This is a genomic window from Variovorax boronicumulans NBRC 103145 (assembly GCF_001591345.1).
In the GTDB taxonomy this organism is placed as follows: domain Bacteria; phylum Pseudomonadota; class Gammaproteobacteria; order Burkholderiales; family Burkholderiaceae_C; genus Variovorax; species Variovorax boronicumulans.
Genome location: NZ_BCUS01000007.1, coordinates 1 through 56,180 on the forward strand (window position 1 = coordinate 1; position 56,180 = coordinate 56,180).

Annotated in this window: 51 protein-coding genes and 1 pseudogene (1 of these 52 running past the window's edge); 20 read left to right on the forward strand and 32 right to left on the reverse strand. The window is 68.4% G+C overall.

What is annotated here, in order from left to right:
• From VBO01S_RS03470 to pncB, 6 genes are all read right to left on the reverse strand, one after another.
• Positions 1–1,372 (reverse strand): MFS transporter (locus VBO01S_RS03470; RefSeq protein ID WP_062470777.1); only part of this gene is annotated, 1,372 nt, incomplete at its 3' end.
• Positions 1,373–1,481: 109 nt separating this feature from the next.
• Positions 1,482–2,645 carry an MFS transporter gene (locus tag VBO01S_RS03475; protein ID WP_062470542.1) on the reverse strand — a complete coding sequence of 388 codons (1,164 nt, stop codon included), beginning with the start codon at positions 2,643–2,645 and terminating at the stop codon, positions 1,482–1,484.
• Positions 2,642–4,012, reverse strand: a complete 1,371-nt coding sequence (locus tag VBO01S_RS03480) for a DNA recombination protein RmuC (protein ID WP_062470778.1) — start codon at positions 4,010–4,012, stop codon at positions 2,642–2,644. Before VBO01S_RS03480 ends, VBO01S_RS03475 begins: the two co-directional genes overlap by 4 nt.
• A 36-nt stretch (positions 4,013–4,048) precedes the next feature.
• Entirely contained in the window at positions 4,049–5,038 is a 990-nt protein-coding gene (locus VBO01S_RS03485; protein WP_062470546.1) for a 2-hydroxyacid dehydrogenase, read from the reverse strand.
• A 34-nt stretch (positions 5,039–5,072) separates the two neighbouring features.
• Entirely contained in the window at positions 5,073–6,485 is a 1,413-nt protein-coding gene (locus tag VBO01S_RS03490; protein WP_062470549.1) for a sodium:proton antiporter, read from the reverse strand.
• 36 nt (positions 6,486–6,521) lie between these two features.
• A complete protein-coding gene (gene pncB, locus VBO01S_RS03495) occupies positions 6,522–7,742 on the reverse strand; it encodes a nicotinate phosphoribosyltransferase (protein ID WP_062470551.1) in 1,221 nt (406 codons plus the stop codon).
• 185 nt (positions 7,743–7,927) lie between these two features.
• Here pncB and VBO01S_RS03500 point away from each other — a divergent pair, with 185 nt between their 5' ends.
• Positions 7,928–8,161, forward strand: a complete 234-nt coding sequence (locus VBO01S_RS03500) for a CsbD family protein (RefSeq protein ID WP_062470554.1) — start codon at positions 7,928–7,930, stop codon at positions 8,159–8,161.
• 54 nt (positions 8,162–8,215) lie between these two features.
• Positions 8,216–8,626 carry a hypothetical protein gene (locus tag VBO01S_RS03505; protein ID WP_082817963.1) on the forward strand — a complete coding sequence of 137 codons (411 nt, stop codon included), beginning with the start codon at positions 8,216–8,218 and terminating at the stop codon, positions 8,624–8,626.
• 64 nt (positions 8,627–8,690) lie between these two features.
• Here VBO01S_RS03505 and VBO01S_RS03510 read toward each other — a convergent pair whose 3' ends face one another.
• Both VBO01S_RS03510 and VBO01S_RS03515 read right to left on the reverse strand, forming a co-directional pair.
• On the reverse strand, positions 8,691–9,152 hold the full coding sequence (locus VBO01S_RS03510) for an acyl-CoA thioesterase (RefSeq protein ID WP_062470560.1): 462 nt from the start codon (positions 9,150–9,152) through the stop codon (positions 8,691–8,693).
• Positions 9,149–10,075 carry a histone deacetylase family protein gene (locus tag VBO01S_RS03515; protein WP_062470562.1) on the reverse strand — a complete coding sequence of 309 codons (927 nt, stop codon included), beginning with the start codon at positions 10,073–10,075 and terminating at the stop codon, positions 9,149–9,151. Before VBO01S_RS03515 ends, VBO01S_RS03510 begins: the two co-directional genes overlap by 4 nt.
• 184 nt (positions 10,076–10,259) lie before the next feature.
• Between VBO01S_RS03515 and VBO01S_RS03520 the strand changes: the two genes are divergently transcribed.
• Together VBO01S_RS03520 and VBO01S_RS03525 are read left to right on the forward strand one after the other, a co-directional pair.
• A complete protein-coding gene (locus VBO01S_RS03520) occupies positions 10,260–10,811 on the forward strand; it encodes a phasin family protein (RefSeq protein WP_062470565.1) in 552 nt (183 codons plus the stop codon).
• Positions 10,812–10,941: 130 nt separating this feature from the next.
• Positions 10,942–11,700 carry a 3-hydroxyacyl-CoA dehydrogenase gene (locus VBO01S_RS03525; protein ID WP_056590186.1) on the forward strand — a complete coding sequence of 253 codons (759 nt, stop codon included), beginning with the start codon at positions 10,942–10,944 and terminating at the stop codon, positions 11,698–11,700.
• On the opposite strand, the gene VBO01S_RS03530 is transcribed toward VBO01S_RS03525, so the two are convergent.
• Positions 11,648–12,595 (reverse strand): YihY/virulence factor BrkB family protein, encoded by a 948-nt coding sequence (locus VBO01S_RS03530; protein WP_062470568.1) that lies wholly within the window; start codon positions 12,593–12,595, stop codon positions 11,648–11,650. The two genes, VBO01S_RS03525 and VBO01S_RS03530, sit on opposite strands and share 53 nt — an antisense overlap.
• Positions 12,596–12,669: 74 nt before the next feature.
• On the opposite strand from VBO01S_RS03530, the gene dnaG reads away from it, so the two are divergent.
• Positions 12,670–14,706 (forward strand): DNA primase, encoded by a 2,037-nt coding sequence (gene dnaG / locus VBO01S_RS03535; protein WP_062470571.1) that lies wholly within the window; start codon positions 12,670–12,672, stop codon positions 14,704–14,706.
• A gap of 181 nt (positions 14,707–14,887) precedes the next feature.
• Here dnaG and VBO01S_RS33125 read toward each other — a convergent pair whose 3' ends face one another.
• Entirely contained in the window at positions 14,888–15,169 is a 282-nt protein-coding gene (locus VBO01S_RS33125; RefSeq protein ID WP_254668038.1) for a hypothetical protein, read from the reverse strand.
• Between VBO01S_RS33125 and rpoD the strand changes: the two genes are divergently transcribed.
• From rpoD to VBO01S_RS03550, 3 genes are all read left to right on the forward strand, one after another.
• On the forward strand, positions 15,162–17,366 hold the full coding sequence (gene rpoD / locus VBO01S_RS03540; RefSeq protein ID WP_254668039.1) for an RNA polymerase sigma factor RpoD: 2,205 nt from the start codon (positions 15,162–15,164) through the stop codon (positions 17,364–17,366). The genes VBO01S_RS33125 and rpoD overlap by 8 nt on opposite strands.
• 104 nt (positions 17,367–17,470) lie before the next feature.
• Positions 17,471–18,709, forward strand: a complete 1,239-nt coding sequence (locus VBO01S_RS03545) for a multidrug effflux MFS transporter (protein WP_062470580.1) — start codon at positions 17,471–17,473, stop codon at positions 18,707–18,709.
• 12 nt (positions 18,710–18,721) lie between these two features.
• Complete coding sequence (locus VBO01S_RS03550; RefSeq protein WP_062470583.1) at positions 18,722–19,849, forward strand: HPP family protein; 1,128 nt, start codon at positions 18,722–18,724, stop codon at positions 19,847–19,849.
• Between the two features lie 48 nt (positions 19,850–19,897).
• Here the strand turns inward: VBO01S_RS03550 and VBO01S_RS03555 are convergent, their stop codons facing one another.
• The 3 genes from VBO01S_RS03555 to VBO01S_RS03565 are packed head-to-tail and all read right to left on the reverse strand — an operon-like array spanning position 19,898 to position 23,085.
• A complete protein-coding gene (locus tag VBO01S_RS03555; RefSeq protein WP_062470586.1) occupies positions 19,898–20,902 on the reverse strand; it encodes a Bug family tripartite tricarboxylate transporter substrate binding protein in 1,005 nt (334 codons plus the stop codon).
• A gap of 39 nt (positions 20,903–20,941) precedes the next feature.
• Complete coding sequence (locus tag VBO01S_RS03560) at positions 20,942–22,141, reverse strand: CaiB/BaiF CoA transferase family protein (protein ID WP_062470589.1); 1,200 nt, start codon at positions 22,139–22,141, stop codon at positions 20,942–20,944.
• On the reverse strand, positions 22,138–23,085 hold the full coding sequence (locus tag VBO01S_RS03565) for a hydroxymethylglutaryl-CoA lyase (RefSeq protein ID WP_062470592.1): 948 nt from the start codon (positions 23,083–23,085) through the stop codon (positions 22,138–22,140). The genes VBO01S_RS03560 and VBO01S_RS03565 overlap by 4 nt, the downstream gene beginning before the upstream one ends.
• Positions 23,086–23,185: 100 nt before the next feature.
• Between VBO01S_RS03565 and VBO01S_RS03570 the strand changes: the two genes are divergently transcribed.
• The 3 genes and pseudogenes from VBO01S_RS03570 (at position 23,186) to VBO01S_RS03580 (ending at position 25,842) form a co-directional block, all read left to right on the forward strand.
• The gene (locus tag VBO01S_RS03570; protein WP_062470595.1) at positions 23,186–24,103 is read left to right on the forward strand and encodes a LysR family transcriptional regulator; all 918 of its coding nucleotides are present in this window, start codon (positions 23,186–23,188) and stop codon (positions 24,101–24,103) included.
• A 120-nt stretch (positions 24,104–24,223) separates the two neighbouring features.
• Positions 24,224–25,117: pseudogene (locus tag VBO01S_RS03575) on the forward strand (MBL fold metallo-hydrolase); the annotation flags it as partial.
• 2 nt (positions 25,118–25,119) lie between these two features.
• Positions 25,120–25,842 carry a DsbA family protein gene (locus tag VBO01S_RS03580; protein ID WP_062470601.1) on the forward strand — a complete coding sequence of 241 codons (723 nt, stop codon included), beginning with the start codon at positions 25,120–25,122 and terminating at the stop codon, positions 25,840–25,842.
• Here VBO01S_RS03580 and VBO01S_RS03585 read toward each other — a convergent pair.
• From VBO01S_RS03585 to VBO01S_RS03630, 10 genes are all read right to left on the reverse strand, one after another.
• On the reverse strand, positions 25,839–26,138 hold the full coding sequence (locus VBO01S_RS03585; protein ID WP_062470604.1) for a putative quinol monooxygenase: 300 nt from the start codon (positions 26,136–26,138) through the stop codon (positions 25,839–25,841). The two genes, VBO01S_RS03580 and VBO01S_RS03585, sit on opposite strands and share 4 nt — an antisense overlap.
• Positions 26,139–26,261: 123 nt before the next feature.
• Complete coding sequence (locus VBO01S_RS03590; RefSeq protein WP_062470606.1) at positions 26,262–27,965, reverse strand: tannase/feruloyl esterase family alpha/beta hydrolase; 1,704 nt, start codon at positions 27,963–27,965, stop codon at positions 26,262–26,264.
• A gap of 38 nt (positions 27,966–28,003) precedes the next feature.
• Complete coding sequence (locus VBO01S_RS03595; protein WP_062470609.1) at positions 28,004–28,711, reverse strand: ABC transporter ATP-binding protein; 708 nt, start codon at positions 28,709–28,711, stop codon at positions 28,004–28,006.
• On the reverse strand, positions 28,704–29,468 hold the full coding sequence (locus tag VBO01S_RS03600) for an ABC transporter ATP-binding protein (protein ID WP_062470612.1): 765 nt from the start codon (positions 29,466–29,468) through the stop codon (positions 28,704–28,706). Before VBO01S_RS03600 ends, VBO01S_RS03595 begins: the two co-directional genes overlap by 8 nt.
• Positions 29,465–30,451, reverse strand: coding sequence for a branched-chain amino acid ABC transporter permease (locus VBO01S_RS03605; RefSeq protein WP_062470615.1), 987 nt, complete (start codon positions 30,449–30,451; stop codon positions 29,465–29,467). The genes VBO01S_RS03600 and VBO01S_RS03605 overlap by 4 nt, the downstream gene beginning before the upstream one ends.
• A gap of 1 nt (position 30,452) precedes the next feature.
• Positions 30,453–31,325, reverse strand: a complete 873-nt coding sequence (locus tag VBO01S_RS03610) for a branched-chain amino acid ABC transporter permease (protein ID WP_056582994.1) — start codon at positions 31,323–31,325, stop codon at positions 30,453–30,455.
• Positions 31,326–31,642: 317 nt separating this feature from the next.
• Positions 31,643–32,827 carry an ABC transporter substrate-binding protein gene (locus tag VBO01S_RS03615; RefSeq protein WP_062470617.1) on the reverse strand — a complete coding sequence of 395 codons (1,185 nt, stop codon included), beginning with the start codon at positions 32,825–32,827 and terminating at the stop codon, positions 31,643–31,645.
• A gap of 154 nt (positions 32,828–32,981) precedes the next feature.
• Positions 32,982–33,971, reverse strand: coding sequence for a PDR/VanB family oxidoreductase (locus VBO01S_RS03620; RefSeq protein ID WP_062470620.1), 990 nt, complete (start codon positions 33,969–33,971; stop codon positions 32,982–32,984).
• Positions 33,972–34,014: 43 nt separating this feature from the next.
• Entirely contained in the window at positions 34,015–34,788 is a 774-nt protein-coding gene (locus VBO01S_RS03625; RefSeq protein WP_062470623.1) for a GntR family transcriptional regulator, read from the reverse strand.
• Positions 34,788–35,897, reverse strand: a complete 1,110-nt coding sequence (locus VBO01S_RS03630) for an aromatic ring-hydroxylating dioxygenase subunit alpha (protein ID WP_062470627.1) — start codon at positions 35,895–35,897, stop codon at positions 34,788–34,790. The genes VBO01S_RS03625 and VBO01S_RS03630 overlap by 1 nt, the downstream gene beginning before the upstream one ends.
• A 145-nt stretch (positions 35,898–36,042) precedes the next feature.
• On the opposite strand from VBO01S_RS03630, the gene VBO01S_RS03635 reads away from it, so the two are divergent.
• The 4 genes from VBO01S_RS03635 (at position 36,043) to VBO01S_RS03650 (ending at position 41,568) form a co-directional block, all read left to right on the forward strand.
• Complete coding sequence (locus VBO01S_RS03635) at positions 36,043–37,164, forward strand: 5-methyltetrahydropteroyltriglutamate--homocysteine S-methyltransferase (RefSeq protein ID WP_062470629.1); 1,122 nt, start codon at positions 36,043–36,045, stop codon at positions 37,162–37,164.
• A gap of 27 nt (positions 37,165–37,191) precedes the next feature.
• Positions 37,192–37,860, forward strand: a complete 669-nt coding sequence (locus VBO01S_RS03640; protein ID WP_062470632.1) for a glutathione S-transferase family protein — start codon at positions 37,192–37,194, stop codon at positions 37,858–37,860.
• A 25-nt stretch (positions 37,861–37,885) separates the two neighbouring features.
• The gene (locus tag VBO01S_RS03645; protein ID WP_062470635.1) at positions 37,886–39,265 is read left to right on the forward strand and encodes a phospholipase D-like domain-containing protein; all 1,380 of its coding nucleotides are present in this window, start codon (positions 37,886–37,888) and stop codon (positions 39,263–39,265) included.
• A gap of 539 nt (positions 39,266–39,804) precedes the next feature.
• Positions 39,805–41,568, forward strand: coding sequence for an Ig-like domain-containing protein (locus VBO01S_RS03650; RefSeq protein WP_062470637.1), 1,764 nt, complete (start codon positions 39,805–39,807; stop codon positions 41,566–41,568).
• A gap of 8 nt (positions 41,569–41,576) precedes the next feature.
• Here the strand turns inward: VBO01S_RS03650 and VBO01S_RS03655 are convergent, their stop codons facing one another.
• Positions 41,577–42,635 (reverse strand): ROK family protein, encoded by a 1,059-nt coding sequence (locus VBO01S_RS03655; RefSeq protein WP_062470779.1) that lies wholly within the window; start codon positions 42,633–42,635, stop codon positions 41,577–41,579.
• A 110-nt stretch (positions 42,636–42,745) separates the two neighbouring features.
• Between VBO01S_RS03655 and VBO01S_RS03660 the strand changes: the two genes are divergently transcribed.
• Positions 42,746–44,287, forward strand: a complete 1,542-nt coding sequence (locus VBO01S_RS03660; RefSeq protein ID WP_082817965.1) for an ABC transporter permease/substrate-binding protein — start codon at positions 42,746–42,748, stop codon at positions 44,285–44,287.
• Positions 44,288–44,606: 319 nt separating this feature from the next.
• Here VBO01S_RS03660 and VBO01S_RS03665 read toward each other — a convergent pair whose 3' ends face one another.
• The 8 genes from VBO01S_RS03665 to VBO01S_RS03700 all read right to left on the reverse strand — a co-directional run bounded on the left by VBO01S_RS03665 (position 44,607) and on the right by VBO01S_RS03700 (position 53,084).
• Complete coding sequence (locus tag VBO01S_RS03665) at positions 44,607–46,043, reverse strand: aldehyde dehydrogenase family protein (RefSeq protein ID WP_062470640.1); 1,437 nt, start codon at positions 46,041–46,043, stop codon at positions 44,607–44,609.
• Positions 46,044–46,098: 55 nt separating this feature from the next.
• Positions 46,099–47,196 carry an SMP-30/gluconolactonase/LRE family protein gene (locus VBO01S_RS03670; RefSeq protein ID WP_062470643.1) on the reverse strand — a complete coding sequence of 366 codons (1,098 nt, stop codon included), beginning with the start codon at positions 47,194–47,196 and terminating at the stop codon, positions 46,099–46,101.
• Between the two features lie 49 nt (positions 47,197–47,245).
• Positions 47,246–48,607 (reverse strand): glucarate dehydratase, encoded by a 1,362-nt coding sequence (gudD, locus tag VBO01S_RS03675; RefSeq protein WP_062470646.1) that lies wholly within the window; start codon positions 48,605–48,607, stop codon positions 47,246–47,248.
• 16 nt (positions 48,608–48,623) lie between these two features.
• Positions 48,624–49,613 carry a Bug family tripartite tricarboxylate transporter substrate binding protein gene (locus tag VBO01S_RS03680; RefSeq protein ID WP_062470650.1) on the reverse strand — a complete coding sequence of 330 codons (990 nt, stop codon included), beginning with the start codon at positions 49,611–49,613 and terminating at the stop codon, positions 48,624–48,626.
• 14 nt (positions 49,614–49,627) lie between these two features.
• Positions 49,628–50,086 carry a nuclear transport factor 2 family protein gene (locus VBO01S_RS03685; RefSeq protein WP_062470652.1) on the reverse strand — a complete coding sequence of 153 codons (459 nt, stop codon included), beginning with the start codon at positions 50,084–50,086 and terminating at the stop codon, positions 49,628–49,630.
• A gap of 54 nt (positions 50,087–50,140) precedes the next feature.
• Positions 50,141–51,052, reverse strand: coding sequence for a 5-dehydro-4-deoxyglucarate dehydratase (kdgD, locus tag VBO01S_RS03690; protein WP_062470656.1), 912 nt, complete (start codon positions 51,050–51,052; stop codon positions 50,141–50,143).
• A 58-nt stretch (positions 51,053–51,110) separates the two neighbouring features.
• Complete coding sequence (locus VBO01S_RS03695; RefSeq protein ID WP_062470659.1) at positions 51,111–52,100, reverse strand: Bug family tripartite tricarboxylate transporter substrate binding protein; 990 nt, start codon at positions 52,098–52,100, stop codon at positions 51,111–51,113.
• Positions 52,101–52,223: 123 nt separating this feature from the next.
• Complete coding sequence (locus tag VBO01S_RS03700) at positions 52,224–53,084, reverse strand: FadR/GntR family transcriptional regulator (protein WP_062470783.1); 861 nt, start codon at positions 53,082–53,084, stop codon at positions 52,224–52,226.
• Positions 53,085–53,194: 110 nt separating this feature from the next.
• On the opposite strand from VBO01S_RS03700, the gene VBO01S_RS03705 reads away from it, so the two are divergent.
• The 4 genes from VBO01S_RS03705 to VBO01S_RS03720 all read left to right on the forward strand — a co-directional run.
• Positions 53,195–54,019, forward strand: a complete 825-nt coding sequence (locus VBO01S_RS03705; protein ID WP_062470662.1) for an NAD-dependent epimerase/dehydratase family protein — start codon at positions 53,195–53,197, stop codon at positions 54,017–54,019.
• Positions 54,020–54,036: 17 nt separating this feature from the next.
• Positions 54,037–54,924, forward strand: coding sequence for an SMP-30/gluconolactonase/LRE family protein (locus tag VBO01S_RS03710; protein ID WP_062470665.1), 888 nt, complete (start codon positions 54,037–54,039; stop codon positions 54,922–54,924).
• A 46-nt stretch (positions 54,925–54,970) separates the two neighbouring features.
• A complete protein-coding gene (locus VBO01S_RS03715) occupies positions 54,971–55,948 on the forward strand; it encodes a TRAP transporter substrate-binding protein (RefSeq protein WP_062470668.1) in 978 nt (325 codons plus the stop codon).
• Between the two features lie 96 nt (positions 55,949–56,044).
• Positions 56,045–56,180, forward strand: partial view of a TRAP transporter small permease gene (locus VBO01S_RS03720; RefSeq protein WP_062470671.1) — the beginning only. 353 nt of this gene lie beyond the right edge of the window; only the first 136 of its 489 coding nucleotides appear in the window; it begins with the start codon at positions 56,045–56,047; the stop codon falls past the right edge of the window.

The window sequence follows — 56,180 nt, forward strand, 5'->3', positions numbered from 1 at the left end:
GCGCACCGAGGTCGTGGCGAGACACCGCTGCCACGGCCGCCTGCGGTGCGTCGGGCACGCCGGCACGCGCGAGCGACTCGGCCATCAGCGCGGTGGCGCGCGTGCGCATCAGCGTGCCGAGCAGCGCGATGCCGATCAGCATGCCGCCCTGGCGCAGCGCGTTCATGGTGGCCGAGGCCATGCCCGAGCGCTGCGCGGGCACCGAGGCCATCACCGCCGTGCTCGTGGCCGGTACGGCCAGGCCCGCGCCCGCCCCCAACGCCACGAAGAGCAGCGCCAGCGGCAGGTACGGCGTGTCGGCCGAGAACAGCGTCAGCAGCAGCATCGCCACGCCGATCAGCCCGTAGCCCGCGACCATCAGCGTGTGCACCTCGAAGCGGCGCGCCAGCCGTCCGAACTGCGAGGCCACGAGGCCGGTCGCCACGAACTGCGGCACCAATCGCCAGCCGGTCTCGCTGGCCGACCAGCCCTGCACCTGCTGCAGGAACAGCGAGAAGAAGAACAGGCTGGCGTAGGTCGAGAAGCCCAGCACGAACGAGGCGAAGTTGGTGACCGAAAAGCGCGCGTCGCGGAACAGCGCGAGCGGCAGCAGCGGCCGTTCCACGCGCGCCTCCACGGCCAGGAACAGCGCCAGCCCGACACCCGCCGCGACGAGCGCGACCACCGCGTGGCGCGAGCCCCAGCCGTGTTCGCCCGCGGCTATGAGCCCGTAGGTCAGCGCGCCCAGCCAGAGCACGCTGAGCACCTGCCCGACCGGATCGAGCGCCGCATGCTCGGGGTGCGAGGACTCGCGCAGGCCCCACATCCCCAGCGCCACAGTCAGCACGCCGATCGGCAGGTTGATGAGGAAGATGCTCTGCCAGCCCGCGTGGTCCACCAGCAGGCCGCCGAGCATCGGCCCGAGGATCAGCGACAGCGCCGTGAACGACGACCAGCCGCCGATCACCCGCGCGCGGCTGGCCGGCTCGGGGAAGGCGTGCGCCAGCAGCGACAGCGCGGCCGGAATCATCAGCGCGCCGGCCACGCCCTGCACCGCACGGCCCGCGAGCAGCATCGGCAGGCCCGACGCCATCGCGCACATCGCCGAGCCCACGGTGAAGACCACCACGCCGGCCAGCCAGGCGCGTTTGCGGCCGTAGCGGTCGCCGATCGGGCCGGCCGACAGCATGAAGGCCGACAGGCACAGCGCATAGATGTCGATCACCCACTGCAGCCCGGCCAGGTCGGTGGCGAGCGCGCGCTGCAGCGTGGGCAGCGCGACGTTGACGATGCTCACGTCGAGCGTGGCGATGAAGCTGCCGAGGTAGACCGCCGCCACCAGGGCCAGGCGGCGGCGCGGGTCGGCAGCCGCCGACGGGGAATGGGAGTCCATCGACGCCTTCGGGTCAGGAAGAAAGAAGGCGTCGATACTGACTTCGAGTCAGTATTCTGTCAATCAAATGAGAATTACTGTTATTTGCAACGTGGAATTCAAACCGCCGTCACAGCTTCAATCCCCAGGTCGCCTTGGCGCCCAGCGCCAGCACCCCGCCCACCACCCAGAACACGCCGGCAATGCCGATCAGCGCGCCGAGCGAGCCGAACAGCATCGGCATCGCGACGCTCGATGCGTTGATGGTCATGAGCCGCAGCCCGAGTGCCTCGCCATGCCGCGCGTGCGGCGTGATCTGGTGCAGCATGCTCATCACCATCGGTTGCACCGCGCCGAGCGCGAAGCCCAGCACCACGGAGCAGATGCCCATGGTCCACGGTGAATTCAGCAGCGGGTAGATGGCGAACACGGCCGCAGTGACGACGGTCGAGCTCAGGATCACGCTGCGCTCCGACGCACGCGACGCGATCAGCGGCAGCACCACGCGAATGACCGCCGCGGCGATCGCGAAGGCGCCGAGGATGGAGCCGATCACCGAGGCGCTGATGCCCCGGTCGTGGCCCAGCACCGGCAGCACGAAGGCGTGCACGTCCCAGCTCGACGACTGCAGCCAGTTCACGAACAGCAGGCGGCGGAACATCGGCTCGCGCAGCAGGTCCCAGGCCCGCGTGGGCGCGGCGCCCGGCACCGGCGCCACCCGCGGCGGCTCGTGCGCGCCGCGTGCCAGCAACCAGCACAGCAGCGGCAAAAAGGCCATCACGGCGAAGCAGATGCGAAAGGCCAGCAGGTCGGCCGGCGCGCGGCCGGCGTGGTCGATCAGCATGCCGGCCAGGAAGGGCCCGACGAAGTTCGCCGCGGCGGGCGCGATGGCCAGCCAGCTGAACACGCGCTTGAGCTGCGTCGGGTCGGTGGCCGAGCGCCCCACGTGCCGCTGCAGCGCGATGACGGTCGCGCCGGTGGCGCCGCCGGTCAGCAGCGCGGCGATGCACATGACCGGAAACACCGGAAAAATCAGCGCCAGCCCCGCCCCGCCCGACGCCGCGATCACCGACAGCCACAGCGGCCGCTTGAGCCCGTGCCGGTCGGCGAAGCGCCCGGCCGGCAGCGCAAGAAACACCTGGGTCAGCGCGAACAGCGCGATCAGCAAGCCGACGGCCGCTGCGCTGTAGCCTTGCTGCAGCGCGAGCAGCGGTGTGGCGAGCCGCATGCCCGCCATCGTGGCGTGCAAACAGACCTGCGCCACGATGACGCGCAGCAGTTCAGAACCTTTCACGGGGTGTCGTCGGCCTCGCTGTCGGTGTCGGCCGTGGGCGGCAGCAGCGCCTGCGACTGCGCCTCGGGCAAGGCCTCGACCTTGCGCAGCGCCAGGCGCATCTGCTTGGCACGCGTGTCGGCCTTGTCGATGGTGTCGGAGGCCTTGGCCACCTGTTCCTTGATGCGCGCCACCCATTCGCCGTAGCGCTCGAACTCGGTCTTGACCGCGCCCAGCACCTTCCAGACCTCCGAGGCCTGGCGCTCCAGCGCGAGTGTGCGAAAGCCCATGTGCAGGCTGTTGAGCATGGCGAGCAAGGTGGTCGGGCCGGCCAGCGTCACGCGGTGCTGGCGCTGGATCGCGTCCATCAGGCCGGGGCGGCGCAGCACCTCGGCGTAGAGGCTTTCGACCGGCAGGAACAGGATCGCGAAGTCGGTGGTGTGCGGCGCCGCGAGGTAGTTCTCGGCGATCGACTTGGCCTCGACGCGGATGCGCGTCTCGAGCGCCTTGGCCGCGGCCTCGGCGCCGGCGGCATCGGCGCGCTCGTGGGCGTCGATGAGGCGTTCGTAGTCGTCGCGCGGAAACTTGGCGTCGATCGGCAGCCACACCGGCGCGCCGTCGTCGCCGCGCCCCGGAAAGCGGATCGCGAAGTCGACGCGCTGGCCGCTGCGCGGCTTGGTCTCGACCTGGCGCGCGTACTGCTCGGGCGTGAGCACCTGCTCGAGCAGCGCCTCGAGCTGCACCTCGCCGAACATGCCGCGCGTCTTCACGTTGGTCAGCACGCGCTGCAGGCTGCCCACGCCGACGGCCAGCGTCTGCATCTCGCCCAGGCCCTTGTGCACCTGCTCGAGCCGGTCGGCCACCTGCTTGAAGCTTTCGCCCAGGCGCGCCTCGAGCGTGCTCTGCAGTTTCTCGTCGACGGTCTTGCGCATCTCGTCGAGCTTGGCGGTGTTGCTCTGCTGCAGCTGGGCGAGCTGGGTTTCCATGGTCGTGCGCACCTCGGAAAGGCGGCGCGCGTTCGATTCGCTCAGCCCCTGCAGCTGGGTGTTCAGCGTGTCGGCCAGGGTCTTCTGCAGCGAGGCGAGCTGCAGCGCGAAGGCGTCGAGCTGCGCGTTCTGCGTGCGCGTGGCCTCGGCGCCCTGCTGCACCAGCGACTGCTGGAAGGTGGCGAAGGCCTGCGCGGTTTCCTGACGTGCGCCGCGCGAGCTTTCGCCGATCTCGTGGCGCAGCTCGCGCTCGGTGCGTTCGTTGGCGCGGCCCATGGCGGCGAGCACGCCCAGCATTTCGCTGTGATCAGGTGGGGGTGGCCGGCGGGCCAGCAGCCAGATGACCAGCACCAGCTGCACCACGGCGAATGCGGCCAGTGCGAGAAGAATCAGATCCGTCAGTTCCAAGGTGGGGGGCGTGTCGCTCTCGCTGTCAGGTTATTTCGTGGCCGCCGGCACCGGCGTGACAGGGGTCAAGGGCCCCTTGCCGGTGCCCCAGGCGATGAGGTTGTCGGCCGCCAGGTCGGCCATGGCGCGGCGCGTGGGCACGGTGGCGCTGGCGATGTGCGGCGTGAGCACCACGTTGGGCACGGTGAGCAGGTCGGGGTGGACCTTGGGCTCGCCCTCGAACACATCGAGGCCGGCGGCGGCGATGCGCTTCTCGCGCAGCGCCACGGCCAGCGCCGCGTCGTCGACGATGCCGCCGCGCGCGATGTTGACCAGCGTGGCGGTCGGCTTCATGAGCGCGATCTCGGCCGCGCCGATGGTGTGGTGCGAGGCCGGCGAGTACGGCACGACCAGCACGACGTGGTCGGCGGTCTTGAGCAGCTCTTCCTTGCCGACGTAGCGGGCCTTGCACTCGGCCTCGAGCGCGGCATCGAGGCGCGAGCGGTTGTGATAGATCACGTTCATGCCGAAGCCGTGCGCACCGCGCCGGGCAATGCCCTGCCCGATGCGGCCCATGCCGATGATGCCGAGCGTCGAGCCGTGGATGTCGGAGCCGGCGAACATGTCGTAGCTCCACTTTTCCCACTTGCCCGCGCGCAGGAAGTGTTCGCTCTCGGTGATGCGGCGCGCGGTGGCCATGAGCAGCGCGAAGCCGAAGTCGGCCGTGGTCTCGGTCAGCACGTCGGGCGCGTTGGTGCCCAGCACGCCGCGTGCGGCCATGGCGTCGACGTCGAAGTTGTTGTAGCCCACGGCCATGTTGGCGCAGATCTTCAGCTCGGGGCAGGCGTCGAGCACCGCGGCGTCGATGCGCTCGCTGCCGGTGGTGAAGGCGCCCTGCTTGCCCTGCAGTTTCGCGATCAGCTGGTCCTTGCTCCAGGTCTCGTCGGCCTGGTTCGACTCGACCTCGAAATGCTGCGCCAGGCGTGCGAGGGTTTCGGGGAACACCGCGCGCGCGACCAGGATCTTGGGCTTGCTGCTCATGGAACGTGTCTCTTTCTTTGAAGGGCTGGAAGGATCAACGGAAGAAGATGAAGGTGCACAGGACGAACAGCGGGACCAGGATCGCCCCCGACCACGCCATGTAGCCGAAGAAGCTGGGCATGCGCACGCCGCGGCTTTCGGCGATGGCCTTGACCATCAGGTTCGGCGCGTTGCCGATGTAGGTGTTGGCGCCCATGAACACGGCGCCGGCCGAGATGGCGGCCAGCGTGCTGGCATAGGTGGTCATGAGCGCCGCCGGGTCGCCGCCCGCCGTGTTGAAGAACACGAGGTAGGTCGGCGCGTTGTCCAGGAACGAGCTCAGGATGCCGGTGGCCCAGAAGTACATGGCCGGGTCGGGCTGGCCGTCGGCGCGCGTCACGGCCGCGACGATGGCGCCGAACGGGCCCTGCGTGCCGGCCTTGAGCATGGCGATCACCGGGATGATGGTCAGGAAGATGCCGGCGAAGAGCTTGGCCACCTCGGCCATCGGGCCCCACTCGAACTGGTTGTCGGCGTGCACCTTGGGCGCCGTGAGCTTGTACGAGACGACGGCGATCAGCGCCAGTCCTACGTCGCGCACCAGGCCCGGCAGGCCGACCTCGGTGCCGAACACGTCGAACACCACGGGCGATTTCCAGAAGCCGCTCAGCAGCACCAGCGCGACGATGCCGCCCAAGAGCCAGAAATTGGCCGCGCCGTCGAAGCCCAGGCGCGGGGTGTCGGGCGTCGAGTCGACGGGCAGCACGCCGTCCTTGCGATAGAAGTGGCGGTCGATGGCATAGAACAGCGCCAGCAGCACGGCCAGGATGAAGATCGTCTCGGGCAGGATGTGCTGCGCGGTCCAGAAGAAGCCCACGCCCTTGAGGAAGCCGAGGAACAGCGGCGGGTCGCCCAGCGGCGTGAGCGAGCCGCCCGCGTTCGACACGATGAAGATGAAGAACACGATCACGTGCACCTTGCGCTGCCGGTTGTCGTTGGCCCGGATCAGCGGCCGGATCAGCAGCATCGAGGCGCCCGTCGTCCCCATGAAGCTCGCGAGCACCGCGCCGATGGCCAGGATCGCCGTGTTGAGCCCCGGCGTGCCGTGCAGGTTGCCGCGGATGTGGATGCCCCCGGCCACGGTGAAGAGCGCCGTGAGCAGGATGATGAACGGGATGTACTCGGCCACCAGCGCATGCACCAGCTGCACGCCCGCCAGCCCCGCGCCGTAGGTCGCGGCAAAGGGCAGCAGGAAGGCCAGCGCCCAGGCGGCGGAAATCTTGCCGTAGTGGTGGTGCCAGAACGAAGGCGTGGCCAGCGGCAAGAGCGCGATGGACAGCAGGATGCCGGCGAACGGCACGCCCCACAGCGGCGAGAGCGCGGCACCGTCGAAATCGGCAGCGAAGGCCAGGGCGGGAAAGAGCATCGGCAGCGCCGCGGCTGCCGTCAGTCGGATCGTTTTCTTCATGGGGGCTGTACCGTACCAGACAGGTCAGTACAGCCTTCAAACGGGGGGTTGTTCGATCTCGAACACCTGGCGCAGGTAGGCCAGGTATTTCTCGTCCTCGCACATGTTCTTGGACGGCGTGTCCGACAGCTTGGCCACCGGCTGGTCGTTGCACTGGATCATCTTGATGACGATCTGCAGCGGCTCGTAGCCCAGGTCGTTGGTGAGGTTGGTGCCGATGCCGAAGGCCAGCAGGCAACGGCCGCGGAACTGCTGGTACAGCTCGATGGTGCGCGGCACCGTGAGGCCGTCGCTGAAGATCAGCGTCTTGGTGAGCGGATCGACCCGGTTCGCGTGGTAGTGCGCCAGCATGCGCTCGCCCCACTGGAACGGGTCGCCGCTGTCGTGACGGGCGCCGTCGAAGAGCTTGCAGAAGTACAGGTCGAAGTCGCGCAGGAAGGCGCTCATGCCGTACACGTCGGACAGCGCAATGCCCAGGTCGCCGCGGTATTCACGGGCCCAGCTCTCGAAGCCGAAGATCTGGCTGTCGCGCAGCCGCGGGCCCAGCGCCTGGCAGGCCTGCAGGTACTCGTGCGCCATGGTGCCCAGCGGAATGAGCCCGAGCTTCATGGCGTACAGCACGTTGCTGGTGCCCGCCAGCTGCGGCAGGTGTTCGCCGGCGGGCGACTTGGCCGGCGGCGAGGCCACGGCGCCGAGCCGTTGCGTCAGCGTGCGCAGCACTTCCTCGTGCCAGTCTTTGGAGAAGCGGCGGCGCGTGCCGTAGTCGGCAATCTTGAGATCGCCCAGGCCGGCTTCCTGCAACTGGCTGATCTTGAGGTCGAGGCGGCGACGGCCTTCCTCGAAGTCGGGGTTCTTCTGCGTGTTGCGAAAGTAGACCTCGTTCACGATGGCCAGCACCGGAATCTCGAACAGGATGGTGTGCAGCCACGGGCCCTTGATGCGGATCTCGAGCTCGCCCGAGGGCTGGGGGATGACGTTGATGTACTTCTCGTTGAGCCGGAACAGGCCCAGGAAGTCGACGAAGTCGCTCTTGATGAAGCGCATCGAGCGCAGGTAGGCGAGCTCGGCGTCGCGGAATTGCAGCGAGCACAGGCTGCGGATCTCGTCGCGGATCTGTCCCGCGAACTGCGCGAGGTTGACGCCCGGGTTGCGGCACTTGAAGCGGTACTCGACCCGCGCCCCCGGAAAGTGGTGCAGGACCACCTGCATCATCGTGAACTTGTAGAGGTCGGTGTCGAGCAGGCTGTGAATGATCATGGTGCGGTGCGCGGTGTCTCGGGTCTCTGGCGTCGGCGTCCGTTCCATTATCACGGCCTGCGTCGGCCTCTGCCTACGAAGGCCGGACTGCACGTCCTACCGGCAGGGGGAATCACGCACGCGACATTGATTTCACGGCGGCGGCATGTTCCGCCGGGTCATCACTCTTACGCAAGGAGATTCGCATGAACAAGGACACCATCGAAGGCAACTGGAAGCAGCTCAAGGGCAAGGTCCGCGAGCAGTGGGGCAAGCTGACCGACGACGACTTCGACGTCATCGCCGGCAAGCGCGACCAGTTGCTGGGCCGCATCCAGGAACGCCACGGCATCAGCCGCGACGAGGCCGAGAAGCAGGTGAAGGACTGGGAATCGCGCGACGGCCGCTCGCCGGACGCGCTCTGGTTCGAGAAGAACTGACTGAGAAAGACACCGGCCATCCGGCCCTGCCACTCATCGCAAAGGACACACACCATGAAAAAACAACACCTCGTCATGCTCGCCCTCGCCTCCACCTGCTTCGTTGCCAGCCAGGCCGGAGCCATGACCAAGGACGAGTACAAGGTCGCCAAGGAAAAGGTCGAGGCCGATTACAAGGTCGCCAAGGCCCAGTGCGACACGATGAAGGACAACGCCAAGGACGTCTGCCAGAAGGAAGCCAAGGGCAAGGAAGAAGTGGCCAAGGCCGAGCTGGAACAGCAGTACCAGCCGAGCGACAGCCATGCCCGCAAGGTGGCTGAAGAAAAGGTGAAGGCCGCCTATGAAGTCGCGAAGGAAAAGTGCGACGACCAGAATGGCGCGGCCAAGGACGCTTGCGTGAAGCAGGCCAAGGCTGATGAAGCCCAGGGCAAGGCCGACATCAAGGCCATGAAGAAGACGATGTAAGCGGGGTCACGCCCCACTCACCCACGAACGGCGCCTGCGGGCGCCGTTTTTCATGGGCGGGCGCTCAGGCGCGCAGCGAATCGACCACCTGCTGCAGCGCCTCGGGCAACGGCACCGGCCGCTGCGTCGCGCGGTCGACGTACACGTGCACGAAATGCCCCTGCGCGGCGGCAGTGTCGGCCCCTTCGGCGAACAGCGCGATCTCGTAGCGCACGCTCGAACGGCCCGCCTGCGCCACGCGGATGCCCGCCTCCACCGTCTGCGGGAAGGCCACCGGCGCGAAGTAGTTGCACTGCGTCTCGACCACGAAGCCGATGGTCTGGCCGCCATGGATATCGAGCGCGCCGCGCTCGATGAGCAGCGCGTTCACCGCGGTGTCGAACCAGCTGTAGTAGACGACGTTGTTGACGTGGCCGTACATGTCGTTGTCGGCCCACCGCGTCGGGATGCTGCGAAACGCCCGGTAGGCGCTGCGGGTGTGGGGCGTGGGCTTGGGGGTTGGGATGGGTGGTGTGGGGGCGCTCATCGCGCGGCATTTTGCCAGCGGCGCCAGTAATCGAGCGCCACCCGGAAGGTGCCCAGTTGCACCTGCACCGTCTCGGCGATGTCGCTGGCGTAGCCGCCGGCCATCGCGAAGGCCGTGGGGATGCGGCGCTGCCAGGTCCAGTCGAAAACGCGGCGGTCGCGCGCCTCCAGCCCGTCGAAGCTCAGCTTGAGGCGGCCCAGCCGGTCGCGCTCGAAGGGGTCGGCGCCGGCCAGGTAGATCACGAGGCCGGGCGAGAAGCGGCGGTCGAGCTCGTCGAGCGCGTGCTCCAGCGCCGCGAGGTAGTCGACGTCGCCGCAGCCGTCGGGCAGTTCCACGTCGAGGTCGCTCGCCTCCTTGCGGAACGGGAAGTTCTTCTGGCCGTGCACCGACAGCGTGAACACGCTCGGGTCGCCCTGGAAGATGCGGGCGGTGCCGTTGCCCTGGTGCACGTCGAGGTCGATCATGGCCACCCTGAGCAGCCGGCCGGCGCGGGCCTGCTCGACCTGCATCAGCCGCGCAGCCACCGCCGCGTCGTTGAAGACGCAGAAGCCGCTGCCCTTGTCGGCGTAGGCGTGGTGCGTGCCGCCGGCCATGTTGGCTGCCACGCCGCCCGCGAAGGCCGCCCGGCAGGCGGCGATGGTGGCGCCGGTGGAGCGGCGCGAGCGCTCGACCATCGCCTCGCTCCAGGGAAAGCCGATCTCGCGCATGGCCTGCGGGCTCACGCGGCCTTCGCTGACGGCGGCGATCCATTCGGGGGTGTGGGCCAGCGCCAGCTCGTCGTCGGTGGCGCGCGGGGCCGGGTCCATCTCGACGGCCGGCAGCTGCTCCTGCAGGCGATCGCGCAGCATCGCGTAGCGCGACATGGGAAAGCGGTGGCCCGGCGGCAGGGGCAGGACGAACTGCCCGGAATAGAAAGCACGCATGGCCGCATTCTGGCCGCGCAGGCCGGATTTAGAAGGCCGCTTCTAAATTGCTGCAGAGCAGCAAAAACCACTTGATCGCTGCGTTCAGCTGCCTATACTTCAGGCCATGCTGCACCGCAACATGAACGACGAGGCGCAGCGCAACGTGAATCGACCACCCCATCATCCTTTCTGGAGATCTCAAATGGCCCTGACCGCTGACCAAATCCTCGCCGCTCAAAAAGCAAACCTCGAAACCCTGTTCGGCCTGACCACCAAGGCTTTCGAAGGCGTTGAAAAGCTGGTCGAACTGAACGTGACCGCTTCCAAGGCCGCCCTGACCGAAGCCCAGAGCACCGCCCAGGCTGCCCTGAGCGTCAAGGACGCCCAAGAGCTGCTGACGCTGCAAGCCAGCCTGTTCCAGCCCCTGGCTGAAAAGACCGCTGCCTACAGCCGTCACCTGTACGACATCGCCCAAGGCACCAGCGCCGAATTCTCGAAGGCTTTCGAAGCCAAGGCCGCTGAAGCCCAGCAAGCCTTCGTCGGCCTCGTCGACAGCGCTTCCAAGAACGCCCCCGCCGGTTCGGAAACCGCCGTCGCCGTGCTGAAGAGCGCCGTGGCTGCCGCCAACAACGCTTTCGAATCGGTCCAGAAGGCCGTCAAGCAAGCGTCGGACGTCGCCGAAGCCAACTTCAACGCCGTGTCGACCCAAGCCGTCGCCGCTGCCAAGACGGCCACCGCTTCGCGCAAGCGCTAAGCACCGACCACCACCAGTTGTCTCCTTGGGTCCTCACGGATCCAATTCAGGGCCTCATCTTCGGATGAGGCCTTTTTTTTTGGCCGGCGGCCGTCTTCGATAATGCGGGTCTCATTTCAGGAGACTCTCAATGCAGATCGACGGCAAAGTTTTTATCGTGACCGGTGGCGCTTCGGGCCTCGGCGAAGGCACGGCGCGCATGCTGGCCGCCAACGGCGCCAAGGTGGTCATCGCCGACATGCAGGCTGACAAGGGCGAAGCCGTCGCCCGCGAGATCGGTGGCGTGTTCGTCAAGTGCGACGTGAGCCAGGAAGCCGACGGCCAAGCCGCGGTGGCCGCCGCGCTCAAGCTGGGCAAGCTGGTCGGCCTCGTGAACTGCGCCGGCATCGCACCGGCCGAGAAGACCGTGGGCAAGAACGGCCCGCACGCGCTGGCCGTGTTCAGCAAGACCGTCACGGTCAACCTGATCGGCAGCTTCAACATGATCCGCCTGGCGGCCGACGCCATGGGCAAGAACGAGCCCGAAGCCACCGGCGAACGCGGCGTGCTGATCTCGACGGCCTCGGTCGCAGCCTACGACGGCCAGATCGGCCAGGCCGCCTACAGCGCCTCGAAGGGCGGCGTGGTCGGCATGACCCTGCCCATCGCCCGCGACCTCGCGCGCAGCGGCATCCGCAACATGACCATCGCCCCCGGCATCTTCGGCACGCCCATGCTGTTCGGCATGCCGCAGGAAGTGCAGGACGCGCTGGCCGCCAGCGTGCCCTTCCCCTCGCGCCTGGGCACGCCCGAGGACTACGCCAAGCTGGCCAAGCACATCATCGAGAACGACATGCTCAACGGCGAGGTGATTCGTCTGGACGGAGCGATTCGATTGGCCCCTCGCTGATCTCGGACGCCGGCGGCTTCGTGCTGCCGGTGCGGTCCAGGCGCTCGTAGTTCGCGATCACCTGGGCCCCGAGCAGCACCAGCATGGCGGCGATTTCCAGGCTCAGCAGCACCACGATCGCCGTGGTGAGCGAGCCGTAGACGATGTTCACCTGCGACAGCGTCGAGAAGTACCAGATCAGCACGCGCCGCGTGGCCTCCCACAGCAGCGCGGCGGTCACGCCGCCCAGCAGCGCATGCCGCAGCGACATGCGCCCCGCCGGCATCACGAGGTAGAGCGAGGTCAGCATGAAGATCTCGCCGCCCAGCCCCAGCAGGTACAGCAGCAGGCCCGAAATGCCCGACAGCGACCAGCTGCGCCCCAGCAGGTCGACGCTTTCCTGCCCCACCAGCTGCAGCGCCCCCGACACCAGCGTGACCAGCAGCAGCCCCGCGCACAGGCTCAGGATGTAGAGGTAGGGCATCGCCACCGACACCAGGAAGTGGCGCTTGTGATCGTCCTTGCGGTGGTGAAAGATCACCGCCATCGCGCTTTCGAGCACGCTGAACGCCAGCGAACTGAAGAAGATCATCGTCACCAGCAGCACCGGCCCGAGCACCGAGCGGTGGTCCAGGAAGCTCGACAGCTCGGCCACGATCGCTTTCGACTGCCCCGGCAGCAGCCATTCGAGGTAGCGCCCGATGGTGCGCAGCAGCTCGGCCTGGTCGATCACGTGCGACAGCGCCATCACGCTCACGATCAGCAGCGGCACGATGGACAGCAGCGCGTAGTAGGCCACCGCCCCCGCCAGCAGCAGGCCCTGGTTGGCGCGAAAGTCCTTGAGCGCGCCCCAGACGAAGCGCAGCGGATGGCGCAGCAGCGGCGCGGCGTGTTGCAAAGGCAGTGGCGTCTTCATGCGTGATGTGGATTTGCGGCGGGGTTCAGTATGCCGCCCGTGCGCTTGCGTATGATTTGCCGCTCCCCGCAGCCATGACCATCCCCGCTTCATTCATCCAGGAACTCATCGCGCGCGCCGATGTGGTCGAAATCGTCGGCCGCTACGTCCAGCTCAAGAAGGCCGGCGCCAATTTCATGGGGCTGTGCCCCTTCCACGGCGAGAAGTCGCCCTCGTTCTCGGTCAGCCCGACCAAGCAGTTCTATCACTGCTTCGGTTGCGGCGTGCACGGCAACGCCATCGGCTTCCTCATGGAGCATGCGGGCATGGGCTTCGTCGAGGCCGTGCACGACCTGGCCGGCCAGTACGGCCTGCAGGTGCCCGAGGACGACGTCTCGCCCGCCGAACGCGCCCGCGCCGCCAGCCAGCGCCAGAAGCAGGCCACGCTGACCGACGTGCTAGAGAAAGCCGGCGACGCCTACCGCAAGGCGCTGCGCCAGGCGCCCGGCGCCATCGACTACCTCAAGGGCCGCGGCGTGTCGGGCGAGATCGCCAAGCAGTTCGGCATCGGCTACGCGCCGGCCGGCTGGCGCGCGCTGGCCAGCGTGTTCCCCGACTACGACGACCCGCTGCTCGCCGAGAGCGGGCTGGTGATCGTCAACAACGAGGAAGGCAAGCTCAGCGACGAGGAGGCCAAGCGCTACGACCGTTTCCGCGACCGCGTGATGTTCCCGATCCGCAACGTCAAGGGCGAGTGCATCGGCTTCGGCGGGCGCGTGCTCGGCGACGAAAAACCCAAGTACCTGAACTCGCCCGAGACGCCCGTCTTCAGCAAGGGCCGCGAGCTCTACGGCCTGTACGAGGCGCGCGCCGCCTTCCGCGACCGCGGCTACGCGCTCGTCACCGAGGGCTACATGGACGTGGTGGCGCTGGCCCAGCTCGGTTTTCCGAACGCGGTGGCCACGCTGGGCACGGCCTGCACCACCGAGCATGTGCAAAAGCTCTTCCGCTTCACCGAATCGGTGGTGTTCAGCTTCGACGGCGACGCCGCCGGCCGCCGCGCCGCGCGCAAGGCGCTCGACGGCGCCCTGCCCTACGCCACCGACACGCGCAGCATCAAGTTCCTGTTCCTGCCGGCCGAGCACGACCCCGACAGCTACATCCGCGCGCACGGCGCCGAGGCCTTCGCGGGCTTCGTGGCCGAGGCCACGCCGCTGTCGCGCTTCATGCTCGAGGCCGCCCGCGAGGGCTGCGACCTGAGCTCCGCCGAAGGCCGCGCCCACATGACGAGCAATGTGCGTCCACTCTGGAGTGCCATGCCCGACGGCGCCCTCAAGCGGCAGCTGCTCAGCGAGATCGCCACGCTGGTCCAGCTCGACGCCGCGGCGCTGTCCGACCTGTGGGCCACCGCCGCGCCCGGCCCGCGCAAGGGCGGCGGCGGCAACAGCCAGCCATCCCAGGCGCCGCAGCGCCACAGCGAGCCCGACAGCTACGGCAACGATCCGGGCGACTACTACCCGGACCTGCCGCCGGCGCAGGACTACGAGCCCCCGCGCTACGAAAGCGAGAGCAAACCCAAGTTCCAGCCGCGCAAGTTCACCAAGGGCAAGCGCTGGGGCGGCAAGTTCGAGGAGCCCATCGAGCCGCTGCGCGGACGCGGCAAGCCGCCGAGCCGGCCCGACGTGGCGGTGCGGCTGGTGCTGTCGAACATGGCGCAGTGGGAGGCGCTGTCGCACGAGCTGCACGTGATGCTGTGCGACCTGCCGGGCGAGCACGGCGCCCTCTTCACCTGGCTGGACAGCCAGCTGCACGAGCATGGCGTGCAGCCCTGGGCGGCGCTGCGCGAAGGCCTGCGCGGGCTCGATTTCGCGCCGCTGGCCGAGCGCCTCATGAGCGTTTCCGAGGCCGGGCCGGTGCCCGAGGGCGAGGAAGAACAGCACCTGGCCGAGGCCGCCAAGGAGCTGGGGAGCGTGCTCGACTTCATGCTCGACGACCGCCTGAAGGCCCAGCAGAGCGAGGCCATCGCTTCGGTTGGCAAAGACCCGAAAGCCCTGGAACGCTACAAGGCGCTGGAAGCCCGCCGGCTCGAATTGCGAGACCGCATTCGCGCGTCGGGGACAGATACTGCTTGAAATTTGCGCAACAGGCTATAATGTAGGGCTTCGCAACTGGCGAAATTAGGCAAGAGCGACAGCAGCACCTCCGGGCCGCCCCCTAGCGCAACGCACTCCAACGGTAAATTCCGGCGGAAAGGGTCAATAACCGCAAGGACTGCACACCAAATGTTCGCCCGACATCTTGCCTGGTGAGGAATTAATTCCTCGTTTCCCAATTGTTTTGTCCGTGCCTGTGCACGGGCATGGTGGTGCTGTCCGCGTGGCAGCGCGCCTGTGATCCCGCTTGTCTTTTCTTGTCGTAACGAGGTCGTATGCCCAGTTCAAAGAAGCCTGCTCCTTCACTTGCCAAAAGCGTCAAAAGCGTCGCCACCAAGCCCGCAGCAGAGAAACCGCTGAAAGCCGGTGCCAAACCGGCAACCAAGACGGCTGCCGCCGCGTCCAAAACGGCAGCCGCAACGAAAGTGAAAACCGTGCCCACGAAATCGACCTCTCTCGACGATCCCAAGAAAGCCGCGGCCACTGCCACGGCTGCCCCCGCCGCCAAGAAAGTTGGCCGTCCGCCCAAGGCCGCCGGCGCTGCCGCCGCGCCCGCCACCGGTGCCAAGCGCGGGCGCAAGCCCAAGGCCGCCAAGGAAGCCGGCGAGAGCGACATCGACCTGTCGGACATCGAGGAAGACCTGGCCGGTGACGAGCCCGCGGCCGTCGCGACCACCGAAGAGAAGGTCAAGCCGCTGCGCATGAAGATCAGCAAGGCGAAGGAACGCGCCTTGATGAAGGAGTTCGGCCTCGACGAGACCGTGCTCTCCGAAGAGGACCTGGCCAAGCGCCGCTCGCGCCTGAAGACCCTGATCACGCTGGGCAAGACCCGCGGCTACCTCACGCACGGCGAAATCTCCGACCACCTGCCCGACAAGCTGGTCGACGCCGAGACCATGGAAGTCGTGGTCACCATGCTCAACGACATGGGCGTGGCGGTGTACGAGCAGACGCCCGACGCCGAGACCCTGCTGCTGAACAACACCGCGCCCACCGCCACCACGGTGGAAGAAGCCGAGGAAGAAGCCGAAGCGGCCCTGTCCACGGTGGACAGCGAATTCGGCCGCACCACCGACCCCGTTCGCATGTACATGCGCGAAATGGGCACGGTCGAGCTGCTGACGCGCGAAGGCGAAATCGAAATCGCCAAGCGCATCGAAGGCGGCCTGATGGCCATGATGGAAGCCATCTCGGCCTCCCCCGCCACCATCGCCGCGATCCTCGAAATGGCCGCGACCATCCGTGAAGGCAAGGTCGTCATCTCGACCATCGTGGACGGCTTCTCGAACCCGAACGAGGCCGACGACTACGTGGCCGAAGAAGACTTCGACGAATTCGACGAGGAAGACGACGACGACGGCAAGGGCGGCTCCAAGGCCCTGACCAAGAAGCTCGAAGAGCTCAAGAACGAAGCCCTCTCGCGCTTCGACCGCATCGCCGAGATGTTCGAGAAGATCCACAAGATCTACGAGAAGGAAGGCTACGGCACGCCCGCGTACACGAAGGCCCAGCAGGCCGTGTCCGACGAGCTGATGACCATCCGCTTCACGGCCAAGACCATCGAGAAGCTGTGCGACCTGGTGCGCACGCAGGTGGACGACGTGCGCAAGAAGGAACGCGAACTGCGCCGCATCATCGTGGACAAGTGCGGCTTCCCGCAGGACGAGTTCATCCGCGACTTCAGCGGCTTCGACAAGAACGGCAACCGCATCGCCTCCAACCTGCTGAACCTCAAGTGGGTCGAGAAGCAGGCCGCGGCCGGCAAGCCCTGGAGCGCCGTGCTCGCGCGCAACATCCCGCCGGTGCAGGAACTGCAGCAGAAGCTCACCGACATCCAGTCGCGCGTGGTGGTGCCGCTGACCGAGCTCAAGGACATCAACAAGCGCATGAACGAGGGCGAATCGTCCTCGCGCGATGCCAAGAAGGAAATGATCGAGGCCAACCTGCGCCTCGTGATCTCCATCGCCAAGAAGTACACCAACCGCGGCCTGCAGTTCCTCGACCTGATCCAGGAAGGCAACATCGGCCTGATGAAGGCGGTCGACAAGTTCGAATACCGCCGCGGCTACAAGTTCTCGACCTACGCCACGTGGTGGATCCGCCAGGCGATCACCCGCTCGATCGCCGACCAGGCGCGCACCATCCGCATCCCGGTGCACATGATCGAGACGATCAACAAGATGAACCGCATCTCGCGCCAGCACTTGCAGGAGTTCGGCTTCGAGCCCGACGCCGGCATCCTGGCCGCCAAGATGGAGATCCCGGAAGACAAGATCCGCAAGATCATGAAGATCGCGAAGGAGCCGATCTCGATGGAAACCCCCATCGGCGACGACGACGATTCGCACCTGGGCGACTTCATCGAGGACAGCAGCAACACGGCGCCCATCGAGGCCGCCATGCAAGCGGGTCTTCGCGACGTGGTCAAGGACATCCTCGACTCCCTCACGCCGCGCGAAGCCAAGGTGCTGCGCATGCGCTTCGGCATCGAGATGAGCACGGACCACACGCTGGAAGAAGTCGGCAAGCAGTTCGACGTGACCCGCGAGCGCATCCGCCAGATCGAAGCCAAGGCGCTGCGCAAGCTGAAGCACCCGTCGCGTTCCGACAAGCTGCGCAGCTTCATCGACACCCTGTAATCCAGGTTCGCTGAAGCCCAGGCGCCCGCCTTGCCCCTCACCCGGGCGGCGGGCGTTCTCGTTTTTCCACCGACACACTACAAGTACAACGGAGCCGCCTTTCCATGAATCCCGACGCAGACAAACTCTGGCAGGCCCCGCGCTGGGCGCTTGCCGTGCTGCTCGCCGTGCTGGGCATGCTCGGGCCCTTCTCCATCGACACCTACATCCCGGCCTTCTCGGGCATCGCGAAATCGATCGGCGCGACACCGGCCGAGATGCAGCAGACGCTGTCGGCCTACCTGTTCGGCTTTGCCTTCATGAACCTGTTCCACGGCGCGCTGTCGGACAGCTTCGGGCGCCGGCCCGTGGTGCTGTGGGGGCTGGCCGTGTTCACGCTGGCCTCGCTGGGCTGCGCGCTGTCGCAGAACATCACGCAGCTGGTGCTGTTCCGCGGCCTGCAGGGCCTGTCGACCGGTGCCGGCATCGTGGTGTCGCGCGCCGTCATCCGCGACATGTTCCCACCGGCCGAGGCGCAGCGGGTCATGAGCCAGGTCACGATCTACTTCGGCGTGGCGCCGGCCATCGCGCCCATCGTGGGCGGCTTCCTGTTCGTGCACGCGGGCTGGCACTCGATCTTCTGGTTCCTCGTGGCCGTGGGCGTGGTGCTGTTCGTCGCCAACTACAAGCTGCTGCCCGAGACGCTGCACAAGGACCACCGCCAGCCCTTCCAGGTGCGCCACCTGATGCGCGGCTACCGCGACCTGTGCTCCGACCCGCGCTTTCTCTTGCTGGCCTTCGCGAGCGGCGTGCCCTTCAACGGCATGTTTCTCTACGTGCTGGCCGCGCCTGCGTTCCTGGGCGACCACCTCGCGCTGCAGCCGCAGCAGTTCTTCTGGTTCTTCCTGCTGACCATCGGCGGCATCATGCTCGGCGCGCGCGCCAGCGGCCGCATGGCTGGCAAGGTGGCGCCCAAGCGGCAGATCCGTGACGGCTTCCTGATCATGATGGTCACCTCGGTGGTCAACGTGGTGGCCAACATCTTCTTCCAGGCGCATGTGGCCTGGGCCGTGTGGCCGCTGGCGGTGTTCGCCTTCGGCTGGGCGCTGATGGTGCCGGTGGTCACGCTGCTGGTGCTCGACCTGCACCCCGAGCGCCGCGGCATGGCCTCGTCGCTGCAGGCCGTGATCGGCTCCACCGCCAACGGCGTCGTGGCCGGCGCGGTGGCGCCGCTGGTGATGCACTCCACGCTGGCACTGGCCCTCACCTCCGCGCTGATGCTCACGATCGGGCTGGTCGCCTGGGTCTGGCTGCATCACCGCTGGCCCGACATCGGGCGTCGGGTGGCGCACGAAGAAGCCTGAGGGGGACGGGGGATGCGATTCGCCGCACTGTGGACTTATCTGCGCGCCTGGCTCCCGGGCCCTTCCAACGTCAACGCGCGCGAGCGCCTGCGCGCCGTGGGCGGCGCAGGCATCGGGCTGCTGATCACCGGCCTGCTGTGCCGCTGGCTGTCCGTCCCGCTCGAGCACGCGGTGTGGCTGGTCGCACCGATGGGCGCCACCGCCGTGCTGGTGTTTGCCGTGCCCGCCAGTCCGCTGGCGCAGCCCTGGTCAGTGATCGGCGGCAACACGCTGTCGACGCTGGTGGGCATCGCCTGCGCCAGCTGGATTCCCGACACCGCCGTGGCAGCCGCCGTGGCCGTGGCGCTGGCCATCGGCCTCATGTTCTTCACGCGCTGCCTGCACCCGCCCGGCGGCGCGGCGGCGCTGCTGGCGGTGCTCACGCACACCACCGATTTTTCGGCGGCGCTGTTCCCGGTGCTCGTGAACTCGCTGCTGCTGGTGATGGCCGGCGTGGCCTACAACACGCTCACGGGGCGGCGCTATCCGCACGTGCAGGTGGCGCGTCCGCCCTCGCCCGACGCACGCTTCAGCCAGGCCGACATCGACGCCGTGCTGGCGCGCTACAACCAGGTGCTCGACATCAGCCGCGACGACCTCGAATCGCTGATCCAGCAGACCGAGCTCGAGTCGTACAAGCGCCGCCTGGGCACGCTGCACTGCGCCGACATCATGTCGCGCACGCCGATCTCGGTGGAGTTCGGCACGCCGCTGCAGGAGGCCTGGACGCTGATGCACCAGCACCGCATCAAGGCCCTGCCCGTCACCGATCGCACGCGCCGCGTGGTCGGCATCGTCACGCAGGCCGACTTCTTCCGCCAGCTCGACCTGCAGCACCACGACGGCATCGCCGGCCGGCTGCGCGACCTGATCCGCGCCACGCGCACGGTGATGTCGAACAAGCCCGAGGTGGTCGGCCAGATCATGACGCGCCAGGTGCGCGTGGCCAGCGCCGACCGGCCGGTGGTCGAGCTGGTGCCGCTGTTCTCCGAAGGCGGCCACCACCACATTCCGATCATCGATGAAGAGAAGCGGCTGACGGGGATGATCACGCAGTCGGATTTCGTGCGGGCGCTGTACCGCGCGGTGAGCCCGGCGTAGCGTCCGCATGTCGCCTCCCCCTTCTCGCGAAGGGGAAGGTGCAAGGCTTCACTCCAGCACCACGTTCGCCTTCTTCACCAGCGCCGCGTAGCGCGCGGCCTCGCTGCGGAAATAGCTCGCCGCCTGCTCGGGCGACGTGGGCTTGACGATGTTGCCCTGCTTGTCCATCGCCTCGCGCACCTCGGGCTCGGCAAAGGCGGCCACGATGGCCTCGTGCACGCGCTTCACGTCGGCCGGCTGCATCTTCGGCGGGCCGATCACCGCGAACCAGCCTTCGACCGCGTAGTTCGGCAGCCCCTGCTCCGCGATCGTCGCAATCTCGGGCGCGGCTGGTGAGCGCACCGGGCCGCACAGGCCGATGGCGCGCAGTGCGCCGCTCTTGAGATGTGGCTGCACCGCCGGCAGCGCGACCACGCCCATCTCGACCTGGCCCGCGATCATGTCGGTCACCATCGGCCCGGTGCCCTTGTACGGAATGTGCCGCGCCTTCACGCCGGCCTCGTCCATGAACATCTCGCCCGCGAGGTGGATGATCGTGCCGTTGCCCGACGAGGCGTAGTTGTAGCCCTCGGGTTTCGCGCGCAGCAGCGCCACCAGTTCCTTCACGTTCTTCGCCGGCAGCTTCGGGTTCACGGCCAACACCAGCGGCGTGGCGCCCACCACGCTGATGGGCGTAATGTCGGCGATGGCGTCGAAGGGCATCTTCTTGAACACGCTCGGGTTGATCACGTGGTTGTTCGACACCATGCCGAGCGTGAACCCATCGGGCGGCGCCTTGATCACGGCCGAGGTGCCGGTGATGCCGCCGGCGCCCGGCAGGTTCTCGATCACCACCGGCTGGCCCAGCGCCTTGCCGAGCGCGACCGAGGCGGCGCGCGCGATGGCGTCCACGCCCGAGCCCGCGCTGATCGGCAGGATGAAGCGCACGGGCTTGTCGCCGCCCTGCGCGAACACCGGGCGGGCGGCCGACAGCACGACCGCCGACGCCCCCAGGCCGAGCAGCGTGCGGCGGTTGAATGAAGAAGATGAAGAAGAAAAAGGCATCGGGCTCATGGGTCTTGTCTCTCTTTGTCTTTGTCGGTGCTTGAAGGATCAGGCCACGGCCGCTTCGGCATGCAGCGCCTCGACCTGCTCGTGCGCGTAGCCCAGCTCGGCCAGCAGCGCGCGCGTGTGCTCGCCCAGCGTCGGTGGATGCAGTCGCACGCCCAGCCGCTCGCCGCCGAGCGTGATCGGGAACAGCGTGGTCTGCGCCATCTCGCCGGCCCGCTCGCCGTCGGGCAGGCGGATGTCCGCGAGGCCGCCGGTGGCCTTCAGGTGCGGATCGGCATACAGGTCTTCGGGCCGCGTGATCGGCGCGAACGGCAGGCCGCGCGCCTCGAAGATCGCCGACAGCTCGGCGGCCGAACGGTCGGCCAGGCGCGTGCGCAACGCGGCCAGCAAGGTCGGGCGCAGGCGCACGCGGTCGTTGTTGGTCTGCAGCGTGGCGTCGGCCTTCAGGTCGTCGAAGCCCAGCGCATCGCAGAAGGTCTTCCATTGCGCGTCGCTCACGGCCGCCAGGAAGATCTGCTCGCCGTCCTTCACGGTGAACACGTCGTACAGCGCCCAGGCCGAGATGCGCTCGGGCATCGGCGCCGCCGCCTGCCCCGTGATGGCGTACTGCAACATGTGCTGGCCGACCAGGAACACGTTGTTCTCGAACAGCGCCGACTGCACCTCCTGCCCCAGGCCGGTTTCGGCGCGCTGCATCAGCGCGGCGATGGCGCCGATGGCGCCGAACATGCCGCCCATGATGTCGTTCACGCTGCTGCCCGCACGCAGCGGATCGCCGGGGCGCCCCGTCATGTACGCGAGCCCGCCCATCATCTGCACCACCTCGTCGAGCGCGGTGCGGTGCTCGTAGGGGCCGGGCAGGAAGCCCGTGTGGTTCACGTACACGAGGCGCGGATTGAGCTTGCCCAGCGCGGCATAGCCCAGGCCGTACTTGTCCATCGTGCCGGGGCGGAAGTTCTGCGCCACCACGTCGGCCGTGGCACACAGGCGCAGCGCGGCCTCGAGCCCCTGCGGATGGCGCAGGTCGAGCGCGATGCTCTTCTTGTTGCGGTTGAACATCGGGAAGAAGCCCGCGCCCGCGCCCAGCAAATGCCGCGTGCGGTCGCCGTCGATGGGCTCGACCTTGATGACCTCGGCGCCCAGGTCGGCCAGCACCATGCCGCAGGTCGGCCCCATGACCATGTGCGTGAACTCGACCACGCGGATGCCCGCGAGCGGCAGGCGTTTGGCTTCGGTGCTCATGCGGCGACGCCTTCCGCCGGTGCAAAGGTCTTCGGAAAGCCCGCACGCCACACCGTGCCCTGCAGCGTCTCGCCGTCGAGCCAGCCGGCCACGCGCTTCCTCAGATCGAGCAGCTTCGGCAGATCGACCCCCGTCTGCACGCCCATGCTCTCGAGCATGAAGACGAGGTCTTCGGTGTCGACATTGCCGCTCGCGCCCGGCGCATGCGGACAACCGCCGATGCCGGCCAGGCACGCATCGAAGCGCGTGATGCCGACCTCCAGCGCGGCGTACACATTGGCCAGGCCCAGCCCGCGCGTGTCGTGGAAATGCCCGCACCACAGGCGGTCGCCCGCGATGCGCAGTGCGCGCTCGAACAGGCTGCGCACCATGGCCGGATCGGCGTAGCCCACCGTGTCGGCCAGACTCACGCGGTCGGCGCCCGCGTCGAGCAGCGCCTGCATCAGGCGCAGCACCTCGTCGGGGTCGACGTGGCCCTGCAGCGTGCAGCCGAAGGCCGTGCCCACGCCGCCGTCGATCAGCGTCTTCGAGCCCGCCGCGTCGCGCGCCGCGCGGATGCGGCCGACCTCGGCCACCACCTCGTCGGGCGTCTTGCGCAGGTTGGCCAGGCTGTGCGCGTGGCTGGCCGACAGCGGCACCATCATCAGATCGGCCTCGCCCGCGATGGCGCGCTCGGCGCCCTTCAGGTTGGGCACGAGCACCGAGGCAAAGAGCCCCGGCAGCGTCTTCGCAAAGGCCAGCAGCTCGGCCGTGTCGGCCAGCTGCGGCAGCAGGTGCGCCGGCACGAACGAGCCGACCTCGATCTCGCGCTGGCCGGCCGCGTGCGCGTCGCGAATCCATTCGAGCTTGTGCGCCGTGGGCAGCACGCGGGCGATGCTTTGCAGCCCGTCGCGCAGGCCCACTTCGCGGACGACCGCGCGCGGCGGCAGGAAGGCGTGAATCAAGAGCGTGTCTCCGTCGTGAGGGAATGACGCCGATCGTAGAAGTTCCGATTCAGTCCTGAAGGTATATTTTGGAAGCCGTTTGCTTCCAGATTGGAACTTCATGAGAGACCTCGACCTGACCACCCTGCGCCTGTTCGTCGCCGTCTGCGACAGCCGCAGCATCGCGCGCGCGGGCGAGCAAGCCAACATCGTCGGCTCGGCGATCAGCAAGCGCCTGGCCCAGCTCGAAGACACGGTCGGCACGCCGCTGCTGCTGCGCAAGCGCCGCGGCGTGGTGCCCACGCCGGCCGGCGAAACGCTGCTCGAACACGCGCGCGCCATGCTCGGCAGCGCCACCCGCATCGAGCGCGACATGGCCGCCTACGCGGGCGGCGCGCGCGGGCATGTGCGCATCCTGGCGTCGGCCTCGGTCATGGCCGAGTCGCTGGCCGAGGACGTGGCGGGCTTCCTGCAAGACCCGGCGCACCGCAACATCCGCGTCGACATGGAAGAGCGCGTGAGCCCCGAGATCGTGCGCGGCATCCGCGAGGGCATCGCGTCCATCGGCCTGTGCTGGGACGCGGCCGACCTCGACGGGCTGGAGCGGCGCGACTACCGCTCCGACCACCTGGCCATCGTGGCCCACCCGTCGCACCCCGTGGCCCGCCACAACGCGGTGCGCTTCGAGCAGGTGCTCGACCACGAATTCGTCGGCATGCCCGCGCTCAGCGCCGTGCAGTTGATGCTGGCGCGCGAAGCGGCCGTGGCCGGCAAGCCGCTCGTGTACCGCGTGCTGGTGTCCAACTTCGACGCCGCGCTGCGCGTGGTGCGCGCCGGGCTGGCCATCAGCGTGGTGCCGGCGGAGGTCGCCCGGCCCTTCACCGAGGCCTTCGGGCTGCGGCTGATGCCGCTCACCGACGACTGGGCGCGCCGGCGTTTCGCGATCTGCTTTCGCAGCGAGGCGGCGCTGTCGCCCTCGGCCCAACTGCTGGTCGCGCACCTCGAGCGCTGCGCCACGGACCGCGGCGAAGTCACCTGATTCGTCCGATATCAGAAACTATTCATTGTGCTGGCGGTGGTTTTTGTTTCGTTTCGCGCAACCTAACATCCGGTCTGTTCACGCTGTCACCCTCAACCTCATCGACCGAAAGACACCGCCATGTTCCGCAGAACCCTCGTTGCCGCCGCCGCCCTGTCCGCCGCCTTCGCCCTCTCGCCCTTCGCCGCCCAGGCGGCCCAGCCGCTGAAGATCGACGTCTACAACCCCGGCACGAAGTCTATGTTCCCCGTGTCGTCGGTGCTGGTCGCCGGCGCCACCGATGCCGTGCTGGTCGACGCCCAGTTCCAGCGCAACGACGCGCAGGCGCTGGTGCAGAAGATCAAGGACAGCGGCAAGAAGCTGACCACGGTCTACATCAGCCACAGCGACCCCGACTACTACTTCGGCCTGGACGTGATCCGCGCCGCCTTCCCCGACGCGAAGATCGTCGCCACGCCGCAGACCGTGGCCGCCATCCAGGCCTCCAAGGACGGCAAGCTCGCGCACTGGGGCCCGATCCTCAAGGACAACGCGCCCCAGGCGCTGGTGGTGCCCGAGCCGCTGGCCGGCGACAGCCTCGTGCTCGAAGGCAAGAAGATCCAGGTCGTCGGCCTGGGCGGCCCCTCGCCCGCGCGCACCTTCGCGTGGATTCCCTCGCTGAAGGCGGTGGTCGGCGGCATTCCGGTGTCGGCCAACATCCACGTCTGGGTGGCCGACACGCAGACGGTGCAGTCGCGCCGCGACTGGCTCAAGACCCTCGACCGCATCGCCGCGCTGCACCCCAAGACCGTGGTGCCCGGCCACTACCTGCCCAACGCCGACGGCTCGGCGCCCTACACCGTGGCCTCGGTGAAGTTCACGCGCGACTACCTGAAGGCCTTCGAGACCGAAGCAACGAAAGCCAAGGACTCGGCCGCGCTGATCGCCGCCATGAAGCAGCGCTACCCGAAGCTCGAGGACGCCTCGTCGCTCGAGCTCGGCGCCAAGGTCATCAAGGGAGAAATGAAGTGGCCGCAATGAACGCGAGCAGCAGCAACGGCGACACCGCCACCCTGCACTGCATCTTCGATCCGCTGTGCGGCTGGTGCTACGCCGCCGCGCCGCTGGTCGAGGCCGCGCGCACCGTGCCGGGCCTGCGCATCGAGCTCCACGCCGGCGGCATGATGACCGGCGCCAACCGCCGCCCCATCACGCCGCAGTGGCGCGACTACGTGATCCCGCACGACAAGCGCATCGCCGAACTCACGGGCCAGCCCTTTGGCGAGGCCTACTTCGAAGGCCTGCTGCGCGACACCGGTGCGGTGATGGACTCCGAACCGCCGATCACCGCCATCCTCGCGGCCGAGTCGCTGCGCGCGGGCGGTGGGCTGGACATGGCGCACCGCGTGCAGCAGGCGCACTATGTCGAAGGCCGGCGCATCGCGGAGGCCGGCGTGCTCGCCGAACTGGCGGCCGAACTCGGCTTCGACGCCGACGCCTTCGCCGCGGCCTTCGCGCAGCACACGGGCGACGCCACCGCACGGCACATCGCCGCGAGCCGCGACCTGCTGCAGCGCGCGGGCGGCCAGGGCTTTCCGACCTTCGTGCTGGCGCAGGCCGACGGCAGCGCAGGCCGCATCGACATCGGGCCGTGGCTGGGGCGTGTCGACGACTGGAAGGCGCAGCTCGCCACCTTCGTGGCGCCGGCGCCTTCTGCAACTGCACCCGAAGCCTGCGGCCCCGACGGCTGCGCGATCTAGGCAACCTTCTCCAGGAACACCAGCCGGATCGGCGCGCCCAGCAGTTCGTCGAACCGCTTTTCGAAGGCCTGGAAATACGGCGTGGCAAAGTGCGCGTCCAGCGCGGCCTGGTCCTGGAACGACTCGCGCATGTAGAAGCTGCCTGGCTCGTCGCGCAGTTCGAACAAGGTGTAGTCGAGGCAGCCGGGCTCTTGCCGTGTGGGCGCCACCAGCGCGCTCAAGGCGTCGCGCAGCGCCTCGCGCTGGCCGGTCTTGGCCTTCAGAACGGCGATGCTGATGAGGGGCGTGGTGCTCATGGGTCGGTGCGTTGTGAAGTTCGGATGCCTGCAGTCTGCGGCGACCCTCGCACATGAAAAAGCCCCCTCGCCCCGAAACTCCTTCAACCGCCCTTTGAATATCGCGACCGCTTCAAGCGAGCGCTACCGGCTGCACTGGAAGCTCGCCGCCTGCGACGCATCCCCACTCACGTAACGCGGCCACAGCGGCCACTCGCACAGCGGACGCGCGCGGGTCGTCTTGAACGGCGGCTGCACTTCCTGTTCAAGCAATTGCAGCCCGGCCGGCGCACGTCCGCGCTCGACCCAGTCGGCCAGCGCGCCGAGCATGTCGACGTTGGCCGGTGCGCCGCTGCCCACATGGTCGACACCGGGCGCGGTGTACAGGCGCATGAAGCGGTCCACGTTCTCGCGGCCCATGCGTGCCACCACCGACTCGTAATAGCGGATGCCCGCGAACGGGCTCTGCGCGTAGTCGGCCATGTGCTCCAGCACCAGCAGCTTGCCGCCGCGCGCATGGAAGGCGCTCAGGTCGGGGTTGGTCGAGTCCATGAGCTGCGACACGGTGGCGATGCGCGCGGCGAAGTCTTCGGCGCGGTAGTTGCGCACGTCGAGCGACGGATTGCGCGCGTAGAAATACTGCAGCGCGCCGCTGCCGTAGAACCACGCGATGCCGTTGCTCGGCTGCGGCGGCACGGTCGGTGCGGCGGTGCCGGTCCACCAGGCGTTCCAGCCGCCCATCGACGCGAAGGCCGGCGTGCCTTCGCCGCCAATGCCCCAGCCCGGGTACTCGGTGACGCCATGCGCCAGCGGCACGGGCGAGCGCCACGGCGAGCGCAGCGTGCGCACCGCCTGCACCTGCGCGTCGTTGAGGCAGTTGTCGCCGCTCGTGCCCGATGCGCAGCGCAAGGTGGCCGGGTCGAAACGCTGCAGGCAGGCCACCGGGTTCGACACGATGCGGTCGGCCACGCCGTCCGTCGCGTCGCACGACGCGAGCACCGCGTTGTGCACCAGCTGCACCTGCGCGGGCCGCAGCCAGCCTTCGCCGAAGGTGGCGATGCCGTTGCGCGTGCCCGCATGCTGCAGACCCGTCCAGTTGATCACCGGCACGCGGCTGAAGATGCCGTCGAAGTCCTGCGGATAGCGCTGCGCCATCGTGAGCGCCTCGCGCCCGCCTTCGGAGCTGCCCATGAAGTAGAGCTTCTGCGGCGCGTGGCCGTAGGCGCGCTGCGTCAGCGCCACTGCCACGTCGCGCACCTTCTTGTACGAGGCATGCGCGAAATTCACGAGCGCCTCGTCGTTGAGCGCAAAGGCCTGCGGCGGCTGGCCCTGCACGTTCTGGTGGCCCGAGTCGGTGCCGTAGGTCACGTAGCCCTGCGCCAGCGGCGTGGGCAGGTCGAAGCGCGCGGCAGGCACCAGCGCCAGGCCGGTGATCAGCGTGCCGTTGAAGCCTCCGCCGCCGTACTGCACGCTGCGTCCGTTCCACGCGAGCGGCAGGTTGACCTGGAACAGGATCGGCGGCGCGCTCGCGTCGACCGGTGCGATGCGCCCGAGCACCTTGCAGTACGCGGGCATCGCCGGCGTGATGCGCGACGCGGGGCTGGGGCCGCGCTCGGCCACGGACAGTGCAGACGCCGGCACGAGCGCTGCCGAGTCGATCGTCGCCGCACCACTGGGCAGGCCGATGGCGCTCGCCGCCACCGGCGCGGTGAGCGCCGCGCAAGCGGGGGCCGGATCGGCGCCAAGGCCGAGCCGCGTGGGGCCGGTCGGGGCCGTGCCGCATGCGGCGAGCAAGGCGGCGGTCGCCAGCATGGCGCCCCCGCTGAACACTGTGTGGGGGATCGCCATCTGTCTGTCTCCTGGTTGTTTTTTGTGATCGGCCGCCGCTACCGCGCCACGCCCAGCAGCCGGTCCAGCACCTCCGGCCGCGCACGCAGCGCCGCCGCGGTGTCGGCATGCACGATGGTCCCGTGGTCGAGCACCACGGCCTGGTCGGAAATCGCGAGGATCGCCTGCGGGTGCTGCTCCACGATGATCGCGGCCAGCCCCTCGTCACGCGTGATGCGGCGGATGGCGCGCAGCAGCTCTTCCACGATGATGGGCGCGAGGCCTTCGAGCGGCTCGTCGAGCAGCAGCAGCTTCGGGTTGAGCACCAGCGCGCGGCCCACGGCCAGCATCTGCTGCTCGCCGCCCGACAGCTGCGTGCCCAGGTTGGTCTTGCGCTCCGCCAGGCGCGGGAACATCTCGTACACGCGCTGCGGGTTCCACTGGCCGGGGCGCTCCACGGCCGTCAGGTTCTCGTGCACCGTGAGCGACTTGAAGATGTTGCGCTCCTGCGGCACCCAGCCGATGCCGGCCGCCGCGCGCTGGTGCGGCTGCAGCTTGTGCAGCGCCGCCTGCCCGCCGAGCGCGATGGTGCCGCCGTGCTGGCGCGTGGCGCCGGCCAGCGTGTTGATGAGCGTGGTCTTGCCCGTGCCGTTGCGGCCCAGCAGCGCGAGCGTCTGGCCCTCGCCGAGCGTGAAGGCCACGTCGTGCAGCACCACGGCCTCGCCGTAGCCGGCGCTCAGGTTCTCGATGCGCAGCAGTTCAGACATGGGCATGTTCTCCGTGGCCCAGGTAGACCTCTTTGACCTTCGGGTCGTTGGCGATCGTCTCGGGGTCGCCCTCGGTCAGCAGCGCGCCGTTGACCAGCACGGTCATGCGGTCGGCGAAGCTGAACACCAGGTCCATGTCGTGCTCGATGAGCAGCACCGACACGTCGGCCGGCAGCGCGGCCACCGTCTGCAGCAGCTCTTCGCGCTCGCCGGCGGGCACGCCGGCCACGGGCTCGTCGAGCAGCAGCACGCGCGGCTCGCAGGCCAGCGCAATGGCGATCTCCAGCAGACGGCGCTTGCCGTAGGCCATGAATTTGGTCTGCTGCTGCGCGACGTCGGCAAGGTGGAACTGCTCCAGCAGTTGCCCGGCCCGCTCGGCGATGCGCTTGTCCGCACCCAGCGGGCGCCACCATTGCGCGCCGATGCCCTTGTGCTGCGACACCACGAGCGCCAGCGTTTCCAGCGGCGTCATCGAGTCGAAGAGCTGGTTGATCTGGAAGGTGCGCACCAGCCCGCGCGCCACGCGCTTGTGCGGCGCGAGCGTGGTGATGTCTTCGCCGAGCAGCGAGATGCGGCCTTCGGTGGGCGTGAGCACGCCGGTCAGCAGGTTGATCAGCGTGGTCTTGCCGGCGCCGTTCGGGCCGATGAGCGCATGGCGTGCGCCACGCTTCAGTTCCATCGTGACGTTGTTCGTGGCGGTGATGCCGCCGAAGCGCATCACGAGGCCTTGGGTCGAGAGCACGGTGTCGGTGGTCATGCCGCACCGCCCTTCTTCTTTGCAGCGCCGAACCAGGTCCACGGCTTGAGCAGGCGGTCGCGTCCCACGAGCACCAGCAGCACGAGGATGAGGCCGATCCAGAACATCCAGTACTGCGGCGTCACCGACGACAGCCAGGTCTGCAGCAGCTTGAAGACGATGGCGCCCGCCACGCCGCCATAGAGCCAGCCCACGCCGCCGATGACCAGCATCAGCAGCACGTCGGCCGAGCGGTCGAAGGCCAGCACGTCGAGCGAGGCGAAACCGGTGGTCTGCGCCAGCAGCGCGCCCGCGGCGCCCGCGATGCCGGCGGCCACGGTGTAGACCACGGCGAGCCGCGACACCACCGGGATGCCGATGGCCATGGCGCGCAGCCGGTTGTCGCGGATGGCCTTGAGCGTGGCGCCGAAGGGCGAATGCACGATGCGGCGCATCACGAGGAACAGCACGAGCATCACGGCCAGCGAGTACCAGGCGGCCGTGCGGCCATACAGGTCGAATTCGAAGAGGCCGAGCACCGGCCCCATCACCACGCCCTGCAGGCCGTCGGCGCCGCCTGTGAGCCAGTCGAGCTTGTTGGCCAGTTCGAGCAGCAGCAGCGCGGTGCCGAGCGTGACCATGAGCCGCGTGAGGTCGCTGCCGCGCAGGATGGTCACGCTGGCCACGAGGCCCAGCACGGCCGACAGCACGGTGGCGAACACGAGGCCGACGGTCGGGTCGGGCATGACGAGCTTGGCGAACAGCGCGGCGGCGTACGCGCCGAAACCGAAGAAGGCGGCGTGGCCGAGCGACACGATGCCGGTGTAGCCGAGGATGAGGTCGAGCGACATCGCGAACAGCGCAACGATGGCGATCTCGTTGACCAGCAGCGAGTGCGAGGGCATGGCCAGCGGCAGCGCGAAGGCCACGGCCCAGACCACGAACTCCCAGGGGCGCCAGCGCGCGGTGCGCAGCAGGGCCGATTCATAGGCAGGCGCGCTCATCTCAGCGGCCTCCCTTGCGCGTGAACAGGCCTTGCGGCCGCCACATGAGGATCAGGATCATGAGCAGGTAGACGGTGAACGCGCCCATCTTCGGAATGAAGTACTTGCCGGCCACGTCGGCAATGCCGAGCAGCAGCGCGGCGGCGAGCGGCCCGGTGATCGACGAGGTGCCGCCGACCGAGACGACGATGAGGAAATAGATCATGTACTTGAGCGGGAAGGTCGGGTCGAGCCCGAGGATTTCCGCGCCCAGTGCGCCGCCCAGCCCGGCCAGGCCCGAGCCCACGGCGAAGGTCAGCAGGAACACAATGTTGACGTTGATGCCCAGCCCGGCGGCCACGCGCGGGTCGTCGACGGCGGCGCGCAGGCGGCTGCCGAAGCGCGTCTTCGAGAGGATGAGCTGCAGCACCACGGTGAGCACGGCGCACACGGCGATGATGAAGATGCGGTAGTGGCCCATGCCCAGCAGGAACGCGCCGTCGCCGAATTCGCTGCGCCCGCGCAGCCACTCGGGCAGCTGCAGGTTCTGCTGCGACGAGCCGACGAAGTAGTCGACGGCCGCGACGGCCATGAATGCCAGGCCGATGGAGAACAGCACCTGGTCCAGGTGCGGCTTGCCGTACATCGGCCGGTAGAGCGTGCGCTCCAGCAGCGCGCCTGCCAGCGCGACGACGATGAACGCGAGCGGCAGGCAGGCCAGGAACGGCACGCCGAACTTCTGCATCGCGAACACGGTGAGATAGCCGCCCGCCATGGCAAAGGCGCCGTGCGCGAGGTTGATGAAGTTCATCAGCCCGAGCGTCACGGCCAGCCCCACGGCGAGGACAAAGAGCAGCATGCCGTAGGCGATGCCGTCGAAAAGAATGGTCAGCATGTTGTCTGGTACGTGCGTTCGGATGCGGTTCGTTCAGGGTGCGTGCTCAGGACACCGGGTACTTCCCTCCGCGAATGTCCCCCGGGCTTCGCCCTCCTCCTTGATTTCGCTGCGGGAAGCACCCAGTGCCCTGAGCACAAGGCACGCTGTCGGTTCACAGCCGATCAACCAGTGCTCTGAACACGCTCACGTCGATGGGGTGCCTTGCGCAGCGAAATCAAGGAGGAGCCCGAAGGGCGGGGGACATTCGCGGAGCAAGGCACCCCGTCGGCGGGAGCGCCGCCCTGAACAGCAGCGCTCCCACCGGCGAAGCGAAATTACTTGGCTTTACCCGGGTCCTTCACGCCCTTGAGCACGTCGAACTCGACGTTGTAGAGCTGCCCGTCCTTCTTTTCAACCTTGCGCAGGTACACGTCCTGCACGATGTCGCGCGTCTGCGCATCGATCAGCACCTGGCCGCGCGGGCTTTCGAAGACCTGGCCCTTCATGGCTGCCAGCAGCGCTTCACCGCCGCCCTGGCCCTTGGTGGTCTTGAGGGCTTCGTAGATCACGCGCATGCCGTCATAGCCGCCCACGGCCATGAAGTTGGGGCGCATCTTGGGGTTGGCTTTCTGGAAGGCCTCGACGAACTTCTTGTTCAGCGCCGAGGGGTGCGCGGCCGAGTAGTGGTGCGAGGTGACCACGCCCAGCGCGCCGTCGCCCATGTCGTTCAGCTGGTCGTCATCCGTCACGTCGCCGGTGGCGATCATCTTGATGCCGGCCTTGTCCATGCCGCGCTCCAGGAACTGCTTCATCACCGCCGCGCCCGCGCCCGAGGGCACGAAGACGAACAGCGCGTCGGGCTTGGCGTCGCGCACCTTCTGCAGGAACGGCGCGAAGTCGGGGTTGCGCAGCGGCACGCGCAGCTTCTCGAGCACCTTGCCGCCGTTGAGCTGGAAGCGGTCGCTGAAGAACTTCTCGGCGTCGTTGCCGGGGCCGTAGTCGGTGACCAGCGTGACCACCGACTTCACGCCGTTCTTGGGCGCCCAGTCGCCCATCACCACCGACACCTGCGGCAGCGTGAAGCTGCTGCGCACGATGTAGGGCGAGGCCTCGGTGATGCTCGAGGTGGCCGCGGCCATCACGACCTGCGGCGTCTTCGACTGCGTGGCCAGCGGCGCGGCGGCCAGCGCGGCCGGGGTGATGCCGAAGCCGGCGATCACGTTGACCTTGTCGTTGACGATGAGCTCCTGCGCCAGGCGCTTGGTCACGTCGGGCAGGCCGGTGTCGTCCTTCACGATCAGCTCGACCTTCTTGCCGGCCACGGTGTCGCCGTTCTGTGCCATGTACAGGCGCGCGGCGGCCTCGATCTGGCGGCCGGTGGAGGCCGACTGCCCCGTCATCGGCAGGATCAGGCCGATCTTGAACTTGTTGTCCTGGGCGCTGGCCACAGGCAGCGACAGCGCGGTGGCGAGCGCAATCGCCGAAAGGCCGGCGGTCTGGATGAGATGGCGTCTTTGCATGGAATTTTCCTTTGAGGGACGGAACGCGAAACCGGGCGTATTTTGAACAATTCGCAACAATTGACGGAGCAGGCAACCACCTACCCACCCGCCGCACGGGTCTTTGTTGCGCGATCAGTCGAATGGTTGCGCGATGATCGCGCAACCGATGTTTTCAACGGTCGGGGCGGTACGCGGAATCGAGCGTGAGCGTACCCACGGCGCGTGACACGCAGGCGCAGATGCGCGTGGTCGCCTGCTTCTCGTGCGGGCTCAGGAACACGTCGCGGTGATCGACTTCGCCGTCCACGGCCAGCACGTCCATGGCGCACAGGCCGCACTCGCCGCGCTTGCAGTCCGACAGGGTCTGCACGCCGGCCGCATCGAGCGCGTCGAGCAGGGTGCAGTCGGCCGGCACGGTGATCGACAGGTCGTGGCGCGGAATGCGCACGGTGAAAGCCTGCGTCGCAAGCCGCCCGCTGCTGCCGAAGGTTTCGAAGCGCAGGTCGGCGAGCGGCCGGCCCGCCGCGGCCCAGGCACGCTTGACGGCTTCGAGCATCGGCACCGGGCCGCAGGTGTAGAGCTGGCCGCCGGGCGGCAACGCGGCGATGGCCGCGTCGAAGTCGATGGGCGCGGCGCCTTCGTGCGCCTGCACGCCGGCCTCGCCCAGCGCGTCGCGCAGGGTGTCGAGGTAGCCGAACTCGCCCGCATGGCGCGCGCCGTACAGCATGGCCACCGGCACGCCGCGGCGTCGGGCCAGCGCGCCCAGGCGCTGCGCCATCAGCACCAGCGGCGTGATGCCGATGCCGCCGGCCACCAGCAGGTAGCCGGGCGCCGCGAGGTCGAGCGGAAAGTGGTTCTGCGGCGCGCTCACCTGCAGCCGGTCGCCCTCGGCCAGCCGCCACATCGCGCGCGAGCCGCCACGGCCGTCGTCCAGCCGCTTGACGGCGATGCGCCAGCAGCTGCCGTCGCCCTCGCCCACCAGCGAGTAGGAGCGCGTCTGCACGCGGCCCTGCTCGGTCATCACCTGCACCTGCAGGTGGGCGCCGGGCTCATGCGCGGCAACGAAGTCGGTGTCGGGGCGCAGCGTGAACTCGCGCACGGTGGGCGTGACGTCGCGCAGCGCCACCACCTGCGCCTGCATCCATTGAAGATCGCTTTTCATCGGGGAACACCAGCGGGGAAAGAAAGAAAAAGGAAGTCGTCGATCAGCCGCGACGGCGGATCAGTTGCACGCCCGGCAGCGGACGCTGTTCGGCGCTCGGCGTGCCGTGCAGCGCCTCGCGCAGGTTGCGCCGCGCAATGCGGCTGTGCTCGCGCATCAGCGCCTCGGCGCGCGAGCCCTCGCCGGACTCGATGGCGTCGAGCACCTGCAGGTGCTGGTCCTGCGCAATCACGAGCATGTCGCGCGCGGCCGGCGAATTGGCCTGCACGATGACGAAGCCGGAGGGCGAGGCGAACGGCAGGTTGACCACGCGCTCGAGCTGCTGCGCGATGACGGGGCTGCCCGCCATCTCGCACAGCAGCGCATGGAATTTCTCGTTGTGCGTGACGTAGCGCGAGAAGGCCGCGTCGTCGAGCGCGGGCTCGCGCAGCAGCTCGTCGATGCGCGTGAGGCAGGCGCGCGCTTCGCGCAGCACCACGGGCGCCGCGCCGCGCTCGGCCGCCAGCCGCGCCACGAGGCCTTCGAGCGTGCCGCGCAGCTCGATGGCATCGGCCACGTCGCGTTCGGAAAAGGTGCGCACCGCATAGCCGCCGTTGGGCAGCGCTTCGAGCAGGCCTTCCTGTTCGAGCCGCATCAACGCGCTGCGCACCGGCGTGCGCGACACGCCGAGCTGTTCGGAAATGGCGACCTCGGCAATGCGCGCGCCGCCGGGCAGTTCGCCCGCGAGGATCATCTCGCGCAGCCGCAGCTGCGCCTTCACGGCCTGCGAACTGCCGCTGTCGCCGGGCTCGGCGGGAGAGACGGTGGCGACCTTCATCACGCGGCCTGGCTCTCTGGGGCGGGACGGATCGGGATCGCGGCGCGCGCGGGCCGCTCCTTCTCGATCATGCGGTCGATGAGGCGGCGCGCCCACATCGAGCCGGCGTCGATGTTGAGGTTGTAGAACTGGTGGTCGGGGTGCTCGTCGATGGCTTTCTGCTGTGCCTCGAGCACGATCTCGTCCTCGCGGAAGATGCCCGAGACGCCCTCGCGCAGCTCGTGCGTGAGGCGCTGTTCGCCCAGGCAGTAGTTGCGCGCAAAGGCCCAGAAGTACAGGCAGGTCTTGTCGGTCTCGGGCGTGATGGTGTTGAGCACGTAGCCGTTGACGCCCTTGCTGCGGTCGCCGGCGTTGTCGTTCGACGGCACCGCGCCGCTGCCCGCCTCGGCCACGCCGACGTCGATGTTCACGGTGCACGGACCTTCGAAACGGATGATCTGCCAGCGGTCGACCTTGCCCGTGTAGCCGCGCGCATGGCGGATCTGGTTGCCCCAGAACGGCGGCGCGTCGATGTTCTCCATCCAGCGCGTGACGGTGGCCGAGCGGTCGCCGTGCGTGGCCACGAAGGGCGCCTCGGCCACTTCGCGGTTGCCGATGGACGAGCCGTGCACGAAGGTCTCGTGCGTGAGGTCCATGAGGTTGTCGACCACGAGGCGGTAGTCGCAGTGGACGCGGATCATCTTGCCGTCGCCGGCCCAGGCCGGGTCGTCGTTCCAGTGCATGTCGGGCACCAGCGCGGGGTCGGCCTTGGCCGGGTCGCCGGGCCAGATCCACACGAAGCGGTGCTTCTCGACCACCGGAAAGCTGCGCACGCAGGCCGAGGGGTTGAGCGTTTCCTGGCTCGGCATGTGGGTGCAGCGGCCCTGGCTGTTGTAGACCAGGCCGTGGTAGCCGCAAACCAGCTCGTCGCCCTCGAGGCGGCCCAGCGACAGCGGCATCAGCCGGTGCCAGCAGGCGTCTTCGAGCGCGGCCACCTGGCCGTCGGTGCGGCGAAACAGCACCACTTTCTGGTTGCAGATGGTGCGTGGCAGCAGCGCGTGACGCACTTCGACGTCGTAGGCGGCGGCATACCAGGCGTTGAGCGGAAAGGCGGTCGTGGGCGTCTTCATGAATACGCAATGTATACAGAACAGAGAGAAATTCCAGCACCAAACCCCTCATTCAAGGGTAAACACTGACGCATACGTATACAGACAGGCTTTTCCCGAAGGCGCTAGGATTCCGCTCGTTCACAGTCACGACGGAGTTCATTCCATGTCCCAGCATGCCGCCCTGCCCGCCCGCTACGACCACGTGGGCAGCTTCCTGCGCCCGCAGTACCTGCTCGAAGCCCGCGAGCAGAAAGCCAAGGGCCAGATCACGCCCGAGCAACTGCGCGAGGTCGAAGACAAGGCCATCACCGAGATCGTCCGCTTCCAGGAAGACATCGGCCTGAAAAGCATCACCGACGGCGAGTTCCGCCGCACCTACTTCCACATCGACTTCCTCGACCAGCTCGGCGGCGTAAAGACCGACATTCCGGTCACCATCCGCCGCCCCGACGGCACCGAGGAACTGGCGCCGCCCGCGATGCGCGTGATCGACAAGGTGCGCCACGTGAAGGACATCCAGCTCGCCGACTTCCAGTACCTCAAGAGCCAGGTTTCGGCCGGCCGCACGCCGAAGGTGACCATCCCCTCGCCGACGATGCTGCACTTCCGCGGCGGCCGTGCGGGCATCAGCAAGGACGCCTACCCCGAGCTCGACCCGGTGTTCTACGACGACGTGGCCAAGGCCTACGGCGACGAGCTGCGCTCGCTCGCCGCAGCCGGCTGCACCTACGTGCAGATGGACGACACCAACCTCGCCTACCTGTGCGACGAGCACATGCGCGAAGCCGCCCGCAAGCGCGGTGACGACCCGAACGAACTGCCGCACCGCTACGCCGCCTTCATCAACAAGGTGGTGGCGCAGAAGCCGCCGGGCATGCTGCTGGCCATGCACCTGTGCCGCGGCAACTTCAAGAGCACGCACGCCGCGGCCGGCAACTACGAGCCGGTGGCCGAGGCGCTGCTGAAGGAGATGGACCTCGACGCCTACTTCATGGAATACGACGACGCCCGCTCGGGCGACTTCAAGCCGCTGCGCTACCTGCCCAAGGGCAAGACGGTGGTGCTCGGCCTCGTGACCACGAAGTTCGGCGAGATGGAAGACAAGGACGAGCTCAAGCGCCGCATCGAGGACGCCAGCAAGTACGCCTCGCTCGACCAGCTCGCGCTGTCGCCGCAGTGCGGCTTCTCCAGCACGGTGCACGGCAACAACATCGCCGTCGAAGCGCAGCGCAACAAGCTGCGGCTCGTGGTCGAGACGGCGCAGGAGGTCTGGGGCTCGACCTGACGCGCGCTTTCTGTTGAAGTCGGGGGCATGACGACGACGCAGATTTACTCCGGCCCCCTCAGCATGTTCGGCGCGAAGGTACAGATCGCCGCGTACGAAAAAAGCATCACCTTCGAGCTCATCTTGGTGCCGTTTACCACCGACGACGCCTACGAGCCCAAGCACCCCGAGGTGCTGCGCGTGAACCCGGTGAAGCAGCAGGTGCCGGTGCTGGTCGACGAGGAGGTGGCGCTGTTCGACTCGACGCAGATCTTCGAGTACCTCGAAGACCGCTACCCGCAGCCCGCGCTGTGGCCCGAGGGCATTGCCGATCGGGCCCGCGCGCGGCAGCTGGAGCAGAAGTCGGACGAGGTGTTTTTTCCGAACGTCATCAAGCTCTTCGGCTTGCAGGACGCCATGCAGAGCGCGCCGGCCGTGGCCGCATGTGCCGGCTGCGCGCGCTTCTACGAAGAGATGGAGGGCCTGCTCGCCACGCGCGAATACCTGGCCGGCCCTTACTCCTTCGCCGACATCGCCTTCTACATGGCGCATGTGTTCGCCGACCGCAAAGGCGCCGGCATGACCGGCGCCACGCCGCGCCTCGTGGCCTGGCGCGAGCGCGTGGGCGCGCGGCCCGCCGTGCGCGCGGTGGTCGATCCGATGATGCGGTTCCTGGCTTCGCAAGGGCGCGGCGTGCCGGCCTTCCTGCAGCGCTGAGCGGGCACCGAGGCATCACCCGCCCATGCCGGACACCCTCTTCGACTGGCTGCCCTCCCCTTCGCAGCATTTTCTTGTCGTCACTTTCGCGTTGCTGGTCTATGTGCTGACCACGCGCACGCGCCGCGAGCAGCGCGCCCCCACCACCGCCATCGCGTGGGTCATGGGGCTGGTGCTCATGCCCTACGTGATCCTGCCGATGTACCTGCTGTTCGGCCAGCGCAAGCTGCGCCCGACCGGTGCGCCCCGGCCGCCGCGTTCGCTGCCGCCGGGCCACTGGGCGGCCGACCTGATCGAGAGCTTCGGGCTGGCGCCGCCCGGGCGCTGCGCGATCCGCATGCACGCCGACGGCGAGGCCGCGCGCGAGGCGCTGTTCGAGGTGATCGACGGCGCGCGCCAGCGCCTGGACGTGTGCACCTTCATCATCGGCGACGACGCGCTCGGCCACGCCGTGCTGGCGCGGCTCGCGCAGCGCGCGCGCGAGGGCGTCAAGGTGCGCGTGCTGCTCGACGGCTTCGGTGCGCTGTCGCTGCCGCGCCATCACTTCGACCGGCTGCGCGCGGCCGGCGGCGAGGTGGCGGTGTTCCGCCCCTTCTTCAGCCTGCGCCGCATCGGGCCGCGCAACCTGCGCAACCACCGCAAGCTCACCATCGCCGACGACCGCTGGCTGTGGTCGGGCGGGCGCAACCTCGCGGGCGAGTACTTCTCCGGCAACGACAAACACCCCGAAGCCTGGCACGACCTGTCGTTCGACCTGCAGGGCAGCGTGGCCGCCGCCGCCGCGCGCCAGTTCGACCACGACTGGAGCTCGGTGCGCGGACGCAAGGCGCGCGCCATCACCGCCGCCGACGTGCCCGCGGGCCCCGGCTGCGCGATGGCCCAGTTCCTGCCGAGCGGCCCCGACCAGACCGAGGACACGGCGCATGCGCTGCTCATCGACGCCTGCTTTCGCGCCGAGCACCGCATCCTCGCGATCACGCCCTACTTCGTGCCCGGCGACGGCCTGCGCGACGCGCTGCGCCTCGCCGCGCGGCGCGGCGTGCAGGTGACCATCGCGATGCCCGCGCAGTCGAACCACCGGCTGGCCGACTTCGTGCGCGCACGCGCCATGCGCGACCTGGCGCGCGCGGGCGTGAGCTTTCGCATGCTGCCCTTCATGGCCCACGCCAAGGCCGTGGTGGTCGACGACGAACTGGCAATGTGCGGCTCGATCAACCTCGACCTGCGCAGCCTGCTGCTGAACCACGAGGCGGCGGTGGTGTTCTACGGCCACGACGACATCGAATGGCTGGCCGAATGGATCGAGACCACCGCCTCGGCCGGCGAGCCCTACCGCGCGCGGCGCCCGGGGCTGCTGCGCGACGTGGCCGAAGGGCTGCTGCTGACCGTCGCCTTCCAGCTGTAGGCGGGCGGCGCATCGCCCAGGATGCACGAATGCAACACAATTGCAACCAATTGAACAATCGCACTAGAATCGCCACCGGTTCCGGTGGATGACCGTTCTTCCGGAGCCCCCTGCATCGCGGGGCAGCCCGCTCCGGCCCGGCCTCATGGGGCCCACCGAAGCGCCATTCGTACCGCCGTTGTCGTGAGAAAGTGCCCAAATAACAGGCACCACTACAGCGAGGCAAGCTCCCTTCCTACGAGCCCAAAAATTAAGATAAAGGTTCACTGATTGTTGCCACATCGTGTGGAGGAATGAGCGGTCCGCCCGCCCTCTGCACTGAATGAGCAACCAGTAGTCCCCCCGCACTTCAGAAGCATCGGCGTCCGTCAGGGCGTATCGCCTTCGGCGACCTCGATGCGATGCAGGAGCGTGACCGGCAAAGGCGGTCGCGGCGGGGTTTGAGCGCTGGGCGCCGGGCGACACCTTCGCGCGGCCCCAAGCGATCCCCTTTGTTGTCGATCACTGCCGGATTCCCCTGAGCACGGGGAGAAAAATCGATGCCTTTCATTGATTCGCTGCTGGCGCTCGCGCGCCGGCTGGGCGTAGCCTTGCCTGTCGTTTTGGCCCTGCTGCTGCCGTTGTCCGCCGCCCCGACCTGGGCGGCCCTGAACGAAGTCGGCCGCGCCACGCCGAGCGTGCACCGCCTGCGCTTCTTCATCGACCCGCAACTGGCGGCCGACATCGGCGCGCCCGAGGCCGGCCGCCGGCTCGCGCAGTACGTGGCCGATCTCAACACCGTGTTCCAGCGCGAGACCGTGCGCAGCTTCACCTTCGATCCCGCGAAAGACCTGCAGATCGTCGCGCCCGGCGCAGCGCCGCCCTGCGGCTTCAACGGCGTGGCCGGCGGCGAGATCGTGCTGTGCGTCGGCCCCTCGAAGCGCGGCTACAGCCACGGCGGCCTGACCACCAGCACCACCTTTCCGCCCACCGGCGTGACCTGGAACCTGAACTGGACCGCCATCCACGACCCGCTGCGCCTGTCGCGCGCCATCACGCCGGCCGCGCCCGAATCCACCGAGAAGGACTACCTCGGGCGCCAGCTCAAGACCCTGCTGCACGAGCTGGAGCACGTGTTCGGCGCCGGCTCGGGCGAGTATTACAACGCCATCGCCGTTGCCGACACCACCGAGACCGCGCCCGCCAGCGACCTGGCCCTGGTGAAGCACACCGACCGCTACTGGTGGACGCGCCAGCACTGGCGCCTCGACCCGCTGCTGGGCACCGTGTTCGAGCAGCGCTACGACCCGGCCACCAACCGCGTCGCCACGCTCGGCCTGATCCGTTTCACCGAAGGCACCAAGGCGCAGATCAACACCGACTGGCGCGACTGGCCCAAGCTCGGCAGCTCGAAGTTCATGGCCGCGACCACCGCCACGCAGGTGCGCGTGAGCGAACGCGAGAGCGGCGCCGCGCTGGCCGGCGCGCCCGTCTCGGTGTGGCGCGACCCGGGCGCCGGCAAGCCGCTGGAGCCGATCGCGCAGGGCAGCACCAACGCCGAAGGCCGCTTCGTCTTCGACTGGCGCTGCGGCTTCAGCTGCTTCGCAGTCGGCAAGACCACGCTGCTCGTGAAGGCCCAGGCCGCGGGCCGTGCACCGGGCGCGACCTGGTTCACCATCTTCGACGCCTTCGAGCAGAAGGCGGTGCAGGGGCAGGCGGCCTTCACCATCGACCTGCCGCTGGGCGCGCCCGACAGCCAGAAGCCGGCCGTGTCCCTGGCCGCCCCCGCGATGGCGACCGTGGGCCAGCCCGTGGCGCTGGCGCCCGTGGCGGTCGACAACGTCGGCGTCTTCGGCGTGAAGGTGATCGGCACCGACAGCCTGCCGATCTGCACCTTCACCGCCCCGCCCTACACCTGCCAGTGGACGCCGACCGCGCCGGGCGTGCAGATCGTCCGCGTGATCGCCATTGACGCGGCGGGCAATGCCGAGGTCGCGTCGGCGCAGGTGATCGTGCGCGCGCCCGCCGACACCACCGCGCCGACCGTGACGCTGAACGTGCCGTCCATGGCGGCCTCGGCCGCCGGCCTGCCGGTGCGGCTGTCGGCCAGCGCGACCGACGATGTCGGCGTGGCCGAACTGGCCTTCATCGTCGACGGCAAGACCGTCTGCGCGCCGCGCGCCGCGCCCTACGCCTGCAGCTGGACGCCCGCGCGTGCGGGCCTGGCGAACATCGAACTGCGCGCCACCGATGCGGCGGGCAACGTCGCCACCACCTCGGCCACCGCGCGCGTCGGTGCGGAACTGCGACCCGAAGACCTGTAGGAGATAACTCAACGCCGGTTCGTGAAGCTGGCGTTGCCCAGCCCGGTGCCGATGGTCAGCACGCCCCAGTGGCGCACGTCGCGCATGAAGGGCAGCTCGCTCAGGCCCTGCACCACCGCGTCGTTGTGCATGAGCACCAGCGTCGCGCCCGAGCCGATGATCGGCAGCCGCCGCCACAGCGCGGCCGGCAGGTGGAAGGCCCGGCTCTCCCAGTCGCCCGGCAGGTTCTGCGCGCCGCGCGCGATCGAGCCGTCGGAGCGGATCAGCCCCGGGCAGCCGATGCCGATGAAGGGCGCGAGCCGGATCTTGCGGCGCTCGGCGTAGATCACCATGTCCTCGAGCATGTCGGCGATGCGCTCGACCATGTGGCTGCGGTTCGGGCCGTCGTCGGCGTGGCGCCACTTCTCGCGCTTGACCACCTTGGCGCGCGAGAAGTCGGACGCCTTGCGGTGGCGCGTCTTCACGATGCCGCAGCGCACGTTCGTGCCGCCGATGTCCACGGCCAGGATGGCGTCGTGCCCCTTCAGCAGCGGCGGCGGCGTCAGGTGCGCCCAGCCGATCAGCCCGCCGTCGTCCACGTTGTGCGACAGCCGGCCCAGCTGCACGTGCACGCCCAGGTCTTCGAGCATCGCGCCCGCCTCCAGGATCGCGCGCTCGCCCACGTCGCTCTCGGGAAAGCCGCCGCCGACCACGATGCGCTGCACCTTGCGCCACGAGGGCTGGCGCACGAAGCGCTGGACCACGAAGGCCAGCTCTTCCGCGAACTCCTCGATGGCTCCGTGCATCACGTCGCCGGCGGCCGTGGCGGTCTTTCCCTGCAGCGCGCGGTCGAGCTGCTTCTTGCTCAGGTCGCGCGAGTGGGCCGCGCCCAGCGGGTCGCGGCCGGCCTTGCGGCGCCGCTTGCGCCAGCGCTCGAGCAGTTCGCGAAACGCCGTCTGGCTGGCCTGGTCGCCGACGAAGCCGTCCTTGTCGCGCAGCTGCAGGCTGTAGCCGTCCACGCGCAGGCCGGGCAGCTCGCGCAGGCCGTGGATGTCGGGACCGGGGGGCGCGTGCCTGGTTTTTTTCATGACGGCCACTATGGGCCGCCGCGCGGCCCGAGCGCATCGGCTTCGCGCACCACGGCGTGTAGGAGACGGACGGGTACGGCTGGCGCGGCGATGCCGATACACTGACCCGGATGCACCTGCCTCGCAGCTTCTGGCACCCCGCCCTGTGGCTTTTCGCGATGCTCTGGCTGGCCGCCGCCGCACCCCGCGCGCAGGCCGCCGACGAGACGCTGCGCGTCGGCTCCAAGCGCTTCACCGAGTCGTACATCCTGGCCGAGGTGCTGGCGCAGACCGCCGCGCCGCACACCGCGTCGCCGCCCGTCGTGCGGCAGGGGCTGGGCAACACGGCCATCGTGTATGAAGCGCTGCGCTCGGGCGCCATCGACCTGTACGCCGAATACACCGGCACCATCGCGCTCGAGATCCTCAAGGGCTCGCCCGCCGACACGCGCGAGGCGATGAACGCCGCGCTCGCGCCGCTCGGGCTGGGCGTGGCGATTCCGCTGGGCTTCAACGACGGCTACGCGCTGGCCGTGCGCGCCGCCGATGCCGACAAGCTCGGGCTGCGCACGCTGAGCGACCTGGCCCGGCACCCCGAGCTGCGCATCGGGCTGTCGAACGAATTCATCGGCCGCGCCGACGGCTGGAAGGGCCTGGCTGCGCGCTACGGCTTCACGCAGACGCCGACCGGGCTCGACCACGGCCTGGCCTACGAAGCGATGACGGCCAAGCAGATCGACGCCATCGACATCTACACCACCGACGCCAAGATCGACCACCTCGGCCTGCGCGTGCTGGTGGACGACAAGCAGTACTTTCCGCGCTACGACGCGGTGGTGCTCTACAAGCTCGACCTGCCCGCGCGGCTGCCGAAGGCCTGGGCCGCGTTGCAGGCGCTCGAAGGGAGGATCGACGAGCACGCGATGATCGCGATGAACGCACGCGCCGAACTGCAAGGCGTGCGCTTCGACACCATCGCGCGCGACTTCCTCGCCGGCGCCACCAAGGACGGCAAGACACCGCCGAGCGCCGCGCGCGGCTTCACGGCCAAGCTCTTCGGGCCCGACCTCTGGCCGCTGGCACGCCAGCACCTGCTGCTGGTGGCGGTGTCGGTCGGCGTGGCCATCCTTATCGGCGTGCCGCTCGCGATCCTCGTGTTTCCGCACCTGCGGCTGCGCGCCGTGGTGCTGGGCTTTGCGAGCGTGATGCAGACCGTGCCCTCGCTGGCGCTGCTCGCGGTGCTGATCTCGCTGCTCGGCGCCATCGGTGCCCTGCCCGCACTCATCGCGCTCACGCTGTACTCGCTGCTGCCGATCATGCGCAACACCGTGACCGGGCTGGCCGAAGTGCCGAATGGACTTCGGCTGGCCGGCACCGCGCTGGGCATGACGCCGCCGCAGAGCCTTCAGCTGGTGCTGCTGCCTCTCGCGTTGCCCACGCTGCTGGCGGGCGTTCGCACCGCGACAGCCATTGCCATCGGCACGGCCACCATCGCGGCCTTCATCGGCGCGGGTGGTTTTGGCGAGCGCATCGTGACGGGGCTGGCGCTCAACGATCGCGAGCTGTTGATGGCGGGTGCGCTGCCGGCTGCAGCCATGGCGCTGATCAGTGAAGGGGTCTTCGAGCTGATCGAATTCCTGATGCGTCGCAGTCGCAGGGCACCATTGGCCTGAGCTGTTCAGGGCGACGCTCACGCCGACGCGGTACCTTGCTCCGCGAATGTCCCCCGGGCTTCGCCCTCCTCCTTGATTTCGCTGCGCAAGGCACCGCATCGACGTGAGCGTTGGGCAGTGCAGTCGTTGATCGGCGAGCACCAGCAGCGTGTCCCGTGCGCAGGACACTGGGTGCTTCCCGCAGCGAAATCAAGGAGGAGGGGCGAAGCCCCGGGGGACATTCGCGGAGGGAAGTACCCGGTGGCCTGCGCACGCGCCCCGAAAAACACAGGCGTAAAAAAGCCCCCAACCGGGGGCTTCCAACGAGACAAGAAAAGCGTCAGGCCAACGTGTAAGCCGTCTTCACCGTCGTGAAGAACTCCTGCGCGTACTTGCCCTGCTCGCGCGGCCCGTAGCTCGAGCCCTTGCGACCACCAAACGGCACGTGATAGTCCACCCCCGCCGTCGGCAGGTTCACCATCACCATCCCCGCCTGGCTGTGGCGCTTGAAGTGCGTCGCGTACTTCAGCGAGGTCGTCGCGATGCCGGCCGACAAACCGAACTCCGTGTCGTTGGCCGTCGCCAGTGCCTCTTCGTAGTTCTTCACGCGGATCACGCTCGCCACCGGCCCGAACACTTCCTCGCGGTTGATGCGCATGTTCGCGGCGGACTCGCTGAACAGTGCGGGCGACATGTAGTAGCCGTCCGTCTCCAGCTTCAGCAGTTCGCCGCCAGCCGCCAGCGTGGCGCCTTCGCCCTTGCCGATGGCGACGTATTCCATGTCCTGGTCGAGCTGCGACTTCGACGACACCGGCCCCACGTCGGTGCCCTGCGCGAGCGCATCGCCGACCTTGATCTTCGCCATGCGCGCCTTCATCGCCTCGATGAACTTCGGGTAGATGCCCTCGGTCACGATGAGTCGGCTCGACGCCGTGCAGCGCTGGCCCGTCGAGTAGAACGCGCTCTGCACACTGAGCTCTACGGCCTGCGCGAGGTCGGCATCGTCGAGCACCACCTGCGGGTTCTTGCCGCCCATTTCGAGCTGCACCTTCTTGTGGTTGGTGACGCACTGGATCGCGATGTTGCGGCCCACGCCCACCGAGCCCGTGAAGCTGATCGCATGGATGCCCGGGTGGTTCACCAGCGCATCGCCGATCACGCTGCCGCGCCCCATCACGAGATTGAACACGCCGGCCGGAATGCCCGAGCGGCTGATGATCTCAGCCAGCGCCCACGCGCAGCCCGGCACGAGGTCGGCGGGCTTGAGCACCACGCAGTTGCCGAAGGCCAGCGCGGGTGCGATCTTCCAGGCGGGAATCGCGATGGGAAAGTTCCACGGCGTGATGAGCCCGACCACACCGACCGGCTCGCGCGTGATCTCCACGCCGATGTTCGGGCGCACCGACGGCAGCACCTCGCCCGACAGGCGCAGGCACTCGCCCGCGAAGAACTTGAAGATCTGCCCCGCGCGCGTGGCCTCGCCGATGCCTTCGGCCTTGGTCTTGCCTTCTTCGCGTGCGAGCAGCGTGCCGAGCTCTTCCTTACGCGCGAGGATCTCGGTGCCGATCTTGTCGAGCGCGTCGGAGCGCGCCTGGATGCTGCCCGTCGCCCAGGCGGGGAAGGCGGCGGTGGCGGCGGCCACAGCGGCGTCGACCTGGCCCTTGTCGCCCTGCGTGTACTGGCCCAGCACGTCGGCCAGGTTGCTGGGGTTGATGTTGGGGCTGTAGCTTTGGCCGGCCAACCATTCGCCATTGATGAGGTTGTTGAATTCAGTCATCGTCGATGTCCTTGCTTGTGTGCTGTTGCGGTGAGGAGGTTGGAAAGTCTGAAGGCTAGGTGGCGCCTTCGGACTCCACGTAGAGGGCGTACAGCGAATGGCTGGCCGCCATGTAGAGGCGGTTGTTCTTGGGGCCGCCGAAGGTGAGGTTGGCACAGCGTTCGGGCAGGCGGATGAAACCGATGGGCTTGCCTTGCGCATTGAAGATCTTGACGCCATCGAGGTCTTCGGACTTCGCCTGCGGCTGATAGACCTTCATGCCGTTGCCGGCATCGATGGGTTCGGGCGCGAGCGCGCCGTTCCAGCCCCAGCCCATCCAGAGGTTGCCGTCGCGGTCGACGCGAAAGCCGTCGAGCGCCGCAGCGCCCGTGCCATCGATGAGCTTCAGCTTGTTCGACACGCTGCCGTCGGCCGCCACGTCGTAGCTCCAGAGGCTGCGGTTGGGCGTGCCCTTCCACTCGATGACGTAGAGCTTTTTCTCGTCCGGCGAGAAGGCCAGGCCGTTCGGGTTCACCAGGTCGGTGATCACCGCCGAGAGCTGGCCGTCGGGCGTGAGGCGGTACACGTTGGTCGTCGCCTGCTCGGGCGCGGCCTTCTCGCCTTCCCACGTGCCCGAGATGCCGAAGAGCGGGTCGGTGAACCACACGGTGTCGTCCGACTTCACCACCACGTCGTTCGGCGAATTCAGCCGCTTGCCCTGATAGCGGTCGGCCAGCACGGTCATGCGCCCGTCGGCCTCGGTGCGCACCACGCGCCGCGTCACCGAGTGCTCGCAGCTGATGAGGCGGCCCTGCCGGTCGCGCGTGTTGCCGTTGCAGTAGCCGGCGTTCGCCTTGTGGACCTTGAACTCGCCGGTCTTCTCCTCGTAGCGCATCAGCCTGTTGTTCGGGATGTCGCTGCACACGAGGTAGCCCTCGCGCGGCAGGTACACCGGGCCCTCGGCCCAGCGCATGCCGGTGCCGACCTGCTCGAGCGTGCTGCTGTAGATGCGGTACTTCGCAAAGCTGGGGTCGAGGATCAGCACCGACGGGTCGGGATAGCGTTGCTGCGGCTTGAAGGGAAACGACTGGGCGCCCGCGGCGGCGGCCACGGCGCCGAGTGCCGAGCCGGCAGCCGCTTGCAGCAGGCGACGGCGATCCATGTGCTTGTTCATTCAGTCTCCTTGGATGTTTCAGCCGTCAGCGCACGAAGGCACCGGGCGCTCAGCGGACCATGCAGGGGCGCTTGTTGTCGAAGGTCCAGTTCGGAATGAGGAACTGCATCGCCTGCGCATCGTTGCGCGCGCCCAGGCCATGCTTCAGGTACAGCTGGTGCGCCTTCTCGACCTCGGCCATGTCGAGTTCGATGCCCAGGCCGCCGCGCGTGGGCACCTGCACGAGGCCGCCCTCGATCTGCAGCGGCGCCTTCGTGAGACGCTGGCCGTCCTGCCAGATCCAGTGCGTGTCGATGGCCGTGACCTTGCCGGGTGCCGCCGCAGCCACGTGCGTGAACATCGCGAGTGACACGTCGAAGTGGTTGTTCGAATGCGAGCCCCAGGTCAGGCCCCAGGCCTGGCACAGCTGCGCCACGCGCACCGAGCCCTGCATGGTCCAGAAGTGCGGGTCGGCCAGCGGAATGTCGACCGACTGCAGCGACAGGCTGTGCACCATCTCGCGCCAGTCGGTGGCGACCATGTTGGTGGCGGTGGGCAGGCCCGTGGCGCGGCGGAACTCGGCCATCACCTCGCGGCCCGAGAACACGCCCTCGGCGCCGCACGGATCTTCGGCATAGGCCATCACGCCGTGCAGGTCGCGGCACAGACGGATGGCGTCGGCCAGCAGCCAGCCGCCGTTCGGGTCGAGCGTGACGCGCGCCTGCGGGAAGCGTTCGTGCAGCGCGCGGATCGCTTCGACCTCTTCCTCGCCGCGCAGCACGCCGCCCTTGAGCTTGAAGTCGGTGAAACCGTAGCGCGCATGCGTGGCCTCGGCCAGGCGCACGATGGCTTCGGGGGTCATCGCCTCTTCGTGGCGCACGCGGAACCAGTCGTTGTCGGCGCCGGGGTCGGACTCGTACGGCAGGTCAGTCTTGGTGCGGTCGCCCACGTAGAAGAGGTAGCCGAGCATCTGCACCGCATCGCGCTGCTGACCTTCGCCGAGCAGCGCGGCCACGGGCACGCCCAGGTGCTGGCCCAGCAGGTCGAGCAGCGCGGCTTCGGCGGCGGTCACGGCGTGGATGGTCACGCGCAGATCGAAGGTCTGCAGGCCGCGCCCGCCGCTGTCGCGCGCGGCAAAGGCGCTGCGCATGCGGTTGAGCACGGCGTTGTGGTTGCCGATGGGCTGGCCCACGATGAGGTCGCGCGCGTCTTCGAGCGTCTGGCGGATCTTCTCGCCGCCCGGCACTTCGCCCACGCCGGTGTGGCCGGCGCTGTCGGTGAGGATCAGCAGGTTGCGCGTGAAGAACGGGCCGTGCGCGCCGCTGAGGTTCATCAGCATGCTGTCGTCGCCGGCCACGGGCACGACGCGCATGGCGGTGACGACGGGCGCGCCCGACACGACGGAGGAAGCAGCGGATTCAGGAGAGGTCATCTTCGGGCTCGGTGGCTCAGTCTGCGGTGATGTGGCGGGTGTCGATCAATGTCTTCCATCGCGCCCACTCGCGCAACTGGAAGGCGGTGAAGTCTTCGGGCGTGCTGGCGACGATTTCCAGGCCCTGGTCGAGCATGCGCTTCTTGGTCTCGGGGTCCTGCATGGCGGCGATGACCGCGTCGCTCAGCTTCTTCTTCGTGGCGGGCGGCAGGCCCTTGGGCGCGGCCATGCCCTGCCACGAATAGACCTCGGCGCCCTTCACGCCGGCTTCGGCGAGCGTGGGCACGTCGGGCAGCACGGGCGAGCGCTTGTCGCCGGTGACGGCCAGCGCGCGCAGCTTGCCGGCGCGGATGTGCGGCAGCACGGCGTTCACGTTCTGGAACGAGAAGTCGACCTGGTTGCCCAGCAGGTCGTTCACCGCCGGAGCGCCGCCCTTGTAGGGCACGTGCACGCCTTCGGTCTTCGATTGCTGCCAGAAGAGTTCGGCCGACAGGTGGTCGGACGAGCCGTTGCCCGAACTCGCGAACGAGACCTTGCCGGGCGTCTTGCGCAACAGCGCGAGCACGTCGGCCACGCTGCGCTCGGGCCGCGCGACGTTCGCCACGAGCACGTTGGGCGCCTGCACGGGCACGCTGATGTAGTCGAAGTCCTTGGTGGCGTCGTAGGGCACGCCTTTTTGCAGGTGCGGCGTGACGACGAAGGCGCCGAGCGACGACACGAGCAGCGTGTAGCCGTCGGGCAGTGCGCGCTTCACGAAGCCGGTGCCGATGGTGCCGGTGGCACCGGGGCGGTTGTCGACGACGAAGCTGCCGCCGAGCTTGGCCTGCAGCTGCTGCGCCAGCGCGCGCGCCACCATGTCGGTGGAGCCACCGGCGGGGAACGGCACGATGATCGTCACAGGTTTCTGCTGCGGCCATGCCTCGGCCTGCGCCGAGGCGTGCAGCGGCGACAGCAGCGCGGTGGCGGCGAGCGCGAGGCCCGCGGCCAGGAGTTGTTGTCTCTTCATCGATCGCGCCTCCGTCAGGTCGTGAGGCGCACAGCCTGGCGCGCGAGCAGCTTCCACTCGCCGCCCTGCTTCTGCCAGACGCCAAGGATCTTCAGCGCGACCTTGCCGGGCTTGCCCGAATCGTTGGTGTCGGCCGTGAGCGTGTGGCGCACGATGGCCGTGCGGCCGTCGACGACCTTCACGGTCTGGTCGGTGATCGCGATGGTCACGAAGTCGGACTTGCCGTCGAGCAGGTCGGCGATGAAGCTGGCCTGCGTGTCGACCTTGCCGCCCGAATGACCGTAGCTCAGGTCGTCGGCCACCAGCGCGCGCAGCGCGGCGGGCGTCGGGTCGACCATGGCGACGCGCAGCCGCTCGGCGGCCGCCGCAACTGCGGGTTCGGCTGCTGCGCCGCTGCTGCTGCCACCGCTGGCGGCACAACCCGCGAACACGGCGGTCGCTGCGGCGGCGAGCAGAAATTTCCTGATGAGCATGTCGTTGTCTCCTGTTGTTCTGTGGTGCTGGCGACTACTGCGATCAGTGCCGGCTTACTGCGGGCCGAGCGTGTCGATGAGCGCCTTCAGTGCGTCCATCTCGTCGGGCTTCAGGTCGGTCAGCGGCGCGCGCACGGGGCCGGCGTCGTGGCCGACGAGCTTGGCGCCCGCCTTCACGATGCTCACGGCGTAGCCGGGCACGCGGTTGCGCAGCTCCAGGTAGGGCATGAAGAAGTTCTTCAGCAGGCGGTGCTGCGTGGCCATGTCGTCGTTGGCGACCGCGTGATAGAAGTCCATCGCCGTCTTCGGAATGAAGTTGAAGACCGCCGAGGAGTACACGGGCGTGCCCATCGCCTTGTAGGCGGCGGCATAGACCTCGGCCGTGGGCAGGCCGCCCAGGTAGGCGAAGCGGTCGCCCATCTTCTGGAAGATCGCGACCATCGCCTCGATGTCGCCCACGCCGTCCTTGAAGCCGACGAGGTTCGGGTTGCGCTCGGCCAGGCGGGCCAGCGTGTCGGGCTTGAGGCGGCTCGAAGCGCGGTTGTAGACGATCACGCCGAACTTCACGCTCTTGCACACGGCCTCGACGTGCGCGGCCAGGCCTTCCTGGCCGGCTTCGGTGAGGTAGTGCGGCAGCAGCAGGATGCCGTGCGCGCCGGCCTTCTCTGCCGCTTGCGCGCATTGGATGGCGAAGCGCGTCGGGCCGCCGGCGCCGGCAATGATCGGCACCACGCCGCGGCAGGTGTCGACCGCGGTCTGGATGATGCCGGGGTACTCGTCACCCGTCAGCGAGAAGAACTCGCCCGTTCCGCCCGCGGCGAACAACGCGCTCGCGCCGTAGGGCGCCAGCCATTCGAGGCGCTCGATGTAGCCCTTCTTGTTGAAGTCGCCGTTGCTGTCGAAGTCGGTCAGCGGGAACGAGAGCAGGCCGGAGCCCATGATGGTTTTGAGTTCTTGCGGGTTCATCGGAAGTCGTCCAGTGAAAAAAGAGAAATGAGGAAAAGAGAAAAGAAGAAGGGGCCGCTCAGTCGAGCTTGAGATTGGCCTGCTGGATCACTTGCGCCCAGCGCGCGCGTTCCTTGGCGAAGAACTGGTCCTGCTCGGGCGCGGTCATGGTCACGACCTCGGCGCCCTGCCCCGCAAGGCGCGCCCGGATGTCGGGCGTGCGGATGATGCGGACCAGTTCCTTGTTGAGCCGGGCGATCACCGCGTCAGGGGTGCCGCGCGCTGCGACCACGCCCTGCCATGTGCCCGACTCGTAGCCGGGAACGCCCTGCTCCGCGATGGTCGGCACGCTGCCGATCAGCGGCATGCGCGTCGACTTCGACACGGCGATGAGCTTGAGCTTGCCGCTTTGCACATGCGGGTAGGTGGCCAGCATGCCGTTCATGAGCACCTGCGTCTGGCCCGCGACGGTGTCGAGCACGGCCTGCACGCCGCCCTTGTAGGGCACGTACTCCCACTTGGCGCCGCTCTTGCGCTGCAGCTCGACGCCGGCCAGGTGCGCGGTGCTGCCGCTGGCGGTGACGGCGAAGTTGAGGTCGCTCTTCTTCGACAGCTCGACCAGTTCCTTCAGCGTGTTGGCCTGCACCGACGGGTGCACGACCAGCAGGTGCGGCGAGTAGGCCAGCATGGCCACGCTGCGCAGGTCCTTCGACGGATCGAACGGCAGCTTGGGGTACAGCGACGGGCTGATGGCCAGCGCGCCGAGGTCGCACAGCATGAGCGTGTGGCCGTCGGCCGGCGCCTTGGCCAGCATGTCGGCGCCGAGGTTGCCGTTGGCGCCCGCGCGGTTCTCGATGACCACGGGCTGGCCCAGCGCCTCGGACAGCGGCTGGCCGATGGCGCGCGCAATGATGTCCGACGAGCCGCCCGGCGGGTACGGCACGATCAAACGAATGGGCTTGGAAGGCCAGGTGCCGCCCGCCCCTTGCGCAAACGCGTGCAAGGGCAGGCTGGCGGCCAGTGTGGTGGCGAGGGCGGCGCCGAGCGCGCCGCGTCGGTTGACGGTCATGGGGGCTGTCTCCTGAGGTTCGATGCAGGCATGCGGGGCCGCGATGGCGCTGCATGTTATCAGTCATCGTACAACTAGAAAATCAGCTTGTCCAGACTTGAGCCCCGAAAACCCGGGGCGAACTCAGCGCGAAGGGGTGTTGTCGGACGAGGCGGTGCCGTGGCCGGCCGCTTCCGCCCTGGCTTTTTGCTGTTGCGCGGCTTCCTGCGCCATGCGCAGCCGCTCGCGGCTGTTGGTCAGGTGAATGCGCATCGCGGCACGTGCCGACTCGGGGTCGCGGCGCGCGATGGCCGCGTAGATTTCCTCGTGCTCGCGGTTCACGCGGCTCAGGTAGCTGCCGTCCTGCACGCGGATCGCGCTGATGCGCGTGCGCGGGATGATCGTCGTGCCCAGGTGCCGCATGATGTCGGCGAAGTAGGGGTTGCCGGTCGACTGCGCGATCTCCAGGTGGAAGGCGAAGTCGGGTCCCACGGTGTCGCCGCCCACCTTGACGTTCTGCTCGAACGCGTCGAGCGCCTGGCGCATCGCGACCAGCTGCTCGTCGGTGCGCCGGCTCGCGGCCAGCCCGGCGGATTCGGTCTCCAGGCTGATGCGCAGCTCGAGCACGGCGAGCACGTCGACCGAAGTCGCGATCTCGCCGGGATCGAGGCGGAACACGCCGCCCATGCCACCCGGACGCGGCTGCAGCACGAAGGTGCCCACGCCGTGCAGCGTCTCGACCAGCCCGCCCGCCTGCAGCTTGGACAGCGCCTCGCGCACCACGGTGCGGCTCACGCCGTAGGCCTGCATGATGGCCGACTCGGTCGGCAGCTTGTCGCCCGGGCGCAGCGACTGGCTGCGGATCTTCTCGCCCAGGTCTTCCACCAGCCCGTTCGCCAGGCCGCGCGCGCGCTGGCGCGGCCGCCCCACGAAAGCGGCGTTGCCCGCCGGGTTGTCAGCGGTCGTTGTCTGAACTTCGGGATTACCCGCAGTCGTTGAGGCCATGACGACGATCATAATCCCCTCACAGTTGTACGACAACAGATAACTTATCACCTAAAAAGCGGTGACGACGTTGTCCACCTCCTCCGCTTCCCCTCACACATCCCGAAGACATGTCGACGCCTGAAGCCCCCTCCCCCAAGCTTGGCCGCCTGCTGCTGACCGGCGCCGCCGGCGGCCTGGGCCGCGTGCTGCGCGAACGGCTCGCGCCTTTTGCGAACGTGATCCGCCTTTCCGACATCGCCGACATCGCACCGGCCACGGGCGCGCATGAAGAAGTCGTGCCCTGCGACCTGTCCGACAAGGCCGCGGTCGACGCGCTGGTGGCCGGCTGCGACGCCATCGCCCATTTCGGCGGCGTGTCGGTCGAGCGCCCGTTCGAGGAAGTGCTCGAAGCCAACATCAAGGGCGTGTTCAACCTGTACGAAGCCGCGCGCCGCCACGGCGTGAAGCGCGTGGTGTTCGCCAGCTCGAACCACGTGATCGGCTTCTACAAGCAGGACGAGCACATCGACGCGCACGCCGCGCGCCGGCCCGACGGCTACTACGGCCTGTCGAAGTCCTTCGGCGAAGACATGGCGCAGTTCTACTTCGACCGCTGGGGCATCGAGACGGTGAGCATCCGCATCGGCTCGTCGTTCCCCGAGCCGCTCAACCGCCGCATGATGAGCACCTGGCTCAGCTACCGCGACCTCACGACGCTGATCCAGAAGTCGCTCTTCACGCCCGACGTGAAGCACACGGTGGTCTACGGCATGTCGGCCAACCGCGACCTGTGGTGGGACAACGCCGCCGCCGCGCACCTGGGTTTCGCGGCGCAAGACAGCTCCGAGGTGTTCCGCGACAAGGTCGAGGCGCAGCCGCCGGTGGCGCCCACCGACCCGAACGCCATCTACCAGGGCGGCGCCTTCACCGCACAAGGCCCGTTCGGCGACTGAACAGGCCGCAGCACCGCATGCAAGCCGAACTCGTTCTCGACGCGCGCAACGGCACGGGCGAAAGCCCGGTGTGGCTGGCCGCGCAGCAGGCGCTGTACTGGGTCGACATCCCCGCACGCACGCTCAACCGCTGGCACGCTGGCGAAGGCCATGCGCAGTGGCGCGCCGACGAAATGATTGCCTGCATCGCACCGCGTGCCGACCGGCCCGGCGAATGGATCGCCGGCATGGAAAGCGGGCTGTTCTCGCTGCGCCCGCGCACCGACGGCACGCTCGCGGCCACGCCGCTCGCCCCGGTGGCGCACGCCGCGCCGGGCATGCGTTTCAACGACGGCCGCTGCGACCGGCAGGGCCGCTTCTGGGCCGGCACGATGCTGCTGGACATGGCCGCCGGCGCGCGCGTCGGCCGCCTGTACCGCCACGGCCCCGGCGACGACGGCGCAACGCTGCAACTGGACGACCTGATCGTGCCCAACGGCCTGGCCTTCAGCCCCGACGGCCGCACGATGTACCTGTCGGACTCGCACCCGAGCGTGCAGGCCGTCTGGGCCTTCGACTACGACACCGACACCGGCACGCCGAGCAACCGCCGTCTCTTCGTCGACATGAATCCCCTGCCCGGCCGCCCCGACGGCGCGGCGATGGACGTCGACGGCTGCTACTGGATCTGCGGCAACGACGCCGGCCTGGTGCACCGCTTCACGCCCGACGGCCGGCTCGACCGTTCGCTCGCCGTGCCGGTGAAGAAGCCCGCCATGTGCGCCTTCGGCGGCCCGGGCCTCGACACGCTGTTCGTCACCTCGATCCGCCCCGGCGGCATCGACCTGTCGGACCAGCCGCTGGCCGGCGGCGTGTTCGCGCTGCGCCCCGGCGTGGCGGGCGTGCCAGAGCCGGCCTTCGGCTGACCCCTTTTCTTTTTTATTGACGACAACCACCAAGAGGACGAGACAAATGAAGCTCTACACGACACTCATCGCACTTGCTGCCGGCGCGGCGGCCGCGTTGACCACGCTGGCTGCCGGCGCCACCGAGTTCCGCTCGGCCGACATCCACCCCGACGACTACCCCACCGTGACCGCCGTGAAGTTCATGAGCGAACGGCTCAAGGCGCTGTCCGGGGGCAAGCACAGCATCAAGGTCTTCAACAACAGCGCGCTCGGCAACGAGAAGGACACGATCGAGCAGACCAAGATCGGCGCGCTGCAGATGGTGCGCGTGAACATCGCGCCCATGAACAACATCTGCCCCGAGACGCAGGTGCCGACCATGCCCTTCCTGTTCCGTTCAGTGGAGCACCTGCACAAGGTGCTCGACGGTCCGGTCGGCGAAGAAATCCTGAAGTCGTGCGAGAAGCAGGGCTTCGTGGGCCTGGCCTACTACGACAGCGGCGCGCGCTCGATGTTCACGGCCAAGAAGCCCGTGCGCAACTTCGCCGACATGAAGGGTCTGAAGGTGCGCGTGCAGCAGTCCGACCTGTGGGTGTCGATGCTCGAGGCCATGGGCGCCAACGCCACGCCGATGCCGATGGGCGAGGTCTACACGGGCCTGAAGACCGGCCTCATCGACGCCGCCGAAAACAACTACCCCACCTACGAAAGCGCGCGCGCCTTCGAGGTCGCCAAGTACTACAGCAAGACCGAGCACTCGATGGCGCCCGAGATGCTGCTGTTCTCCAAGCGCGCGTGGGACAAGCTCTCCACCGAAGAGCAGGGCTGGCTGCGCCAGGCCGCCAAGGAATCGGTGCCCTACATGCGCAAGCAGTGGCAGGAGCGTGAAGTGAAGTCGCTGGCCACGGTGAAGGCCGGCGGCGCCGAGATCATCGACGTCGACAAGGCCCCGTTCCAGGCCGCGATGAAGCCGGTATACGACAAGTTCATCACGGACGCGAAGCTCAAGGACCTGGTCAAGCGCGTCCAGGACACGAAGTAAACAGGGCTCGCCCCCAGGCTTCGCGCACTTCGTGACCCTGCACCCCTGCCAGGGGCCACGAAGAGGCGGAGCCTCTCCATTTTTCGCGCTGGAAATATGTACACCAAACTTTGCCGCACGCTCGCCCGTGCCTGCATGTGGTTGGGCATCCTCGGTCTCGTCGCGGTGATCTGCGCCGTGAGCTGGCAGGTGTTCGGCCGCTACGTGCTCAACAACACCCCCACCTGGGCTG

Bases quoted from the DNA above. Each gene is read 5' to 3' on its own strand.
- VBO01S_RS03585 (WP_062470604.1), bottom strand. From the start codon at position 26,138: ATGAGCACCACGCCCCTCATCAGCATCGCCGTTCTGAAGGCCAAGACC.
- VBO01S_RS03555 (WP_062470586.1), bottom strand. From the start codon at position 20,902: ATGAGCCCGATGCCTTTTTCTTCTTCATCTTCTTCATTCAACCGCCGC.
- VBO01S_RS03695 (WP_062470659.1), bottom strand. From the start codon at position 52,100: ATGACCGTCAACCGACGCGGCGCGCTCGGCGCCGCCCTCGCCACCACA.
- VBO01S_RS03615 (WP_062470617.1), bottom strand. From the start codon at position 32,827: ATGCAAAGACGCCATCTCATCCAGACCGCCGGCCTTTCGGCGATTGCG.
- VBO01S_RS03550 (WP_062470583.1), top strand. From the start codon at position 18,722: ATGCGATTCGCCGCACTGTGGACTTATCTGCGCGCCTGGCTCCCGGGC.
- VBO01S_RS03680 (WP_062470650.1), bottom strand. From the start codon at position 49,613: ATGAAGAGACAACAACTCCTGGCCGCGGGCCTCGCGCTCGCCGCCACC.
- VBO01S_RS03645 (WP_062470635.1), top strand. From the start codon at position 37,886: ATGCCGGACACCCTCTTCGACTGGCTGCCCTCCCCTTCGCAGCATTTT.
- VBO01S_RS03625 (WP_062470623.1), bottom strand. From the start codon at position 34,788: ATGAAGGTCGCCACCGTCTCTCCCGCCGAGCCCGGCGACAGCGGCAGT.
- kdgD (WP_062470656.1), bottom strand. From the start codon at position 51,052: ATGAACCCGCAAGAACTCAAAACCATCATGGGCTCCGGCCTGCTCTCG.
- VBO01S_RS03570 (WP_062470595.1), top strand. From the start codon at position 23,186: ATGAGAGACCTCGACCTGACCACCCTGCGCCTGTTCGTCGCCGTCTGC.
- VBO01S_RS03510 (WP_062470560.1), bottom strand. From the start codon at position 9,152: ATGAGCGCCCCCACACCACCCATCCCAACCCCCAAGCCCACGCCCCAC.
- VBO01S_RS03595 (WP_062470609.1), bottom strand. From the start codon at position 28,711: ATGTCTGAACTGCTGCGCATCGAGAACCTGAGCGCCGGCTACGGCGAG.
- VBO01S_RS03650 (WP_062470637.1), top strand. From the start codon at position 39,805: ATGCCTTTCATTGATTCGCTGCTGGCGCTCGCGCGCCGGCTGGGCGTA.
- VBO01S_RS03500 (WP_062470554.1), top strand. From the start codon at position 7,928: ATGAACAAGGACACCATCGAAGGCAACTGGAAGCAGCTCAAGGGCAAG.
- VBO01S_RS03685 (WP_062470652.1), bottom strand. From the start codon at position 50,086: ATGCTCATCAGGAAATTTCTGCTCGCCGCCGCAGCGACCGCCGTGTTC.
- gudD (WP_062470646.1), bottom strand. From the start codon at position 48,607: ATGACCTCTCCTGAATCCGCTGCTTCCTCCGTCGTGTCGGGCGCGCCC.
- VBO01S_RS03600 (WP_062470612.1), bottom strand. From the start codon at position 29,468: ATGACCACCGACACCGTGCTCTCGACCCAAGGCCTCGTGATGCGCTTC.
- VBO01S_RS03630 (WP_062470627.1), bottom strand. From the start codon at position 35,897: ATGAAGACGCCCACGACCGCCTTTCCGCTCAACGCCTGGTATGCCGCC.
- VBO01S_RS03525 (WP_056590186.1), top strand. From the start codon at position 10,942: ATGCAGATCGACGGCAAAGTTTTTATCGTGACCGGTGGCGCTTCGGGC.
- dnaG (WP_062470571.1), top strand. From the start codon at position 12,670: ATGACCATCCCCGCTTCATTCATCCAGGAACTCATCGCGCGCGCCGAT.
- VBO01S_RS03635 (WP_062470629.1), top strand. From the start codon at position 36,043: ATGTCCCAGCATGCCGCCCTGCCCGCCCGCTACGACCACGTGGGCAGC.
- VBO01S_RS03710 (WP_062470665.1), top strand. From the start codon at position 54,037: ATGCAAGCCGAACTCGTTCTCGACGCGCGCAACGGCACGGGCGAAAGC.
- VBO01S_RS03520 (WP_062470565.1), top strand. From the start codon at position 10,260: ATGGCCCTGACCGCTGACCAAATCCTCGCCGCTCAAAAAGCAAACCTC.
- VBO01S_RS03490 (WP_062470549.1), bottom strand. From the start codon at position 6,485: ATGAAGAAAACGATCCGACTGACGGCAGCCGCGGCGCTGCCGATGCTC.
- VBO01S_RS03715 (WP_062470668.1), top strand. From the start codon at position 54,971: ATGAAGCTCTACACGACACTCATCGCACTTGCTGCCGGCGCGGCGGCC.
- VBO01S_RS03505 (WP_082817963.1), top strand. From the start codon at position 8,216: ATGAAAAAACAACACCTCGTCATGCTCGCCCTCGCCTCCACCTGCTTC.
- VBO01S_RS03485 (WP_062470546.1), bottom strand. From the start codon at position 5,038: ATGAGCAGCAAGCCCAAGATCCTGGTCGCGCGCGCGGTGTTCCCCGAA.
- VBO01S_RS03590 (WP_062470606.1), bottom strand. From the start codon at position 27,965: ATGGCGATCCCCCACACAGTGTTCAGCGGGGGCGCCATGCTGGCGACC.
- VBO01S_RS03665 (WP_062470640.1), bottom strand. From the start codon at position 46,043: ATGACTGAATTCAACAACCTCATCAATGGCGAATGGTTGGCCGGCCAA.
- VBO01S_RS03620 (WP_062470620.1), bottom strand. From the start codon at position 33,971: ATGAAAAGCGATCTTCAATGGATGCAGGCGCAGGTGGTGGCGCTGCGC.
- VBO01S_RS03580 (WP_062470601.1), top strand. From the start codon at position 25,120: ATGAACGCGAGCAGCAGCAACGGCGACACCGCCACCCTGCACTGCATC.
- VBO01S_RS03655 (WP_062470779.1), bottom strand. From the start codon at position 42,635: ATGAAAAAAACCAGGCACGCGCCCCCCGGTCCCGACATCCACGGCCTG.
- VBO01S_RS03670 (WP_062470643.1), bottom strand. From the start codon at position 47,196: ATGAACAAGCACATGGATCGCCGTCGCCTGCTGCAAGCGGCTGCCGGC.
- VBO01S_RS03530 (WP_062470568.1), bottom strand. From the start codon at position 12,595: ATGAAGACGCCACTGCCTTTGCAACACGCCGCGCCGCTGCTGCGCCAT.
- VBO01S_RS03545 (WP_062470580.1), top strand. From the start codon at position 17,471: ATGAATCCCGACGCAGACAAACTCTGGCAGGCCCCGCGCTGGGCGCTT.
- VBO01S_RS03660 (WP_082817965.1), top strand. From the start codon at position 42,746: ATGCACCTGCCTCGCAGCTTCTGGCACCCCGCCCTGTGGCTTTTCGCG.
- VBO01S_RS03705 (WP_062470662.1), top strand. From the start codon at position 53,195: ATGTCGACGCCTGAAGCCCCCTCCCCCAAGCTTGGCCGCCTGCTGCTG.
- VBO01S_RS03700 (WP_062470783.1), bottom strand. From the start codon at position 53,084: ATGGCCTCAACGACTGCGGGTAATCCCGAAGTTCAGACAACGACCGCT.
- pncB (WP_062470551.1), bottom strand. From the start codon at position 7,742: ATGATCATTCACAGCCTGCTCGACACCGACCTCTACAAGTTCACGATG.
- VBO01S_RS03640 (WP_062470632.1), top strand. From the start codon at position 37,192: ATGACGACGACGCAGATTTACTCCGGCCCCCTCAGCATGTTCGGCGCG.
- VBO01S_RS03560 (WP_062470589.1), bottom strand. From the start codon at position 22,141: ATGAGCACCGAAGCCAAACGCCTGCCGCTCGCGGGCATCCGCGTGGTC.
- VBO01S_RS03605 (WP_062470615.1), bottom strand. From the start codon at position 30,451: ATGAGCGCGCCTGCCTATGAATCGGCCCTGCTGCGCACCGCGCGCTGG.
- VBO01S_RS03515 (WP_062470562.1), bottom strand. From the start codon at position 10,075: ATGCGTGCTTTCTATTCCGGGCAGTTCGTCCTGCCCCTGCCGCCGGGC.
- VBO01S_RS03610 (WP_056582994.1), bottom strand. From the start codon at position 31,325: ATGCTGACCATTCTTTTCGACGGCATCGCCTACGGCATGCTGCTCTTT.